Consider the following 57,671-nt stretch of genomic DNA (forward strand, 5'->3'; position numbering starts at 1 on the left):
TTTTTTATCATGAACAAGACACTTCTATCATTTTTAAAACTAGAATAGTTTTTTTTCAACTATAACCATAACCAGATTAAAAATAGAACAAAAAATAAACTGCGTGACTTCAATTCATAAATAGATTAAAAAACAACAAGAAGAGTAACAATTTATTTTTATTGTGAATCTTTCAAAATTTATTTATACTTGAGTCCCATTGTCATAACATTTTTATAAGGACAATTCATGAAGCATAAATTAGGTATTTTATCATCAAAAAAAGTAAAATTTTTTTTGATTACCCCTATCATTTTAGCTGCTGGAATTTATTTATATTCTAATATATTACCTAATTTGAATAAAAGCCAAGCAGAAGAAAATGAAAAGTCTCAATTAGAAAAAGACATGCTCACGATAAATATGGCAGCTTTGCCTTTCGTACCATGGGATACAGAAGAAGCTCCTATCCATGTTACTGAAACCTTTTCTGCTGCTGTTCATGGAAGCCTCACCCCCATTTTTGAATTGAGTGAAAAAGACACTTCAAACCAAAATACTCTTTTTAAAAAATATGAATGTCAAAATACAATTTGCACAGCGGAACTTAAAAAAGGCGTTTTATTTCATAATACAAGAGAAGTGAATGCGTATGACGTTGAATTCTCTTTAACTAGAAGATTAATTGCTCCCAAAAAAACTCCCTATGTGCGCTCACTACTGGACAATATTGTTGGAGTTGATGATGTCAAACAAGAAAATATCGACTATATTTCTGTAAATGATATTATATACCCTTCCAAAGCATTGACTGGAATTGAAGTAAAAGATAAATACAATATTATTTTTCATTTGAAAAAAGAAAATAAATTATTTTTTAGCCGTATTTCTGATGGAAAACTTCCAATCGTTCCAATTGAAGAAATTGAAGATGATTATATAAAGTGGAAACGATTTCCTGTAGGTTTTGGTAAATATAAGGTAACAGGAGCAAATCTTGTAGAACATAAATATTTTTTAGAGAAAAATTTAGAATCAGAAAAAATTCCTAAATTTATTACTCTATTATACGATTTTGGAAATATTGGCGATATTAAGATGCTTTTAGGTTCACCCGATAGAGGTGTTGCCGAGTACGAAAATAAAGTTATTTTTTCTAACGTCTATTCGAATGCAGGATTTTTATATAACTACCAAACAGAACTTGGAAATAATGAAAACTTTAGAAAAGCGATTTCACTTGCCTTAGATAGAGAAAAAATTGCAGGAGCTTCAATATTTGGAGAAATGCTTGCAGAAGATCAAATGTTTTCTAATATTGGTTGGCAAAAAGAATATCGTGCCGACGTTCCCTTAGCAAAGCAAAATATCGAAGAAGCCAAAAGATTGCTCAGCCTTGTTCCAGAGCATTTATGGAAAAATAAGACATTCCAAGTGCCGACTTTTTGGGAAGATGCGAAAGAAATTAATTCATTGCCCTATATTCCAGAAATTCAAAGACAACTCAAAGAAATTGGTATCGAAACTGAATTTTTAAATACAAATACGGATTATGATAAATTTACTGATGATGATGAAAATGTTTTATGGTTTACAGGCTTTGGGTTCCCTAATCAAGATCCTAATAAAAACTTTGCACATTTTCGTAATGGATCTTACTTCACACATGAACATCCAAACGATCCAAAATACGAAGAATTATATCAAAAATCTGTGCAAAACTTTTCCCGCTCAAGTGAAGATACAAAATTTTTAAGTCAATATTTTACTCAAAAAAATATTATGACAATCATGATGGTGCAGCGTATGTCAGTATCATATGATTCGAGAAAAATAGTCAGTTTGGGCAACCAGTATAATGGTGTTCGCTTGGCAATCTGGGAAATTAAGCTTAAAGACTAATATCCCAAATATTATTTATATTTTATTTATAAATAAACATAAATTTTAATTCCGGCAATAAGATTTATAAAATTATAAATAATCAAATAACCAATTAGAAATCATCAAAAAAGAGAAATATAATAAAATATCAAATCAAATCATATTATATTTCTCCAATTTATTACAATAAAACTTGAAATTCAAACTTAAAAAATTTAAGAGAGTGTGTTCACAATTCGATAAATGTATTGTGACTTTATTGAATTAAAAAAGGAGATATATCATTTTAAATATAAAGAAAATACCAATATTTTATTCAATTATAATTTTTTTCTTTTTTTCAAATATAGCAAAGGCATCAAATCATTTAACTTGTTCATATAATGGCGGAAAAGATTTTATCGCTTTTCCTGAGGTAACAGGAGAATATAAAATTTTGACTGCCCGAAGCAAAATCAAAATCGTCTCAATAGTAAGGAACTTTATTTCCAAGGAACATTATAATCCCTCATCATATGGTATTACAGATTTATTTTCTTTTCATCTGGATAAAAATTATTATAATGAAATAAATGCTCACATTGAAAATAAACCTGATTTCAAATGCCAAATATACAATAGTAAATTAAAAAGATATTTTAAAAATATTATGGTTAGTGAAAATTTCCAAATTCCTGAGGAAGATATGCTAGAATACCCTTATACCCGAAAAACTCTTAGTTTAGAAGAAATAGAAATAATTATTAATGCTTATGATAAAATAAAAAATCAAAATAATTGAAACAACTTCACCTTTAATAAAGAAAGCCTCTTCTATGAATATTGTTAAAATATTATCAAAAATCTTAGTTTCTACTGCCTCATTCATTATCCCATTTAATGCATTGGCTTCAAATAAATTAATATGCATAGAAATTAAAAATCCAGAAATTAAATATCTCAAAATAACTAATAATATTCCAATCTATGGAACATTTTCATCGTCTATTTTTGAACCAAGTATATACTATAATCAGTCTGAAATAAAAGAAAAATTAAAAGGCATAGAATTTCAAAAAGCATTTACGTTTTATATTGATCCAAGTGATAATAAAAATGATATTAATAAAATTAAAAGAGCATTAGAAAATAATGCTCATAGTTGCTCAATATACAACGAAAAAATTGGTACAATTAAAAATATAATATTTCCTAATACAAATAATAATCATATTAATACTGGATTTACAGAAGATCAAATCAATCAATTAATGATTACATTGAATGGCGGAGAAGAAGTTGCAGATGAAACAAACCGTCCCATTTTTTGAGTCGAAATTTTTTTTTATTTTGATAGAAAAAAATGATTCAAAAAAATCATTTAACAAAATGAAATTATTAAAATTTAATTGAATATTTAAAAAATACGGCGAAATGAAATTATTAAAATAAATTTTCAATCAAAACATTAAATTTTATCTATATTTGTACAATCTAATATTTTATATTATGATAAAAAAATATCCATAACCAATAAAAACACAGTAATTAATTTTTAATACGTGACATAATTTGCTAAATGAATTAAATTCAAAAATGAAGGCTTGTCTTCTGAAAAGAGGACCTTCCAAATAATATATACAATTCATTATTTTTAAAATAATAAAAAGGATCTATTTATATGTAACTCTATTTTTTATGCCATGTTGCTCTAAAAATTTTGAAAAGAATAGAAAAAATAAAAATGATAGATTCTTCTATATTCAAAAATCAAAAGAAAATTTTAATCCTCTATTTCATTTTGACTATTGCTATTATATTAATCATTTATATTATCTTAAATAAAAAAAATAGCCATCTTTATAACGATTCTGACTTATATCCAGATAGTGAAACGATTACTTTAAACCTTTCGGATCAAAAACAAATACCTTGGAACATCTCAGATGTTTCAACATATGTTGTTGAAACATTTTCTGCCGCTGTTCACGGAAGTCTTATATCTTTTAGTGGCACTTTCAAAGAATCTACTGACAATAGCGTGCTTTTTGAAAATTATTTTTGCGACGGTAATTCTTGCTACGCAAGCCTTAAAAAAGGCGTTTTGTTTCATAATAAAAGAGAAGTGAATGCCTATGATGTTGAATTTTCATTTACAAGACAATTGATTCATTTTCGCAACGATAATTTTGCTAAAAATATTCTAAGTGATATCATTGGAATTGAAAATCTGAAAAAAGAAAATCTTAAATATATTACTGTTGATTCAAATACATATCCTTCTGGTTTTATCGAAGGAATTAAAGTAAAAGACAGATACAATATTATTTTTAATCTCAATAATGAAAATAGCCATTTTTTTCAAAAAATTTCGTCTGGATATATTCCTATTGTACCCATCGAAGAACTTGATTCACACTATAAAAAATGGAAAACATTTCCGATCGGATTTGGAAAATACAGAGTAGTTAAAGCAGATGATAAGGAATTTCAATATGTTATTGAAAAAGTAAATAAAAATGAAGATATTCCAAAATACATCCGATTTATTTTTGATGAAAAAGATATTGGCGATATAAAAAGCTGTATTGGACTAAGTAAAAAAAATGAAAACTATGATGGCCATATTATTTTTCCAGACATATATGAAAATGGCGGATTTTTATTTAATTTTAAAACAGAACTAGGTTCAAATAAAAATTTTAGAAAAGCCATATCTTTAGCTTTAAATCGAAGCGGAATTGCACAAACATCTCCTTTTGGTGAATTTGTTCCTGATGATCAAATGCTTCCTGAATCGGGATGGCAGAAAAATTTTCGGGCAGAAATTCCTGTTAAAAAAAGGAATTTAAAAAAAGCTAAAGAACTATTAGAAACAATTCCAGAGTCTCTTTGGAAAGATAAAACATTCCATGTTCATACATTTTGGACTACAAATAAAGATCTTAATCATGAACCTTACTTTATTGAAATAAAAAAGCAATTAGAAGAAGCTGGTATTCATATTATTTTTCACAATACAAATATGTCATACACTAGATTTACTAAAAATGATCAAAATGTATTTTGGTGGACAGGATTTGATACGGCGACAAGTGACCCCAATTCAAATTTTGCATTTTTTAGAAATGAATCATTTTTTAATAATATCTCACCAGAAGACCCTCATTTTGAAAAATTATATCAAGAAGCCACAAAAAGTCTGAGCAAAAGTCCAATATTTACAAGAAATTTGAGTCAATATTTTACTGAAAATAATTATATGGTTATAGTATTTCATCTAAGAAAATCTTTACTTTATCAGAAAAAAAGAATTTCATCATTTGGCAATCAATACAGCCCTATAAAAATATTAGTTTGGGAATTAAAATTAAATAATTAGAAAAAAGTTATGATATTAAATATATTTTCAATTAAAAAAAAGTTACACATAATATACTGGCTACTATTATCGATATTATTATCATTTGTCATGCTAATAATAGATATTGTTATAATAACACTTCAACTAAAGGATTATTATTTATCCACATATGGATACACTGAATATTTAATGCAAAATAATTACTCTCTAGAGGCTTATAGAAGGCTTATAGAAGTTTCATCATCAATTAATGTGTATGAAAGATTAGAAAAAAATAACTTCTTTGCTGCAGAAATATGGGAGTGCGATCAATGCAAAAATAATAAATTTCCTTTATGGCAAACAAATGCTTCTTCCATTTCCGAAATGAGAAATATCGTATTTTTAAAAGGAATATTAAAAAAATTTAACTCCATTTTAATTTATAACGACAGCTTAATTGTTGGAGTATCTTTCCCAATATATTCTTATAAAATTTCTCACGATAAAGTTTTTCAACAAAAAAAATATACATTAACATTTTACAAAAAAGCATTGGATTATAAAATATTTAGTGATGGTACTTCTTTTTTAGAAGTATTTATAATACTAAATATTCTAATGTTTATAATACTTTTATTTTTTATATTTATTCCTTTATCTATTTTAAAAATTAAAGTTGCAAGAAATACAGCCAAGAGCATTGAAGCCAAAACACTAGAAAATATTAAAAATATGATTGAACATGAACTTATTAATCAAGAGAATGTCCTGAAATATCCTTTGGATTTAAAATCAAGTATCCATGCCGCCATTCATCACAATAACGTGGCACAAATTATTTTAAGAAAAGTTAAAATCAAAAATATTGACCCGATTGATGTTATAGAAGACGTATGGAAAAATACATCATCATCTCATATTAAACTCATTTGCAACATAAACATTAATAATAAGATCAATTTCGATCAAAGCACTTTATATATTGCGTTTAATACGATTATAAAAAATGCTTCGCATAAAAGTGTTGCTGCTACTGAAATTTATATTAATATTACACAAAATTGGTATCAAAAAATTAAAAATGTTATTCTTATTGAAATTTCAAATAATGGTCATCACATTCCTAAAAATATTAGAGGAAAAATATTATATGGCTACACAAATAAAATAGATGGGCATGGCATTGGACTTAAAAATCTTAGAGAAATTCTTAAAAAAACAGGGAGTAGTTTAAAGTTAAGCGCTCAACAGCAAACTTGCTTTTCATTTCTTGTGAAAGGATCTGAGGAAAAGGTTAAAATATGTAAAAATTACATATTAGAACACACAATTCAAAATAATACCCCTAAAAATACAGTTAATCTGGATATTCAAAAACCACTCGTCATTATAATTGAAGATAATGAATATATTTGGCATGGCTGGAAAATCAATATGACTGATGCAAATATTTTGTTTTTTAAAACTCCCGATGAGTTCTTCTGCCATATTGATGAGGAGAAAATGAATGGTAACAAATGCCTCTCGCTTATTGAAGCTATAATAAGCGATTTTGACTTTGGAAATGGTGTTAATTTTATAAATTCCAATTTAATTGGTGGAATTGCTAATGAAGACGAAGAATTTCATGGAAAAATTATTCTTTGTACGGGCTTTAATGAAAGCATTCAAAATGACATTCCTAAATGGATGAGAGAAAAAATAGTACTTTTTTTTCAAAAAAGACCTGTTTCTTATAAAGAAATCATAGAGATGCTAAATAACAAGAATTTAAATTTAAATCATTTTTAATAAACAAAAAAATTAAATATACAGCTTAAATATTAAATATTATAGATTTATATGTGAATATTTTTAGTATTTTTTTATTAAATAATTTACTTTTAATTTTATAGATTAAAGCTTTATTTTTAATTTTTTATAAATATTATTATTTTATTTTTTGCTAATTTTTTTTAATTAATTTAACAATTAATTGTCTTTTTTAAGGAGAAAAAAAATGAAGAGGACTTTAAACTTATTCTTGCTAACTTTTCTATTTAGCAGCCAAGCCTATGGATTGCTTCCCATTTCAAAACCCTATTTATATTGCGTGAATCCAACCGTGAATCCAGAACAAAGAAAGATAGAAGGCACAGGTTGGAATTGGGCCAAAGGAAATGATGACAATAACCGATTAACTGATTATTCTGAATATGTAAAAGTTGTTTCAAATGGAATACAGTTAAAGGGTAATTATTTAAATATTCCAAATGCTAACTATTTTACTCTAAGCAAACCTTTCGAAACAATTTATGAAGAATATTCTTTTTGCGAAGCTATAAGTAGAAAATGCCAAGATGATTTTGATCCAAATTTTGTCGGTATTGGCGTTTATGGAGGATCTTATTCCATAGCTAAATCAATAGCCGGATATTCTTCATGGTATAACATTGTATTTTATCGAAATAGTTATGATAAAATAAAAAATGAAATGCAAAAAATTTATGATACTTGTGCCAATATAAAATTTAAGCTTCTTGAAACCTCTCCTGAGAATATATTTCAAAATGAAGTTATTGATTAATTCATTGAATAAAAAAATTCCACAGAGCTAAAAAAGATATCTTGTTATTATAATTTTTCAAAACTTATCAATTAAATTTTTTATACGATTTAAATTTTCTTCTAAAAAACATTTCTTGTAAATCATTTGTCTTGTAATAAGCGAAAATCCATGAATTGATATTTTCATTTTGCGCAGTAACACGAGAAGCCGCACAAGCTCTCTACGTGATTCCACAGACAACTCCTTATCAATTAAATGAATTTCATTTAAAAATGCCGAGTTTGAATTATCGATATTTAACTGCTGTTGTTGGACACTGAAAAATAAATTTATCATTTCAGGATAGGATTTATCGAAAAAATTTCCTAATTTCATTACAACTTTATAATCATCTAAAATTTTAATAGGGTTTTCATATATCCGATGTAATGTTTTTAAACTAATTCCCAAATAATTTGCCATAACTTCCCTTGCCTCTAAGGGAAATGATAAAAAATAATCAATTTGTGAACTTTCTTCTTTTAATTGCTTAATTTTTATTTGAGATTCACAATTTGAAGATAAAATAAGAAGCATTTTATTCATTTTATGAGCTATATTATTTGCAATAAAAGGTTCCATGTTAACTACTTCACTATTTAATTATGAATTTTTTTGATAAAATTTCAAAAAATGATTTTATTTATTTGTATCTTCTAAAGGAAGATAGTCTTTTGTATTTTGACAACTTCCCTCTTCAATTACATTTGTAATAATGGAATCTTTTTTATAGACAAAGGATCTTCTGCAAAAAATATTTACATTGACATTCTTGTCAATTAAATTTCCAGAGGCATTAAAAATTTGTCTATAAGTGACAATATTTTCTTCTCCTACAGTTTTTTGAGAATCGGGAATTCCATATTTTTGATGTTTTAAAAGATCTGAAACAGGTTTTCCTACCCATGGGGTTAAACTAAAATCCGTCTTTTTATTTTCTTGTTTATTTGACTGTGTATTGGTTACATCTTGAACAGTTTCGCAACTACAAATTAAAACACTCAATAATAAAATAAATAATTTATTTTTCATAAATTTTCTCCAAATTATATTTTAAAAAAGAATTTTACCAATATTCTAACTTTTTATGATTATAAAAATATTCATTAATTCTTCTTTGGGTTGCTTTTGAAATATCAAGTGGCAATTCTTTTAAAGAAAACCATTTTACCGATTGAATTTCTGAGCTTTGAAAACTTTGACAATCAAAATCTCTAATCACATAGAGACAAACAATGTCATCCGCTCCTGCAAATGTATGATAATAATTATCAAACAGGACAGGTGAATTTTTTACAATGATACCAGCTTCTTCACGAACTTCTCTAACAACAGCTTCTCGTGGTGACTCCCCTTTATCGACTCCTCCACCAGGAAAATGCCATCCCGCAATATAGGTATGAAAAACAAGGAGAATTTCATTTTGATCATTTATAATTAAAGCTCTTGCCCCATTTGTCCGCATTCCTACAATAGTATTAAAAATAATTTTAAGATATAAAATAATTTTATAAATTATTTGCATCATTAATTTTTTCATAAAGAATATGTCCCTATTTTATTCAGGATTTTATAGCATTTTTATGTCTTATGAGTTGAATTAAATATATAAATACAGGGATAAGCATTGCCATAAAAAATCCGTTTGCTGGAGAAAAATTCATACTGGCACCAACGAGGGGAGGCCCAATAAGAGAACCAACTCCAAACATGGCAACAACTGCTGAATTTGCGCCAGCAAGACTATTTCCTTTATATTTTTTACCTACAATAATCAATGCTAATGTGTAAAATCCTGAGATACAAGCTCCCCAAAAAAATAAAATAAAATATAAAACATATGGGGTAGTTATAAATAATTTTATCCCAATGGCGCCAAATATGCCAATAAGAGTACAAATTAATAAAGAACGTAGTTCTCCATATTTATCAGCTATAGCTCCTACAAAATACTGTAAACAAGCCTGACCTACACCTACAAAGATAAGTAAAGAAACAGATATTTTTTCACTCAGACCACTGCTAACCCCATAAATTGGTAAAAGATTAAAAGCAGTTGTTTCTAAATATCCATAGACAACCGCCGCAGCCATGGCGATAGGTGACGATATAATAATGGGCATTAAAGGTGTTTTTTCATCACTTGTTACATTTGGAATATTTTTCTTTGCTAAAAACAAAGGAACAAGCACAAAAATTAAGAATAAAGCACCAATTGCAAAAGGTAAAATACCTTCAGAACCTGTTATTGTCAGAATACCTGCTCCAATAAAATACCCCACACTTAAGCAAGAAGAAAAAATGCCCATAATTCTTCCTCTTGTTTCATCACTGGACAATTCAGCTATCCAAGTTTCACTTGCAACAAAAATGCTGTCTAAACAACCTCCAAAAATAAATCGAAGAAAAAACCACAAGACAAGAGTTTGCGTAAAATAAAAACCAAAAAATGATACAATGGCAATAATAACGCTAAATGAAATAAATATTTTTAAACCATATTTTTCCATTAATTTTACAAATAAGGGCGCTAAAATAATAGCTGCTAGCGCTGGCATTGCTGTATTTAATCCAATAACGGAAGAGGAATTCCCCAGTCGTTTCATAATAAAAGACAGAAGAGGTAAGGAAAGTCCAAATCCTATTCCTGTAGCAGCAACACAAACTAAGCCTGCAATAATACCAAATATATTGCTATTTTTATGCTTTAAACCATTTTTTACTACATTTTTATCATTTAAAGAAATCATTATAAAAAAACACCTTTGAATTAATAATTCTACTTATACTTGTAAAGACAATTCTATTTCAATCAATTATCTCTGCTAAAAACCGTATTTTATATTTATAAAATAGTCAATTTACTTTAAAAATCTAGGAAAGTCATAAAATATTTACTTTTTCTCTTGAGAAACAGGGACGGCACTCGGAATTGTGGGGGTCATTTGTGGAGACAGGCCTTCTGCCTGCGGAGTATCCATTGATGTAGCACCCTCATTTGTATCCATCACGGGAGATTTTGCTTTCAAGTTGGTTTGATCTTTTAGTGGAACTTCAGGCGCAAACTCTTTAGGCAAAATAGGTGAATTTGATTTATTTTGGAGCATTTTTCCTGTTTCTTTTGAATACACGCCGTTAGGCACAGGAGATTCTCTAAATTCCATCTTTGGAAACTTGGGCAATTCGCTTGGCATTAAAGGATGATAACTTTGTTCAACCCCAATTTCATAATGCGGAGCATCAATATAAATATTGCCATTGTTATCAATATGAAGGTTTACATTTTCAAGTTCCTGATTTTTAACAGAACTGATATTTACACCATTTAAGTAAATCACTCTGCCCGACATAAAAGTGGTGTCATAAGGCATTTTTTTAGGCACCATTGGGACAGGCTGAACGGCAATTCCCACAGGTCTTTGAAGAGTCACATTGGGTGCCGCCATCAAATCAATATTTTGAATAGGAATGGGTATAGGCGCACTCCCTACTCTTTGCACCCCACTTCCTTGCAGAGGCTGAGTTTGAACGGGAATTTCCTGGGAAAGACTTTGTGCAAATATCTTTGATGAAAAGACGAAAATAAATAGAGTTATTTTTGAGTAATTTAATTTCATTTTATAGTTACCTTAAATAATTTTCTTTTCTATTTTAAGATAATTATAAAGAAAGATTCTAGAGCATTTCTTGCAGCATGGCACCTAATACAGGGGCAAAAAGGTATCCACTTTTATGCGCTCCCGCACAGACATAAACGGACATGTGCACTCCAGGAGCATTTAATTTTTCTAATACAATTTCAGAATGCCCATATCCTACACGAAAGCCATCTCGTTTTGATATTTTTAAATTTTCATCGGCACTTAAGAAAGGGGAATCGGCTAAATTTATTTTTGATAATTCCAATAAATTTTTATTTTTTTTACTTAATAAATTTTCATCAAAATCTGAAACATTTTCAACTTTTAAAGTTGATGAAGAAATATAATAATTATCATTATTTCCACTAAATGTTACTTTTTCTTTTAAATTTTCAGAAACAATTTCATGAATTATAAAATTTTCATTATAATTTTTTAATACATTCTCTCCATAAAATGTTGAACCTAATGTAAGCCTTTGTTTCTTTTTCATAGACTCTGGTAAGGACAAATTTAAATTCGCAATTAAGTCTTTACTCCAAGCTCCCGCACAAATAATGAGCTTTATATTTTTATTACTTTGTAAAATATTTTGATATTCATGATATCCAAAAGTACTTTTGAAAAATTTCACTCCTCTATGGGTTAATACTTCTTGTAATAAAGCGAGCAACGATGAAGCATTAACCCACGATTCCTCTTCATATATAATTTTATGATTTCCTTCTTTAACAATAGATTTTAAACTTAAACTTCTATTTTTCAAATCTAAATCTGATTGTCTAACCCTGGCATAATGTTTATCTCTGTTTTCTTGCGATGTGAAATAATCAACGCCACATCCATTTTTATAAATTCGAGCAATTGATATATTACTATTCACCTCTGTGATAAGTGAACTCAACCAATTAAAATAATTTTTTTTAGCTTGTAACTTTAAATTAAAATGATTATCTCGAGCAAATAATTGTCCTTTTGTCGCTAAATTTGCAGCGGCAGCATATGAACCTGAATGAGGATGCTCATTAGAAATAATTTCAATTTGATAAGGTATTGAGTTTTTTCGCGATAAAAACTCAGCTACTGATAACCCTACAATTCCCGATCCAACAATAATTATTTTCGTCATAGATAATCCTTAATCAATAAGATTATCCATATCTCATATCAAAAAATGAAAAATATGCTAGAATATTGCTAATTTATTTTATATTACCTTGTGAAAAAGAATATTTACCCATACTTTTTAAATACAAATAAGCACTTTTTATTTGATAATCTTCTTTTAATGACAAAGGCCACGTGTTTATCTCGACTTCATTGTCGTTTTGATGAGTTTGCAATGCCAATGTATCTTGATCTTTTGCTTCAATATGTTTATCTAAATCCGCTTCCCGTCTCGGATATCGGGTATTTGATGTTTCGCTTTGAATTTGTTGCACTTTACCAAGTATGGACTGCGAAATAAGAGGAATATCAGGTGTGATTCCTTTGGCTTGAATACTTCTTCCTTTTGGGGTGTAATACCTTGCAATTGTCATTTTTAAGGCTCCTCCATTTGGTAAAGGCACAATATTTTGCACACTTCCTTTTCCAAAAGTCTGCGTGCCCATAACAATGGCACGTTCTCTATCTTGAAGAGCACCCGCTACAATTTCACTGGCACTGGCAGTCCCCTCATTTACAAGAACAATCATAGGGAAATAAGCTAGAGTATTTCTTTTAATTGCATATTCCACATCTTCTGGTTTATTTACATCTCTGCCTATTGTCGAAACAATAATGCCCGAATCAATAAATAAATTTGTTACTTTAACAGCTTGGTCGAGTAAGCCACCTGGATTATTTCTTAAATCTAAAATTAGACCTTTAATTTTACCATTACTTTTACTTTGAAAATCTTTAATATATTTGCCTAATTGCTCGGAAGCATCTTCTTGAAAAATAGTGAGTTTTGTATAAGCATATCCTGGTGAAAGTGGAACCAAATAAGCACTATTACTTCTTATTATTTCTCTTTCTACGGAAACTTTTTTTATTGTTCCTGCTTTTCCCATCTTATCTGGTGTAAAATATTCAATTGTAATGTCGGTACCTACAACGCCGCGCATTTTACCTAATGCTTCTTCTATTGTCTTTGAATTTACAATTAAATTGCCAACAGCGTAAATAATATCTCCGCTTTTTAAGCCCGCTCGTTTTGCTGGTGAATTGTCTATCACTTCTACAATTTCTAAACGCCCCCCTGCAGGATTAATAACAACTCCAATTCCTCCAAATTTACCCGTCGTATCTGTTGAAAAATCAGAATATTGTTTCGGCGATAAATAGGTTGTATGAGGGTCCAAATCGGCGGTCATCCCTTTTAATGCTTTTTCAATTAAAACATCTGATTCTACAGATTTGGCATCGACATAATTTGATTCTAATAAATTTAATACTTTTGAAAATGATTCTAGCATCTGATATTTTTTATTTTCTAGATCATTTTTTTGTTTATTATCTTTGTTATTGTTATCTGGCGCAGTAACATTGACGTAAATTTCTCTTTCATTTGAAGCATTAGAATGAGTATAAATTGCTAATAAGCAAATCGGAATGAAATATTTTAATATTTTTAATTTCAACATAGAAACACCTTTTTTATAAATTTTAAAAAATGATCTCTTAAATTATAGTATGAAATTTTATTTATAAAAATAAACACAAAATTGACAATATAATTTCTGTTTCTTTAAATATTGAAAATAATAAAATATTTTCATAGGACAAGTATAAAAAGCAAATGTGAACCCAAGTCCACAAAACTTAGGTTTATACAAAATATTAAGCTGGTGAACCTTCGTTGGCACCATCGCGTCTCGGGTAACTCTTTCGTCCCGAAATCATAGAACGCATAAATTCTCTGTTAAGACGCGCAATATTTTCTAAACTAATGTCTTTAGGACAAGCACCCGCGCAACTTCCCATGTTAGTGCAAGATCCAAAATCTTCAGAATCCATTTGATACACCATTTTGGAAACGCGCTCCGAACGCTCTGCTTCGCCCTGTGGCAATAATGACAATTGCGAAACCTTAGCCGAAACAAATAGCATAGCAGCTCCGTTACGACACGCCGCAACACAGGCTCCACATCCAATACATGTGGCTGCATCAAATGCTAAATCTGCATTTTCTTTTGGAATCGGAATGGCATTGCCATCGGGAGAGCTACCGGTATTTACTGAAATATAGCCGCCGGATTGAATAATTCTATCAAAGGCACTCCTGTCAACGACAAGATCTTTCACAATAGGAAAGGCCTTGGCAAGAAAGGGTTCAATGACAATGGTTTGCCCATCGCTATAGTGACGCATATGCAATTGGCATGCTGTTGTTGATTTTTGCGGACCATGCGGATTTCCATCAATAACCATAGCGCAGGAGCCACAAATTCCTTCGCGGCAATCGTGGTCAAAAGCCACTGGCTCTTCGCCTTTTAAAATTAATTTCTGATTTAATATATCGAGCATTTCTAAAAAGGACATATCAGGATTGACATTATCAAGCTCATAGTCAACCAACTGCCCTTTTGCATGTTTCGTTTTCTGTCTCCACACTTTAAGATGCAAAGTCATCAACTTGTTACTTGTGTTTTTAGTTTCCATAAGGCCATTATCCTCTATTAATTACTTATAACTACGTTGTGTTGGATGACAGTATTCAAAATTAAGCTGTTCCACATGTCGTTCTGGTTTCTTATCTTCACCTTTAAATTCCCAAGCAGCCACATGAGAAAAGTTCTCATCATCCCGCTTGGCTTCATTATCAGGAGTTTGGTGTTCTTCTCGGAAATGGCCACCGCAAGATTCTTCTCTTGAGAGGGCATCAAGACACATAAGTTCACCCAGCTCAATGAAATCGGCAACGCGACCCGCTTTCTCAAGTTCTTGGTTTAATTCTGCCCCAGTTCCCGGAATCGCAATATTATTCCAAAAATCTTCTTTAATTTTTGGAATCATTTTTAATGCTTTTTCAAGACCTTCTTTATTTCTTGCCATACCACAGTAATCCCAAATCACATGTCCTAATTCTCTGTGAAATTGATCGGCTGTTTTGTTACCTTTGATGCTGATAATTTTTTGAACGCGACTTTTTGCTACGTCCATCGCTTCTTTAAATTCAGGATTATTTATTGTGACTTTTGGTAATGTTGTTCCACCAATATAATTTGTTATTGTTGTTGGAATAACAAAGTAACCATCAGCAAGGCCTTGCATTAACGCCGAAGCTCCCAATCGATTGGCACCATGATCCGAGAAATTTGCTTCCCCTAAGACATGTAATCCTGGAATTGTCGATTGCAAATTATAATCGACCCATAGTCCACCCATAGTATAATGCACCGCGGGATAAATTCTCATAGGATTTTTATATGGATTTTCACCTGTAATTTTTTCATACATTTGAAAGAGATTTCCATATTTTTCACGAATTTTATCTTCACCTAGGCGATGAATTGAGTCTTGGAAATCTAGAAAAACAGCTAACTTCGAAGGGCCCACACCATGACCACTGTCACATTCCATTTTAGCAGCACGAGATGCCACATCACGAGGAACCAGGTTGCCAAAACTTGGATAACGACGTTCTAAATAATAGTCGCGTTCATTTTCAGGAATTTGCGATGGTATACGGGTATCTCCTGAGTTTTTAGGTACCCAGCATCGTCCATCATTACGTAAAGATTCGGACATCAGTGTTAACTTAGATTGATGATCGCCTGAAACAGGAATACAGGTTGGGTGAATTTGCGTGTAGCATGGGTTTGCAAACAAAGCGCCTTTTTTATGCGCACGCCAAATAGCAGATGTATTTGATGCTTTTGCATTTGTTGAAAGATAAAACACATTGCCATAGCCCCCTGTTGCAATAACAACAGCATCGGCATGATGCGCTTCCAATTCTCCTGTCATTAAATTTCTTACGATAATGCCACGTGCATGGCCATCAATAATAACAAGCTCAACCATTTCACGACGGGGATACATTTCAACATTGCCATCGGAGACTTGACGCATCATAGCCTGATAAGCACCAATTAACAATTGTTGTCCTGTTTGACCACGTGCATAAAATGTACGAGAAACCTGCGTCCCACCAAAAGAACGTGTATCGAGAAGGCCTCCGTATTCTCGTGCAAAGGGAACACCTAACGCAACACAGTGATCAATAATACGCACAGATGTTTCTGCTAAACGATAGACATTCGATTCCCGTGCACGGTAATCTCCACCTTTAATGGTTTCATAAAATAAACGATAAATGGAGTCGCCATCATTTTTATAATTTTTCGCGGCATTAATACCACCTTGAGCTGCAATAGAGTGAGCTCTCCGAGGCGAATCATGAATAAAAAAACTCTTTACATGGTAACCCATTTCACCTAACGAGGCTGCTGCAGATGCCCCTGCAAGTCCAGTTCCCACAATAATGATAGAATGTTTTCTTCTGTTGGCTGGATTCACAAGTTTTGAAGAAAAACGATGATTAGTCCATCTATCTTCAATAGGTCCGCTTGGTGATTTTGAATCAAAATTAAATGTCATATTTTGTTACCTTGCAAGAAATATATAAAGTGGTTGAGAAAAGAAACCCGCCGAAACAATAACTGCGTAGGTATAGCCAAAATATTTTAAAAACTTATTATAACGAGGATGACTGATACCGAGCGATTGAAAAATAGATTGTACACCGTGATAAAGGTGCATACCAATTAAAACCATAACGACACAGTAACCACCAACGTATACAGGATCGTGGAATTTTTCGACAACGAGTTTATATATATCGCGCATTTGAATACCATCATAGGTAACAAAATATTCGGGTCCCCATTTAAATGTAATTAAATGGAAAATAACAAATGCAAGAACGATAGATCCCGTATAAATCATTGTACGCGATGTTATGGAAGCTGATTTTTCTTTAACCGGAGTTACAGCATAGAACTTTGGCTTTGTTCGTGCATTTCGAATAACTAAACTAAAACCTGTAAAAGCGTGAAGAAGCAAAATTCCTACTAAAAAAGCTTCTATTAAATAAATAGCAGGATTTGAAGTGAGAGCATGACTATATTTATTATAAGCTTCAGCTCCAATAAAAATAAGTAAGTTTCCAATCATATGAACCATAACAAATAAAGACCATACAATGGCGGTAATTGCCATAAAGTATTTCTTACCAATGGTGCTCGTTAAAAAACCAGAATTTGCCGGCATAGAGCAATTCTCCTAAAAAAAGACCAAGAAAACAAAGACGACCTTATACACATTTTGAGCATAGGGTTCATCCTGTCAAACATTTCAGAATAATACCCAGTCTTAATAAATTGCAAGTCCTGCAAGTAGATCGCACTTGGCTAAAAAGATAACCGTAATCAAACAAATGAGTCGTTTTTATCAATTATTATTCTTATCTTTGTTTTATTAAATCATACAATAATATTAATTTTTTGCTCGGAAAGAGTTGCCGTATTAAGATTTGTTACAGAAAATTGATGTACATTTTTGAGTGGTTTTACCCTATCATATTGAAGGATATTTTTTCTAAAATGAGAACAGTTATCAATATAAATTTTTTTAATTACTATTTAAAAAAAATTTATGGAATTCCAAAATCACCTGTGGTGAAATATTATCGGGTCGCGTTTCTTCTGTCACTCCCAGTGAATTTGCCAATTTCCAAAAACGCCCTATGTTACCTTCTTGTTTTTTTTCTAAATCACTTAATTGAGCTGCGAGTGCACGACGTAACATTTTTCTTCGCGCGCTAAATAAAACCGCTGTAAAACGACCAAATGCGTTATCTTCATCTTGTGAAGAAAAAGAAAAATTTTTAGGAGTTAATTTTACAATGGCAGAGTCTACTTTTGGTTTTGGCACGAAACAGCTTGCTGGAACTTCAAATAATTTTTGCACATCAAAAAAAAGCTGTATGCGCACAGTAAGTCTACCGTAATCTTTAGTTCCCGGTTTCGCATTTAATCTATCGGCTACTTCATTTTGTAGCATAAAAACACCATGAGTGTAATATTCTTGAAATTTACAAAACCAAAATAAAATATCACTGGAAATATAATATGGTAAATTTCCTACACATACACATTTATTTAATTTCGAAATATGAGAATCACTTTGCGGAGACCATTTTAAAATATCAGTTTGAATCACTTGAATTTTATTTTCATTATTTTTTACTAATGTTTCATTCAAACCGTCAACAGCTCGTTGATCTTTTTCAAGTGCAAGAATTTGAATTCCTTTATTCAATAAAGGTTGTGTTAAAGAACCAGATCCAGGACCAATTTCATGTAAATACTTAGGCTTTCCATTATAAAATAAAGAATTGATAGATGTCGCTATTTTTTCAATAATATGTTGATCATTTAAAAAATTTTGACCCAATGACTTTTTCGCCTGAAGATGAAAGACTTGATTGGGATTTTCTTTAAAAACTTTATTCCTCATAAATTTCCTGTAAGATTAGAGTAATTCTATAACGGCACCATGAAATGAAATGCTAGAAGGAGATAGATGTGTCAAGTCATTCCCTCATTCTTTATGAATGCCCCGAAACACGCTCAGACAGAGTAAAGTTTTTACTTGAAGAAATAGCCCTTCCCTACGAGAAAAAAACCCTCCAACTATCAAAGGGTGAACATAAATCGGGTGAATATCTTGCCATAAACCCTATAGGATCTGTACCTTTCCTCATTGATAAAGACGCGGGAATATCCTTATCGGAATCAGGAGCAATCTGCCATTATCTTGCTAAAAACTTTAAACACAACCTCTATTTTCCAGAGGATATAAAAACCTTATCCCATTATGACGAAATGATGTTTTTTGCTACAAGCACTTTAGATCCTATTTGCTATCAAATTTTCTTTCATTCCAAAAAATACCCTCCAGAAAAACGAGTTCCTGCTATCTTAGAATTAAATATTCAAAGATTTGATGATTGTGTTCAGTATTTAAATAAAACTCTAGAAAAATATGCATATGCATTAGGAAACAAATTGAGCGCACCAGACTTTATTATAGCTCCGACACTACTCTGCATTAAAGAAGAAGTAAAAAAATACCCCTTAATACAAAAATATATTGAAAATATTTTAGAACTACCTTCTATGAAAAAGGTAAGAAATCAAACAAAAAGTTGATATTATTAAAAATGTACTATTTAATAAACAAAGAAGCGTTGAATAATCAACGCTTCTTTGAGTCTTTTGGAGTTGCTTGTTGCTCTTGTGGCTTAGGCTGATTTGCAGCAGGCGCAGCTTTTTTTTCTTGTTTTTTCTTTTTCTTGCTATCTTTGCTTGGCATAACAATCTCCTTTTTGCTGTATTGTTAAAGTTACTTTAATAAGTTAAGTGAAAAGAAATTAGATTGCAATACGAGTGACAAATTTTATTACTTTAAAAAAATTTTCTAGAAAATAAACGTCATAAAATCAGAAGGCCAGCCGTTCGGTGCTAGCCTTCTGCGTCGTTCTTCTGAGGAAGAAAAGTGGAATGTACTTTAAGTGAGGACAATGCTATGGCGAGAGGTCAAAGGTAGGGATTTATTAGGTTGGTTAAGAAGCCCTAATCCTCCGAACATGTTTGTTTCATGGCTTCTTTCAAAGTTATAAACTCAACTTATTTTAAATTGCAAGTTTTGAATTGAGGTATCTCAAAAAAAAAGACTCCCAATTCTTATCTTATTTATAAAAGAAAACCTTTGTTTGCCTTTTTTTTCAATACACATGCGAGCAAGTCACTAAAGCAGTTTGATTTTTGTCAATAAATTCACAGATATGAAATATTATCTAACAAAAAATGAAGAAAGAATTTTGCCTGTATTTTAATCATTTTTTTTTATTCTTATTGTTTTTTTACCAATTATTTAAAATTTCTACGAGATTTATACAACAATTCTTTTATTTTTATATGTATTTTAAAAATAACTTTCTAACAAATAATAATATTAAAAAAACATTTTTCAATTTTCTAATCTAATTTTATCTATAAGCCGTACTTATCTTTTACTTTTTTGATTTGCTCAGTCTTACCACGCACAGTATAATGAACTCCATCATTTTCGAATCGCTCTTGAATAATCCGTAAAGACTCACGAATATCGCCTACAGCCCCTTGCACATGATATGGGACAAACAAATTGTCATCTGACATCTCTTGTTCAAAAAAGTCTCGAATAAACTCATATATTTTTTTAATATCAGCAGTATTTTTCGTAGAAATGAACTGAGCACGAGGAAACTCTTTTTTGAGTTCTGCTAATTCATTTATTGATAATAAATCTATTTTGTTAAAAATATACACCGAAGATGTCTCATCATTCACACCAATGTCACCCAATGTCGTTTTTGTCACATCTAAATGAGCTCTCCAACTTTTATCCGCCGCATCAATCACAAATAAAAGCAAAGATGCATTTAACGCCTCATCAAGAGTAGAACGAAAGGACACAACGAGATCATGTGGAAGCTTACGAATAAATCCTACGGTATCAGAAACAAGAATTTTAGGCTGGCTCTCAGGATAAAGAGCGCGCACCGTTGTATCGAGTGTGGCAAAAAGCTTATCCGCAACAAGGACTTCACTGCCCGTTAACTTTCTCATTAATGAAGACTTACCCGCGTTGGTGTAACCAACAAGCGCCACACAAGGCTGCTCTGATCGCTTTTTCCTACGCGTTCCCTGTTCTTTTTGAATAGCAGCAATTTCACGGCGCAATTCTGCAATACGATCGCGGATCCGTCTCTTATCAAGCTCCATATCCGATTCACCGGCTCCACGGCCTCCTGCACCACCACCACGGCGTTCGCTGGAACCGCTTTCCCTAATACGCGGCGCCAAATATTTTAGTCGTGCAATTTCAACCTGCAATCGCGCCTCTCTCGTCTTGGCATGTTTGCTAAATATTTCAACAATAACACCCGTTCTGTCTAGCACCTCAACGGAAAAAGCACTTTTTAAATTTGCAATTTGCGAAGGTGTGAGTTCGCAATCAAAAATAACAGCATCAGGCTTTTGGGCGGGATCAAACTGTTCATCTTCTTTTTCTTCTTCGATTTCTTCAAATTCAGAGGCAGGGTCATAGAGATCTTCCTCCTCTTCGATCTGCTGCTCCTCAAGCCTCAATTTAGCCTTATTTTTTTTAACAGGAGGCCCCATTTTGACAACACCTGTTCCTCCCGTGCGTTTTGCAATTTCATGCAACTTCCCTTGTCCCAGGGGAACGGCGCCCGAAAGAGAAGGCCTTCTTTGAAAAGTCACCCCCACAATTTCAAAACCAAGAGTTGTCACGAGTCTCTTGAGTTCTTCAAGAGACTCTTTATTTTCTTCATCACTCACATCATTTGTAGGAACTCCCACGAGAAGCGCCTTAGGAAGTTTTTCATTATTCATTTCAAGAGGCATAAAGAAACCTTTTATTTAATTTGAAAAAAAGGGGGGCTTTTATTTTATGTTACCTTAAAGTAAGACAAAACGATTGCCTTTATATGGCTATCAACTTTATATAATATTTTCTAGTAATAGGTTTTTACACATGAAAATTAAAAATGGAGCCCATATCCGGGCTTGAACCGGAGACCTCTTCCTTACCAAGGAAGTGCTCTACCACTGAGCTATATGGGCAGATGTGATAAAACAAGGGAATTTTTGAACTTAAAAAGGCAAGGACAATAATCATAAATGGAGCGGGTGAAGGGGCACGATCCCTCAACATTCAGCTTGGAAGGCTGACGCTCTAGCCAATTGAGCTACACCCGCTTGAAACAAATGAAACTCATTTGTTTGATGGTGGGGAGGGGCAGATTCGAACTGCCGAAGTCGTAAGACAGCGGATTTACAGTCCGCCCCATTTAGCCACTCTGGAACCTCCCCGATACCGTGGAGCTGGCTAAGGGAATTGAACCCCCAACCGCCTGATTACAAATCAGGTGCTCTACCAATTGAGCTAAGCCAGCGTACTTCTCGGTGAAGATGTGGTTAATCTATGACGGCCAGCCTTGTCAAGCAATCTTATAAAAAAAAAAATTACACAATCATAAAAGGAACTTATAAAAAAATTCTGATTAAGAAACATGACGGAACTTTTTACCCTACTTTGGTTTGACTATCCTAAACATCAACTATTTATTAAAAAAAATATAAAGATAAAATAAGGAGTAAGGAGAATTTCAAGATATGAAGCTCAATATAAATATCCCTGTTTTATACCTTAAAATGGCTGTCATTTTAACGGCCACAGGATTTTTTGAAATCTCCGCTCAAGCACAACAGCAGGTCTATGCGAACGAAGATGAAATGAGAGATATCTTCGTTGCGGGAGGCTATGGTGCTCTGTTTGGCGCCACCATGGGGACAGCTATTCTCCCTTTCCTCTCAGGATCACCTATTGATAATATCCGTGTTGTAGCAGGAGGTGCTTCCATCGGCTTCATGATGGGAAGTGCGTACGGACTCTATAATATGCCTAAATCCCAAGGCGGCTCTTATTTCAACTACGCCCCTGAAAATGATGAAAACTATTTTTACAGCATGCCTCCTACTCTACCAGGTCACGGATATCAGTCTCCCCAAAAGTCTCAAGATGAAAAAAACGTTGTGAAGCAACAAGAACTTCCTAAAACAGGGGCATTAATTGTTGGAAATGGAAGCCATATTGGCCTTGCTATGCCCCAATTTTGGATAGGGCAAAATCAATTCGGATTTGTATTAGCTTCTCTGCGTTTTTAAATTTAAAGTTGCTTTATACTTTTTTCAAAATTCATAACATAATAAATTTTTTAATTTAGAAAATGATTTACCCTATATCTTTTATTTTAATATCATTTTTGTTAATTAATAATAATTTTGACAGTGTTTTCTTATAAATTTCTACATATCGAATTATTGTATTTTCATAAAATAATTGAACGGAATAATTAAACATTCCAACAAGTTCATCTTGTGAATCATCAATAAAGCAATTTAAATCAAATTTTGCTGGTGAATATAAATCATTTAATAACTTTTCCAAGTTTCTATCAAGACTAAAAATTTGGACTTCTTGATTATTAATTATCTTATGTCCGAATGTTTGCAAAAGAAAGGATACATTAAAAATTTGATGATGACTTTGTACATCATGAGTTTCTACTTCCATAACAAGTTTATCAAAAGGTAGATCCTGGCAAAGTTGAACAGCTATCAATTCATCCCCTACACTTTTTATGAAAGATTTCAAACTTTCTTCAGGATCAATTTTTGCTCGAAAAGCTATGATATTTATGAAAAATCCTATTACATCTGAAATTTGTTTATAGTGCCTATTCGATACAGGAGAACCAATTACAATATCCTTTTGCCCACTTATAAAACTCAAAGTTAAGTAATAGGCTGATAAACAAATTGAAAATAATGACACCTCTAATTTTTGTGCCAATTCTCTTAATCCAAATGAAGTCTTTTTATCAATTGTAAAATAAACATGATTTCCCCTAAAATTATGCTTTTCATTCATAATTTTATCAGGAGATAAATTTATCATTTTATAGTCTTTTAATTTTTCTTTCCAAAAGATTATTTGTGCTTCAATTATATCACTAACCAAATAATTTCTTTGCCATGTTGCATAGTCTTTATAATGGATATTTAATTGAGGAAGACGTTCTCTTAATTCGGTTTCAGTAATTTTATTTTCAAAATAACTAGAAAATAAAATGAGTTCCTTTAAAAGGACTTCAATTGACCAACCATCAAAGGCAATATGATGAACATTTATAATTAAAAACCTCTTTAAAATAGAACTATCAGAGTCTTTTAGCTTAAATATTTTAGCACGAATAGGAATTTCATAATTTATTTTAAAATTATTACAAAATTCTTTCTGTAAATCATCGAGCATCATATCCCAAGAAATATATTCATATTCCTCAACATTGAAGTCAAATTCGCTTTCAGACAAAATCTTTTGAATAACATTACCATTTGAATCTTCTTTAATAATAGTTCGTAATATTTCTTGTCTTGATAAAATATTTTTTAAGGCATTTTTTATACTACTTGTATTAACCCACTCTGATATTTCAAAAATATTAGGTATATTCCAACCAGCAAAACCTTCCGATGATTTTTCAATATGCCACAAATGTTCTTGCATAAAAGATGCTGGATACTCATTTGATTCAGTAAAGTCACATTTTTTAATTTCAATATTACTTATTTCATAAATATTTTTATTACTTAAAATATTTTTTATACTCTTCAATTTTAGCATATCTGATAAACTTACATTTATACTTAATTCTTTATTTATTGTATTGACTACCTTTATTGCATTAATACTATTGCCACCTAAACTGTAATAATCGCTTTGAATTCCAACTGAATTTTTAGGAAGTCCTAAAGTAGATTCCCAAATTGAACACATGCTTTTTTCTATTCTAGTATTTGGTGCAACATGTGAAAGTAAATCATTAAAATTTGGTTCTGGCAATTTCTTAGTATCCAGTTTACCATTATTTGTTAAGGGTATATTATCCAATTTTATATATTTATTTGGAAGCATATATTCTGGTAATTTATTCAAAATAAAATTATTTAAAATTATTTCATCAATATATTCAATCGAAGTATAATAAGCTAAAATTATCTTTTTATTACTATCATTACTACAATTTTTAAGTAATACTGCTACTTGATTTATAAGGGGATATTCTCGTATAACATTCTCAATTTCAGATAATTCAATACGCATTCCACGAATTTTAACTTGAGAATCAGCTCTTCCAATATATTCTATTTCGCTATTATCAAGTTCAAATACCATATCTCCAGTTTTGTACAGGTATTTATATTTTTCATTTTTACTAGAAAAAGGGTTTAATATAAATTTTTCTTTTGTTAATGATAAATTATTTAAATACCCTTCTGCTAAATAAATTCCACTTAAGTATAACTCACCAATTGCTCCCTTTGGAAGAATATTCAAATTTTTATCTAAAATATAAATTTTTAAATTAGGAAAAGCTTTTCCAATCGAAGAATTACTTGCATAATTAAAATTTTTTATATCTTCATAATCATATTTTTTTAGAGTAACTTCACCTGTTTCAGTAGGACCATAATAATTAAAAAATACCCTACTTATATTTATATATTTTTTTACAATATTAGGATGAAAAGCCTCGCCACTAAACATAATTTTGTTTAGTGTCTCAAATTTATTAAAGTCTTTTTCTTCTGAAAATATTTTGAATTGTGAAGGTACAAAATGACAAATTGAAATTTTATTTTCAATAATAATTTTTTCAATCTCATCTATATCAAATATACTTTCAGTAATATACATTTTTGCTCCACTCAATAGTGAAGTAAAAATATCTGAAAATGAAACATCAAATACAATGTTTGTTTTAAACAAAAAGGAATCATCTTCACTCATCTTATTACTCTGTATCATATACATAATTCTTGAATAGCAACTTTGCTGTGTCATCATGACTCCTTTTGGAGTCCCAGTAGTACCTGAAGTATATAATATATATGCTAGATCATCTGAATATACTTTTTTATTTAAATTATTCTTTGTACATGATTGAATTGATTTTAATTCATTCTTATCTGCTATATTAATTATTTTAGCATCTGATATTTTTCTCACTTTTTCATAAGTATTATTATCCACCAATATAAGCCTTGAATTAGAGTCCTTATAAATAAAGTTTATTCTTTCTAGTGGATAATTAGGATCAATTGGTACATAAGCAGCGCCTAACTTAAATATAGCGAGAAAAGATATAATCATATCAAAACCACGAGTAAGACACAAAGAAATCAAGCAAGTTGTAGAAATGGAGAGATTTTTATTTAAATAATTGGCAAGTTGATTAGATTTTTCATTTAATAAAGCATATGATAATGATTCATTTTTAAATACCAATGCAACATTATTCTTAAATTTTAAAATATTATTTTCAAAATCATTTATTAATGAATTCTCAAAATATTCTTCTTTTTTTGGATTTTCCATATTAAATACATTATTATAATCATCATCATTTAAAAATTTTAATGATAAAACTTTTAAATTTGAATCATTTACAATTTGACTAATAATATTTTCCATAAAAGAAAGTAATTTATTTATGCTACTTTCTGAAAATAATTCACCCATATATTTTATTTTAAAAGTAATAACATTATTTTCGTCATACGCTATTATTGTTAAAGGATAATCTAATGATACAAATATGTCATCCATTTCTATTTCAATATTTATTCGATTTTTAATCTCATTAGATGAAAATAAAGGATAACTTTCAAAAACAAAAATACTATCGAATAAACGCTCTCCTTTATTCTGAATTTCAGAAAGATGCGCTTCACTCCGATCATTCATTTCATTAATATGAGTTTGTATTTCTTTAATTTTATCAATTACTTTTGTATCGAAGTTATCGTCATGATTACAAATTAATGGCAATGTATTTATGAAAAGACCTACTGTTGTCTCGATTCCATCTCTAGGAATATTTCTTCCTGAAACAGTTGTTCCAACACAAGTCATGTTGGAATTACCAAATACACTTAGTGCTTTATGCCAAACAAATTGTAAAAATGCATTTATTGTAAATTGGTTTTCATTACATAATTTTTTAATTTTATCATATCTTTTACTTTGAATGGTAATTTTACTTTGCAAAGGATTTTTATTATTTGAAACATTTTTCAATAAAATTGAATTTCTATTTTCATCTTTCTTAAAAAGACCGCTTAAATCTAAATTATTTTCATATTTTGAAATATAGTTCAACCAATAATTTAAATTTTTATTTTTATTTTCAGATAAATATTTTTGCGCAACCGAATAGCAATTATTATAATTTATATCAATTTTCTCATTGTCTATTAAATTTAAATATATTGCATGAATATCAGTAAGCAATGCAGGCATACTCCAACCATCAAGGATAATGTGATGATTACTCAACATACAAAAATATTTATCATCTGAAAATTTAAATAATGAAACTCTGAACAATTTTCCTTTTGCAAGATCAAACTTATTCATTCTATCATCTTCTTGAAACTTTTTAAATAAGTTCATCTGCAAAGCATTATCTGAATAATGACTTAAATCTTTAAAATGCCAATCTAAATCAGATTCTTTGTCAATAATCTGAATAATCTCTTCATCCCAAGCAAATCTTAGCCTTAACGCTTCATGCTTGTTAGTTGCTATCTCCCAAGATTTTTTTAAATAAGAAACATCAATTTTGCTAAAATATTTCCAAATTATTTGTATAAAATAAGAATCATCTAAATTATTATTTTTTAAATAATGAGAAATAAATCCTTGTTGAAGACTATTAACTTTGAAAATACTTGTAATCTCTTTGTCTCTTTGAATTTTCTCCAAATAATTACTATTAACTAAATAATTTACATCACTAGCTGTTAAAAAACTACGGCAATGAGTTGAAGCATTTAAAATAATTCTAATTAATGAATTTTCAATTTCTTGAGAAATTTTTTCTGTCAAATCCTTTACCAAAATTGAATTAACTTCGACTAATAGAGAATTATCAATTATAGCAACATTAATTGATAATATATTATTCTTGAACTCATTTGAATACATTAAAATTCTATTTTTATCATTCAGGATCTCCCATGATTTATTATCATCTTTAATAAAGTTTAAATAATTATAACTAATTAATGGTAAATCCTCAGCATCATAAGCGCGCACAGATTCAATACAAAATCCTTTATTAGGGGTTATTCTTAAGTTTTCTTTTACATTAATGAGGTTTTTATTTAAATCCTCACAAATTTCAAAATATACTGGATATAATTTTGAAAACTGCCCAACTGTTTTCTTAATATTAATAACAGAGTCGATGCTCTCTCTTTCATGCTTCTCAAGCAAAATTGAAAGCATTGAAATTCCAAATAATTTATGGATAGATTCACAAATTCCTGTTAGTAAAATTTCATTTATTTCTGTATAATATAATTTATTACATTCCTTCAATAACTTCTGAGTTGATTCCTCATTTAACCTTATAACTGAAATATTTCTATTTTTATTTTTTTCAATAAAATGACTCGTTTTTTTTAGAAGAATATCATTGCAATTTTTTCGAGAGAGAGTTAAATTATTCCAAAATTGTTTTTCAGTATCTTTTAGTTTCGAATATTTTTCTAAATATTTTCCCCATTGCCTATAACTTGCGCATTTTTCACCGAGACTAATACCATTATATAAAGAATACAAATCTTCCGTTATAATTTTCCAACTCTGCGGATCAATAATGAGATGATGCGCTGCCACAAATATTCTTGCTGATTGATCTTTAAATCCATAGATATACCCAAAAGAAAATAATGGACCATTTTCAAAATTAAAATTATTTTGCCATTTCCTAAGAATATCATCTATATTTTCTTCAAATTGATTATTTTTTTTCTTAGTCATTAATGAATTGATATTTAATTGATGAATTTGATCAATTTTTATATTTCTATTGTAATATTGAATCAAATCATTATTTTCATTTTTAAATAAAACTCTAAAACAATCGTGATATTCAACTAAGTTGTTTATTGCATTTGTTAATTTTTTTATATCAAGTTGAGGTGTTTTTACCAAAAATGAATGACTCCAAATTTTGGAATTAAAAAATTCATTTGCAAAAAATAACTTTTGAATTGGCAATAATGGAAATGAACCCGTAAGTGTTCCTTGCTCACTTTCAAAGTGAATATTACAATTTTTATTAATTCTATCAAAATAATAGCCTAAATTTTCTATACTTTTATATTTAAAAATGTCTTTTACATTAATCTCAATCCCTAATTTTTGCCGAATTTGACCTACAATCTGTATACTTATTATACTATCACCACCTAATCTAAAAAAATCATCTTGAATACCGACTGAGTTTTTAGGTAACCCCAATACAGATTCCCATATGGTACACAGCTTATTTTCGGTATCTGATCTCGGAGCTACATAAGAATTGCTTTTACTAATTTCAGGACTTGGCAATGCTTTTTTATCCAATTTCCCGTTTACATTTAATGGCAATTTATCTAATCGCACAAAAAAACTTGGCATCATGTAATCTGGAAGTTTTTGCAATATATGTTCAATAAATTCTTCAATTGGTATTTCATTTTTCGCAACATAATAACATATGAGAACTTTATTACCCGAATTTCTTATATCCGTTACACATAAATCCTTAGCAACCACAACCGCTTGCTTAATTTCCTTAAATCCCATAATTCTTGATTCTATTTCACCTAATTCTATTCGAAAACCCCTCAATTTTACTTGATTATCATTGCGACATACATACTCTAATTTTCCATTAGGCAGCATTTTTACAAGATCCCCAGTCTTATAAAGACGAGAATTAAAATTTAATGATTTTTCTTCACTTGTTTGAAAAGGATTTCCAATAAATTTCTCTGCTGTTAATTCAGGTCGATTTAAATACCCGCGAGCAATACCTATACCACCTACATATAGTTCTCCAAGTGCTCCTATTGGTAATGGTTTTAATTGTTGATTTAAAACTAAACCTCTGTCAAATTTAACAAGTTTACCTATTGAATTTACTTCATCTGCATTCTCAAATTTGTTTGTATAGCAAATGACAGTTGTTTCTGTTGGACCATAAGCATTTACGACTTTTACATTTCTGTCTAAATAAAATTGCAGTATTTGCTTATTTGTTTTGTCACCTGCAAACATTGCTAGTTTAAGATCTAAAACTACTTCGGTGTTTAAATACGAAGGAGGCAGCATCGCTGCATGTATTTTATTTTCAATAATATATTGAGATAATAAATATATATCTTTCCTAATTTCGTCTGAAATTAAATGGAGGCAATGTCCATGAAATATACTTGAGCTTAACTCCCATACATGTGCATCAAATACGTAATTAGCAAACCATAATACATTGATTGATTGTTTATTAAATTCTTTTTCAATAAATTTTCCCTGACTTTCAATTAAATTAACGACTCCAACATGTTCTATTAGCACACCTTTAGGTTGCCCCGTTGTTCCTGATGTATAAATAACATATGATAAATCATGACTGCATGATGAACTATCTAAGTTTTTGTTTTTTTCATTAAGTAAACATTTTTCAATTTTGTATGAATCTACATATACAATGTTCAGTGCTGTATAATCTAAAAAATTTTCTCGGAATTTTTCATTAGTTAGTAATAATTTTGTATCCGTATCTTTTAAAATAAAATCTAATCTGTCTTTTGGATATTCGGGATCAATAGGAATATATGCTCCACCTGCTTTTAAAATTGCAAGCATACTAATTAGCATGTGTTCATTTCTATTTAAACAAAGTGCTATTAATATATCAGGTTTTATTTCGAAATTTTTTTGTAAGAAATTTCCTAATTGATTTGCCCTTTGATTTAATTCATTATACGTTAACTTCATTCGATCACAGATTAAAGCAATATCATTTGGCGTTTTCAGCACCTGGGCTTCAAACATCTCATGAATAGTTTTCTTATTTACATTTATTTTTTTATTGTTATTAAATTTATCCATTATTACATTAAAATCATCAATTGAAACTAAAGAATATTCCGATATTTTTTTTAAATTTTTTCCGTTAATATAGCCAATAATATCATCCGTTATTTGGGAATAAACATATTGATAAACTTTGCAAAAATTTTCTAGAAGACTCTTTGATATTATATTATTTTTATACATTGTTCTAAAATTAATACCTATATCTGTTGACTCAAATTCAAATATAAAATCATTAATCATAGAGATATTTGAATTGAAAGCTTTTTTACATATTAGACCATTCAGATTCAATAAAATATTTTGAAGACTAGTGCTTGAGAATGTTAAATTAATTAAATCGATATTATTTTTTGAAATATAATCATACAATGGAAAATAGCCATACTTAATATCACCATCTTTTAAAGATTGAATAAAACTTTTAGCCGAACTAAAAATATCCATGACATTTAAATCATCATTCAATTTAAATGGAAATATATTGGTATTAACATTTGCTCCATACTCAAGAGTTATACCTTCTTTTATTGCTATTGGATATGAAATACAAAAGTTCTTTTGTTCAGTATATTTAAATATAGTTATTGCATAAATAATTTTAGAAAATAAATACGGTGAAATTGGAAATGCATTTTTAATTTTACAAAATTTTTCATATGTATCTTTTTCCAAGGAAAATTCAATTCCTTCTATGCCAAAGCAAGATTGAATTTTGTCTATGCTTTCTAACTCATTTTTGAATTTATCCGATGTGCTATATAAAAATTCGATATTTACACCTTCAAGATCCGCAATTTGCCTCTTCCAAAATTGAATACATTTATCTTTGTTTTTTTCATATTCTGTTTTTAAATAATTTGATAAATTTATTATATTATTTTTTTGATCATCTAGGCTTACTTTACAATAATAATTTTCATCATTATAAAAATTTGATATTTCAGAGTACCCTTGAATAGCCGATAATCCATCTACAAGAATATGCTGATTTATATAAATAAATCTATACTTATCAACATCTAATTTAAATATTGCATAGCGATAAAGAGGTTCTTTTTCTAAATCAAAAGGCTTTGCAATAAAATTTTTAATTGACTCTAAAATATTATCAGAATCAAAGTATTCTAGCTCTTGTATATATTCATTCTCTTTCCAATAATAAGCTCCATCAATTTCTTCAACACATGAATTTAATATAAAGTATTGAGATATTAATTTATTTAAGGACTTATTTAGTCTTGGAATGTCCAAATTTCCTTCAATTTCCTGATCAAGTACCATATGATAGTCTATTCGTGAAGGATTTAATTTCCATTCATAATAAAACGTTAATTGATATAAATTTAATGGAACTCTATTAAGCATAAGAATTATCCTTATATTAAATTTTATATTTAAATTTTATATTTAAATTTTTAGAACTTAGCTAAAACGTCTATGAAAAAGTTGAATCAACCATAACTGTTTATTATAACTAAATTAATTACGCAATATATTTTGAGCACTGATTCCTTGAGCTTCAAGATTCATCAGAAATCTGATAATGATTTGAAAAGTCTCAACATCAAACTGGGGTTATAATCAGAATCTATCTTAACTCGCTTTTTAAGTCCATTTCTGATAAATAAACTTATGGCATTTGCCCTTTTCATGAGAGGTTATTATGAGCGTACATTACTTCAGTCCTGGCCCTGCAAGTTTGCCTGAGAGCGTTCGCAATCAAATTAAAGAAGAATTGCTAGATACTTTTGGTATTGGCGTGAGTGTTATGGAAATATCGCATCGCTCAAAACAATACGAACAATTAAATGAAGAAACCCAAGCTATTGCAAGAAAGGTTTTTCAAGTTCCTGCAACACACTCTATTTTATTTTCACCAGGTGGTGCGCAGCAACATTTTTCGGTTGTCCCAAAGCATCTTTCCGCACCAGGCGAAGAAATTGCATACACAGACACGGGAGTATGGGCTCATTTGGCTTGCGAAGAAGTATTCGCACTACCTCGTAAAGTTCACCTTGTTTTTGATGGTCGAACCAATGACTATGTTTCACTTGGCAATCCTCAAGACTGGGATATACCTCAAAATTCTAAATTTATTCACTTAACAGTTAATAACACCGTTTATGGCACGGAATACCCAACAATTCCTACATTTGGCAATATTCCTCTTGTTCTTGACATGACAAGTTCTTTAGCAGCACGCACCGACATCCCGTGGGAATCCACCGCGCTTGTCTATGCGAGCGCACAAAAAAACTTTGGTATTGCAGGTGTTTCTGTTATTATTATGAATAACGATCTCTTAGAAAAAAGCAGAGAAATTACAAAACACAATCATCTTGGCAAAGCTCATTCTTATCATGCTATTTATGATGCTAAAAGCGCTCTCAATACTCCTCCTGTTTTTTCGATTTTCGCCATGAATCGCATGTTAAATTGGATCGATCATAGCGGTGGCACCCCCGCTATGGAGCAATGGTCTCTTGAAAAAGCAAAAATGATTTACTCTGAAATTGATGCCGGACTTTACATTGGCAGAACGCACAAAAATTGTCGTTCTAGACATAATTTTGTATTTAAACTTCCTACAGAGGAACAAGACAATCATTTTATTGCCGAAGCAGCAAAACATAATTTGCTTGAAATCAAAGGATACCGCTGCGTAGGCGGAATTCGTGTTTCCATGTACAATGGGGTCTGCATGGAATCAGCTTCTGTATTTGCCGAGTTTATGCGAGATTACAGAAAAAAATACGGATAATCACACCACATCCCTACCTGCAATAAAATTTTCTGCTACCTGAGTAGTAGGATTTGTAAAAAATTGCGCCGTTTGAGTGTATTCTACAAGCGTTCCATGCCTCATAAATAAGGTCCAATCTGTAACACGACTTGCCTGATATAAATCATTCGTAGCCCAGACCAGAGTTGTTTTTTCACTCATATTTAATATTAAATTCTCTGTTTGTTTTAACATCACAGGATCCATTCTTAAAAACGCATCATCTAATAAAAATATTTTTGGCTTTCTAATTAAAGCACGAATAATAGCAAGTTGTTGCAAAAACGGAAGCTCCACCTGACTAGGTAACAATTCTGCTAAGGAATCAATTAAAGCTTTATTATGCTGCGAAATAGGAAGTGTATCAATTAATTCATGAAATGTTAAAATATCTTTAATACCAGCTAAATTTTGTGATAAAGCAAAGTTCTCTGCAATAGACACAGGCAACCATGCACTTTTTTCAGAAACTAAAGCCACCTGTGAGTATATTTTTTTTAATATTTCTGTTGAGGGTTTTTTACCTGACAATGAAATACCTAAAATATTTAAATCCCCATTTTGTTTAAAAGAATTTAATAAAAAATTATCATCAATCTCCCAAATAAATTGTGCAATTACGGAGAGAACCATACTTTTACCAGAACCTGCGGGACCAATAATAGCAACAGATTCTCCTTCATTTATTTTAAATGAGAGATCGCGAATGGGAGATATAAAACCAACAGACAAGGAGTATTTATCAAAAGAGATGACAGGATTTGTTACATTATTAAATGAATCTTTCATCCTATCACCCCAAAAATATAAAAAAAGAACTCATAGTTAACGTAAAACTATGAGTTCTATTTTATAATACAAAAGCTAGAAAAGGATAATTATTTTCTATTTTTCATATCAACATATTTCACATCCGCAGGACCCACATATTTTGCAGCAGGGCGATAAATGCGGTTATCACGCCACATTTCAATAATATGTGAGGACCAACCCGCAACGCGAGAAACAGCAAAGATAGGAGTGAAGTCAATAGATTCAATATCCATAAGACGATATAAAGCACCTGACCAGAAATCCACATTTGGCCAAATATAGTCCTTAGATGTTTTGCTAAGTTCTTCAATCATAGAGTCATGAACAATACGAAGCGTTTCGTATGTGTCTTTCTCTTTTTTAGTTGCTACAAGTTTTTCAAGCATACCGCGTAATACTTTGGCGCGAGGATCCATTGTTCTATACACACGGTGACCGAATCCCATCACTTTTGCTTTAGTGGCAAGAGCATTGGCAACCCATGCTTTTGCATTTTCTGGTGCGCCAATAGCATCTGCCATTTCAAGAACTTTTTCATTGGCACCACCATGAAGTGGTCCTGAAAGAGCGCCAATAGCTGCTGATATCGATAAAGAGAGTTTTGCTTCTGTTGAAGCCACAACGCGAGCGGCGAATGTAGAAGCATTAAAGTCATGATCCAAATGCAAAATAAGAGCCACATCAAATATATGCGCTTCTTCTTTATTTGGTTTGGAACCATTTAACATATATAAAAAGTTTTCCGCATGGGAGAGCTCAGGATTCGGAGCTACTGCCGCAAGTCCACGACGCTCTCTTGAAATACGAGCTACCGCTGTCGCAAGTTGGCTAATAATTTTAATCGCATTGTGAATATTATGTTCTTCATTTTTTAAGTTAACAGGATTTTCGTCAAACCCCATTGCAGCAACGGCTGCTTGAAGAATAGACATAGGGTGTGCAGAACGTGGCGCTGCCGCAATAACAGCTTCCACAGTTTTTGGAAGCACACGATTTGCCTTCATTTCCGCGTTAAATTTATTTAATTCATTTTGATTAGGTAACTTCCCATATAAAGAGAAATAAACACACTCTTCATATGTTGATTTTTCAGCAAGTTCTTCAATGGAAATACCACGATAAATTAATCTACCGACTTCACCTTGAACTTGGCTCACAGAAGTAGCATCGGCAACGACACCAGCTAAACCCTTTGAAAATCCACTTTCATCTGCCATAAAATGACCTCCTAAAAACGATTAAAGTAACTTTATATAAATTTAATCAAAAGACGAATACGAAACACTCAGATAAATGTAGGTAACGTATTTAGCCTTCTATACTCCTGTAACTTCCCCCAGACAACTATCGGCGAAAAGGAGAAGCTCTTAAGTTTTTTTAGCATAATTAAAAAAGTTTGCACTTTCCCTAGCTAATTCATGGTAATTCAATGGTTTTCCTTCTTTTAATAACCACTGCTCAAACCAGATTAGACATTCCTTAAATTGATCTTCAGACAATATCCCTCTAAATTTTTGTACCGCAAGCAATACACCATAGGAAATAAGCACATCAACAGCACAATATTCTTCAATTTTTACGGACGCATGATTTTGAAAATATTCTTCCGCCACACGAGATCCGTCCATGCCAGACATTTTTCCCCCTAGTCCCATGGACTTAGCAAGAATATCTAAACCAATGCGCGCATTTTTATTATCATAATTAGAGACAAAGTTCATAAGATCAAAGACTTTATCCGATGCATATTTATATCTATAGGAGTCATTTCCTAAATTTTTTACATAGTCCTCAATAGGGCACGTAATAAAATTTATTAAGCTTCTTTGTTCAATAACCATTAAATCGAAATTAGTAATATTATATCCACAAAATGTGACAGGAAGTTTTTTTAATTTTGATTTTTGATAATCAGATAAATAACGATTTCCCATGGTATGATCATACCAAAATTTATTATAATCCTGATGCTTTATTGAAAACTGCCAAAACTCTTCAAGTATTTTTTTTTCATAACTGCGAAACTCATTGTATGAGCTCACTTTAGGAATAGTTCTTTTAAAACCATCCATAATAATATATGTTTCTGGATCAACATAAATAGCACATATTGATAAAACACAATGGTATAGAGTTTTTGGGAATTCAATTTCAGTTTGCTTTTTAAAAGCTTCATAAAACGAATAATCATTCCAATGTATTTTTTCATCAAAATTTTCAATTAAATTAAGATTATCTTGATAATTTAAATACAATAATGGAATATCGGGTACGGTTTCAATATCAAATATTAAAATTGGTGCCTGCGGACGCTCCGCTTTTAGCACTGTACTGGAAGGATTTACCACCATTTTAGTATCCGAGCATAAAGTTTTTTAAATATGAGAAAAATCTTTCAGAAAGATTTTTCTCACCATAGCAACATCTGATTATTTTGTAAAACATGAAAAATTTTCATCTAAAAAACTAAAAATATTAAAAAAAAACACTTTTTTTAACTTCCTAGACCAATTGTCATGCTGAATAAAAACTCTTAGAGAGATGATAAGGTTGTTTGTTCACGAAGTTGAAATCGCGAAAAAATCGATATTTGCCTAAATTTTAATCAAAAATTCTATGATTTTAAAATTTATCAGATCTTATTTGAACTGATAAAATTTTAAAGTCAAAATGCAAATTAATGGATAGAAAATTTTCTACATTATTATTCCAATATTAAATATATGATAAAATGAAATAATTTAAAGTAATCTAAATAAAAAGCAAAAAATTAGAGTACTTTTAACAGCTAATTATAAAACTTCAGAGATTCTTAAATAAATTGGTATTCTCATAATTTCAACCTAAAAAAAATTTAATAAAAGTTAAAATTTAAAAAATTTTATTCGATAAAATTAAAATTAAATATCAATTTACAAGCTGTTAAAAAATCTTATAGATTACCAAAAAAACATAGAATTAAAATAATATTATAATGATCAAATAACTAAAAATATCATAGAAAAATCAATATATTTATAATTTAAAATAAAAAATAAAAAAAAACTTGCCAGATAGCTTAAAGCAATTTAAATATATTTCAGGGAGTGACTCCGTAATTTTTCTAATTCAGGCATGAACATAAAATTTCGATTTAAATTCATATATGCAATACCTATGCAAAATACTTTTTAGGAGAAAACTACAAATGATAAATAATAAAAACCAAAGTATGACATTTCGTTATTGCACAGGCGCTTCATCTATAGATTTTAATCCATTTTCTGATGCAAAAAATTTAAAAAATCACGGTTACTTGCTGTTGTTATTAAAACCTTATATTGATAAAGATAATATTAATGATGGTATTTTAGAAAATTATATCTTTAATGAAGATGAAAATTCGCTTGAAGCAACGGTATCTCTTCAAGCGACTTGGCAGGACGGCACTCCCGTAAGCAGTTTTGAAGCTGCTATGGGAATTGCAAAAGGATTAACCCACAGAGAATTTAACCCTTACTTAAGAGTCATTGGCACTGAAAAAATTAATGAAATAGGATGGGAAAAAAATCAATATCAGGGCATTGAAATTATTTCACCCATAAAATTCAAAATTTATTTTGAAGGAAACATTAAAAATTTTAAAGGCGTTCTTGAAGATATACTTTCGTTTTCCACTGTTAACAATATTATCTGGCCTGTAAGACTAAACTCTTCCATGTATCCAGAGTACAATCCGAATCAATTTGATATTATTAGTAAATACCCAATACGCTCTGAAAAAGAAAAATATTTTATAAAAGTTTTAGGGCACCAAGTTGAATTATGCACAAATAATGAAAAAACAAATTATGATTTTTATTTTAATCAAAATGATTTTGAAAAATATAAATCACCTCAAGAGCTAAATCATAATTACATTGAAAAAACAAGTGATAATGAGCACACTTTCTTTGCTGTTTTTAATTCCAATAGTAGATTATTTGCCACAAAAGAAAATCGTGCAAATATTGCAACTATTCTCAGAAACCTTGCGTTTCAAATTTCTGAGGTTGACAATATTAATATTTCACCTGGACATTTTAATAAGACAGAACCCGGCTCTCATATTGAAATTAATTGGCCATATAAAACAGATAAAATCCCAAAAAACATGAGTGAAATTAAAATTTCAATATCATATCCATCCATCAAAAATAAATTATTGAATTTATTTGAAGAAAAAATGAAAAAAAATGGTGTAAAAATAAAGTGGATTTCTATCTTTGAAAACGAAAAAGAAGCCTTACATGCTGACATGCATTTCATGATGGATCGCGTTCAAAATAATAGACAGATATGGATTCAAAATATTTTAAAGTCAAACTTTATATTTCATTATTTAAAAAATTTCCCTAAAACACTTGCAGCCCTTCATGATTTGACATTTAAATCGGCCTGCACCTTACCACTAAATGTAAAATCATTATTGCTATTTGAAACATTTGTATTTGATGAATCATCAATTGTACCGATTTATCGTTATTTTTTAAAGACATTTACAAGAAAAAACTCTCCTATTGTTTTAAATATTTCGGAAAATAAGGAACTGTATTTTTCTTTAAATAAAAATTAATTCATATTATCTTTACAAATTCAAGAAAATATCATAAAATTTATTGGTTTCCTGTTTTTATCCAAAAGGAAAAGCTAACCCATGAATTTTACCCATAATTATTTTACTTATCGCAGTGTTCAAACCCCTCATTCTTATGTTTTTTTGCTTATTGCTCAAAGAACCAAGAAAAAAAGACGCTCTCCCTTCTCTAATTACTTATTAAACTAAAATACAAATAAAATAAGAACTCCAATACCTTTTTTAAACTTTTCGGATTGAATCGATATGTCACCTTTTTTTAACTCTGTATATAAAAACTCACTTACATTATTGACCGACTTTTATCAATTAACGATGGCCTATGGCTATTGGAAATCAGGGCTAGCCGAAAAAGAAAGTGTCTTTCAACTTTATTTCAGAAAAAATCCATTTAAAAGCGGTTATACCGTTGCTTCTGGATTAGAACTTGCCATTGAATATATAAATAATTTTAAATTCAACGACGATGACATAGGTTATTTAAAAACTCTCAAAGGCAATGATGACAAATGTTTATTTGATAATAATTTTTTAAATTATTTAAAAAATTTAAAGTTCACTTGTTCACTTCATGCCGTACCCGAAGGAACCGTAGTTTTTCCAAATGAACCTATTTTAAGAATTTCAGGCTCCCTTCTTCAATGCCAACTCCTTGAAACTCCATTGCTAAATATTATTAATTTTCATAGTCTCATTTCCACAAAAGCAGCACGTATTGTTTCTGTCGCAAATGGGCATCCCGTACTAGAACTTGGCCTAAGACGCGCACAAGGGATCGATGGCGCATTAAGCGCTTCACGCGCTGCTTTCATTGGAGGCTGTTTGGGCACTTCAAATACTCTAGCAGGCAAAATATTTGGAATTCCTGTTAAAGGAACACATTCTCATAGTTGGGTCATGGCATTTGAAAATGAGCTAGAATCTTTTTATGCACTTGCCCATGCCATGCCTAATAATGTCATACTTTTAGTTGATACGTATAATACTATTGAAGGAATTAAAAAGGCTATAGAAATTGGAAATTGGTTAAAATCTAAAAATAAAAAACTAACTGGAATTCGTTTGGATTCTGGTGATCTCGCTTATCTCAGCATTGAAGCACGAAAGCTTTTAGATGAGGCTGGATTCCGCGACACGATTATTGTTGCCAGCAACGATCTCAATGAGCATGTCATCTCAAGCCTAAATGAACAAAAATCGGCTATAACCACTTGGGGAGTTGGCACGCAACTCGTAACTGCTTTTGATGAACCTGCATTAGGTGCCGTATATAAGTTAACAGCTATTAAAAATAATGATAATACTTGGAAGTATTGTATTAAATTATCAGAACAGTCTATTAAAATTTCAACTCCCGGCATATTACAAGTCCGCCGCTTTCAAAACAAATCGCAATTTTTCGCCGATATGATTTTTGATGAACTCAATCCTCCGCAAAATAATAGCGTTCCTATTATTGATCCAGAAGATCCCAATCGTTTTTACAATGCACCCGCAAATAGTTCTTATGAAGATATTTTAAAACCCATTTTTATCAACGGAAAATTAATTTACCAATCTCCCTCTCTTCAAGACATTCAATCGTACGCCTTTAAAATGCGAGAAATGTTTCACCCCAGCATCAAACGCCTCCTCAACCCGCATAATTACCCCGCTGGCTTAGAAAAAAACTTGCATGATCTGAAGATGAAGCTGATTAGGGAATCGAAGGTGAATGTTGAAATGAATAAGGATAGTCATCATTCTCATTTGTGAAAGAATGTTATGATTTTTAATTTTACTTTATATTATAAGGTCCAAAAAATTCTTGAAAAAAATTAAAAAACTGAAAATATTATTTTCTAAAATGAAATTTTTTGATACTCATCATTTTTATATTTCTCAGAATTTCAATTATGAATAGCAAGAGATCACAAATCCTCTAATTTTCAAGAGTTTTCACAGCACAATATGATCATTAATTGATTTTATTTAAATATGTATTCCTTTTATTAAACAATCAATATCTTATAAAAATATTTAAATTAGTTTTAAAAATTATTTGATATAAACAAATTTAAAACATATATTATCGAGAATTTATGAAACACTATTTTTTAATAAAATTTTGTTATTATAAATAATTAAAAATAAATTTGCATATTTAGGGTCATAATAAAATGAAAAAATTATATGGAAAAGAATTGGATGATGATTTTAGTGTTGGATTTGGAGTTTATGAATATATTAGTAGAATTGATTTTGGACTATGGGAGTCTTTAAAAATTTGGTTACATGAATTACCAGACAATGAAAAAGAAATCATATCAATATATTATTTAAAATTTAAAAAAATATCTAGAGGCGATGATTATTTAGAAAAATCTTTACAAGTTCATTTTTTATTTAAGTTAAGACTTGAAAGAATCATATTTTCTTTAGAACATCTAAAAATTATTATTAAAAAAATATTTCAAGAAACTGAAAAATTAGCTCATTACAGATCAGTTGATTTATTAACAAAAAATATTAACAGATATAGCAGTTATATTTCTGTAAGTGAAATACATAAATTGCATAAATGGGATCAAAAATACTTTACAAATTTAAGCATGTTTCAATCATCTAATGTGGTTGGAGTGAAAGATTTTAAATTTATTGTTCATATGATAGGAGAGGAATATTTTAATCGTACAGATTTTAGTAATCTAGAAGATAATATGAATACTTGGGATGCTATTTCTACAAGCGTTGTTTCAGAAAACAATAAATATTTTTATTATAGATTTGGAGTGATACTTTCTATACCAAAGCAAAATATTTTACTGACATTTACTCAAGATGCCATGTTTGAAAATCATATTGGAAATAGTAAAATGGATAAATATCAGCTAACATCAAAGAAATACAGTGAAAACAAAATTAAAAACAATGGCCTATTAACAAAACATATTAAAAGCAAGTATAATACATTTTATACCCCTGACGAAATCATAAAAAAAACTTATGCATTTCATAATGAAATAATAGTATGTGGAAGAAATGGTGTAAATATCCATCCCAATTTTCCATGCACAGGAAAAATTAAAATTGCTGGGATAGTCATAGTAAATGATAAAAACAATCCAACTTCTATAAAAAACAGTCAAATGATACTTGAAGCAACTAAAAATCTTCAAAAAAAATATAGTGTTCCAATTATCAGGATAGACGGCCAAGTTGATGTGACTTCAAATCAGTGACTTCCCAACAAAGCTGGAATTTACCTGCATTAGGTGTTTTATTTATGCTATACTTTTTTGCAATTCCTTTATTTTTTCCAAAGATTGTCTTGTTCCAAAAATAAATAACTCATCGTCGGTTTGGAAAGTAAAGCTTGATATCGGATTTTTAATACGATCGTTATTGCGTGTCACAGCTAAAACAATACAATTATAATTGACACGAATACCGAGTTCTAAAATCGTTTTTCCTATGAAAGGATGATCGGGATGTAAACGAATACCGGCTAAAATACATTGATCGATAGATAATTGGGAATCTTCATCAGGTAATTTTTCTGTACAAAAGTGTTCGAGTTCCGAAATCGATTTTTCATTTCCATAAACCAAAAGGGTGTCATTTGACATAATAACTTCCGTGGCTTTCGGAGAAATAATAGTTCTATTTTCTCTACCAATTGCAACAATATTGACTTTAAATTTTTCTCTTAATTTTAAATCAATTAAATTTTTACCTGTTATATGGGATTCTGCCGTCACATTTACAGGGACAAGATATTCATCCCAAGGAGCTAACCTATCTAAGGTTGAGGTTATATTCCTTGAGGTCATGAGCATATAATTCTTTTTTAAACGCGATTTTGTATTTTCAACTAAGTAGCGCATACCTTTAAATATTGAAAATTTTTCGTAAAAGGGAGCCATTTTATTTTCTAAAGAAAATTCGATGACAGATTGAGAATAAGATTCGATAAATTTATAAATAGGTTTTGGTATTATTCCTTCCGCTTTATCCGCAAATGAAAGTGAAGCTTTCACAACAAAAGGCGTAATGAGCATTGTAATAATAGCAGTCGCCACAATGGCTGAAAAATTTTCGCTATCAATACTGCCTAAACTGACGCCCACTTGCGCAATGACAAAGGAAAGTTCCCCAATTTGTCCCATACAGCCACTAATGCGAATGGAATCTTTAACACCTTGCCCCACACATAAGTTGAATATGAAATTGAGAAAAAACTTTCCTAAAATAATGGTGAGAACAAGAGCAATAATCAATTGCCATTTGTCAATTATAATATGCGGAGTAAATAAAAATCCAATGGAAACAAAAAAGACAAGGGCAAAAAGATTTTTAACAGGTTCAATAAGTGTTTCTATTTTCTTAATTTCACGGCATTCCGATAAAATAGATCCCATTATAAAAGCGCCTAATGCCGAAGAAAAATTCCAGGAAGCGGATAAATAGGCTAATCCTAGTGCAAAACCTATGCTTAAAATAACTAAAAGTTCTTCTTTACCAGAAAGAAAAGCGGAGTGAATAATACGCGGTAAAAGTAAGGTACCAAGCAGCCACCACAATAAAATACTGCAAAGAAATATAGGTAACAGCTCGAATAATTTGATATCACCACCCGTCACCGATGTGGATAACCAAATGATCATAAAAATAGCGACAGAATCTTCAACCAACAAAACAGCCATGAGTTTTTCAGCAAAACGAGCGCTTTTTAATTGCTTATCCTCTAATATTTTGACAATAACTGCTGTCGATGCAGTAGAAATGACAGCGCCAATAAAAAGAGCTTCAAAACCAGTAAGACCTAAATAACGACAGACTTGAGTTCCTAAAAACCACATAATCAGTGCCTGCAAGACACCGACAATGATAGGCGAGGAACCGAGTGATTTAATTTTACGCACACCAAAATGTAGCCCCATAGAAAACATAAGGAGCAAAACCCCAATTTCCGCAAGGGTATTGGCCGATTCTTTACTAACTACGTAAGGTGTATAAGATATTGGCAAAGAGAGGAGGACACCACCAAAAATGTAGCCCAGTAGAAGTGGCAGTTTGAGGAATTTTTTAAAAATCCAACCAAAAGCACCTCCTGTGAGAAGGATGGCGGATAAATCTTGGATAAATATATTATGCATTTAAAATCAACTCCACTTGAATTCAACTATCACCTTAAGATAACGCACAATCTTCGATACAAACAAGCACTGGCCTCACGCACATTTAACACTAGGAGTTTTTATGCAGAGTTTAAATATTTTTATGCAAGGGCTTTTAGATTACGCAGGTTTGTTTCCACCAGCAACGTTGTCTTTACAAGATGCTCTAAAAAATTTTGCAGAATATCATCATCATGATCAAAAAAAATGGCTAGGAAAATTTATTTTACCTGCCAATAAGATTGACGAGACAATATCACTATTAAACAATCTGAACACATTTTCAACCCTTAATCAAAAAGCTCCGTTCTCAATCATTTTAAACAGCTGCGATAAGCTTACTGACTATCCAAATTATTTAGAAAAAGACCTTATAATTATAAACAACTTTCGAAAAAAATTTGAAACCACGATAGACATTCTTTCTTTTGAGTTTTTACCACCAAAAGAAATCTTTGAGCCTAAAAATCATACATTATTAAATGATTTTATAAGTATTTTCAATAATAAAATTGATTATTATAAACATAAATTAGAATTTTATTGTGAATTGCCGTTAAATCCTTTTTTAAATGAATACATAAAATCCATAATACAATGTAATAACAAACAAAATTCCTATAAATTATCAATAAAACTAAGAACCGGTGGAGTGACGCCACAACAGATACCTAAATCAATAGAAATAGCACAAGCCATTCTCCTTTGCGCACAAGAAAAAATCTCATTAAAAGCAACGGCGGGACTCCATGTCCCTGTTCCGAATGACAATTCCGATGTGGGTGCAAGGTTACATGGATTTTTGAATATTTTTTCGAGTTTGTTACTTTGCTACGATCATTTGCTCAGTATTGAAGAGATAGACGAGATTATTTCTCATTGCTCTTATGAAGATTTCAAGTTTACAGACGAAGGACTTTTTGTTAGAAATAAATTTATTTCTAATGAAAAAATGCAGCAATTTCGTAATTTATATATTAAAAGCTTTGGAACCTGTAGTTTTCTAGAGCCCATTGAACACTTACAACATCATCAATTTATTTTGTAAAGGAATTAAAAATGCAAGAATTTCAATCTTGGTTAGTTATACCAAACAATCACGACTTTTCTATTTATAATATTCCATTTGGTGTATTTTATATCAATAATAATTTAAAATCAGCACGGTGTGGTGCCGCTTTAGGTGATTATATTATAGACTTAAGCTGTCTTTATCAATTTGGATATTTAAATGATATTAAAAATCTTTCTAAAGAAATTTTTGAAAAAAACAAACTAAATTATTTTTTATCACTTGGAAATGAAACTTGTAATTCTGTCAGAAAGAGAATTCAGTCCTTATTTTCCGAAAAAAATATAGAATTAAAAAATCACCCCGAACATTTAGAAAAAATTTTAGTGCCTGCAGCATCTGCTCAAATGCTGTTACCTATTGAAGTTAAAGATTACGTAGATTTTTACTCAAGCCTAGATCATGCCTCAAATGTAGGGAAAATGTTTCGCGACGAAAAGAATCCTCTCCTCCCTAATTGGAAACATATCCCTATTGGCTACCATGGGCGCAGTAGTTCTATTGTTGTGAGTGGAACAAGCTTTAAAAGACCCCAGGGGCAATTGTGCCTCCCCGATTCTTCCACTCCCACCTTTGATTTTTCAAAACAAATGGATTTTGAACTAGAAATGGCTTTTATCACAAATAAAAAAACAGAAATGGGGCAAACGATCTCTCCAGACAATGCCTCTGATGCTATTTTTGGACTCACACTATTTAATGATTGGTCTGCACGCGACATCCAAAGGTGGGAATATGTTCCCCTAGGTCCTTTTCTTGGCAAAAGCTTTGCAAGCTCAATGTCCCCCTGGGTTGTTTCTTTAGATGCGCTCTCTCCTTTTGCATTAGCAGCACCAAGTAAGGATGTGCCTGAGCTTGATTATTTGAGGTGCTCTCGCTTGGGGCATTATGACATTCATTTAGAAATTTATTTGCAATCTGAAAAAATGAGAGAGCCCTTTCTAATTGCTAAGACAAATTACAAGCATATGTATTGGAATTTATTTCAACAATTGGCTCACATGACATCCAATGGTTCTCCTGTAAGCGTTGGAGATGTCTATGCAAGTGGCACAATTAGTGGTCCCACACCGGACTCCTATGGTTCCCTGCTTGAGATTTGCTGGAAGGGTACGAAGCCACTTAGCTTACCCGACGGAAGTACAAGAAATTTTTTACAAAACGGGGATACGGTTATTTTTAAGGGGTTTGCACAAAAGGGCAATATTCGGGTAGGTTTTGGTAATCTTTCGGGAACGATTCTTTCCTGATAATTATCGCAAACCCTCCATTATGACTTCCGACTTTTGAGTGTCTTTTTGTAAGACAGTTATTTCATCGAGGCTGCTTGTGATATTTTTAATTCCTTATAAATATAACATAAAATCCTATATTGAATACTTTTCTCCACAAAATTCAATCGTTATACCCCCTGAAAAAATGTCTTAATTTTTGACGAAACACTTAAAGACTGGTAGTTTTCCCTCTTGAAGAGTAATCAGGATGTAGGGAATTCATAAGTATGCTATTTTTAGCAACAAGATTTTCCTGTAGTACAAAAATTTTTAGTTTATTTTAACTATTATGGACTTCTTTAATATTTCTTTAGAAAGGAAAGTTTTATGCGTAAGTTACAAGAAGCAGTTAGGTTTCCACAGTCTGTTCAACTCTTTCGTTTTTGCTTTCGCGTTCTAGAGCTAAGACAGCCAAATGAAAAAGTCCATGATCAAGACCTTGGTTCCATTTTAAATTATAACCCAAGCGACACAAGTCACTGGAAGCGCGGTAAAAAAGCAATCCGCAATGTACAATCTTTAGAAAACCTTGCTAAAGCGCTCGACGTCGATCTTGAAATTGTCCAAGATCTTGCTGACGGCTTGGTTGATTTAGACGAAGCATGGTGCGACTTCTGCGATGCCGAAGAAGAACGCCGCCTCTCTCTAGAAGAACCTGGCGTGCGCATTGAAAGACGCGATAGAAGTCTTGAAATTGAAAAAGTGGCTCAAGAAATTCTTGCAAAAGCAAATGTAACCTCTGTACCGGTGCATATACCAGAACTTATATCTGCATTTCCTTTTATCCAACTTATGCCTGGCGATGTCTCCGACAAGCTTGCACGCAGCTCACGCGTAAGACCTGGTCATTATGCCATTCGTTTCCGCAAAGGTGACATCAGAGCTCACACGCGCACCGCTATTGCACGTGAAATCGCACGCATTGTTTTGCTCTCTGAAAGAGAAAAATTCAAATTTACAAGCCGTTGCGAAACTCTTTCACAAGCTGAAATTGTCGATTTTGCCAATGCACTCTTAGTGCCAAGAGAAGCTCTTGCTGTTGAAATTCAAAAAATTTCAACCCGTGTCAACATGGTTAAAGCTTTAGCAGACCTATTTTGGGCACCAAAATCCGTAATCCGCTCACGGCTTTCCTCTATTCTCTTTGAAACTGCTTCCAACAGTGTGTTTGAAGCTGCTGCTCTTGAAGCGCGTATTTCCGTTCAAGACAGAACAGAAATGGTGGAAGAAGAATTTCTTGATGAAGAGTTTAGTGATGACTCAAACTCACTTTCCTTCTCTAAGAAACAACCACGCCCAGCGGCATCTACAGTGCCAAACTCTGTTCATTAATAACTTGTTTTAAAAGACAATTCTGAATCAATGAATATTTAAAAAATGAGTGATTCTTTGGAGTCACTCATTTTTTTATTCTTGATTTTTTTACATTTTGAGGCATTGTTTATTGTCAAACCTAATTAAGGAGGTTTTCTCGAAATGGTTGTGATTCTTAATAAAAAATCGGCTCCAACAAAAACAAGTCTCATGGCTCGTAAAGCTATAGATGAGGATGAAGACGAAGAAGATGAAGATTTTAGCGATGAAGAAGAGGAAGAAGAAGGCATTTCGGAAATGCGCAGCAGTGAAATTGACTCTGACGAAGCAAAACCGAAAACTTTAACACGCAAAGAAGCTATAGACATTCTTCAAACCACGCGTGATTTTTCTAAAATGGATTTTCGTAAAGCCAATTTAGCAAAGCTCGATTTTTCAAACTGCAATTTTGAAACTTCAAATCTTTCTTATGTGAATTTTAAAGATTCCAATTTGGAAGGCTGCAATTTTACAAACGCAAGTCTCTGGAATGCCAATTTGGAAGGAGCAAATTTAACCCGCGCAAACCTCGAGGATGCAGACCTTGATTATACAAAATTAAGAGGTGCTATTTTATATCGCGCCAATGTCCGCAGAGCGACTCTACCAACAGATCTCATTCCGCGAGAAGAAATTTTGCGTTCCATTAACGAAGGAACCAAAGTAAATAGATAAGCTGAGAAATTTTCTCAGCTTTTTTTATTTAAATTCTTTACAAAAAACTCTTCAAAAATTTCTTTTTTCTTTGCAAACTTCATAATTGAAAATGCCTCTGGAGAATTTACACCACATATTATGGAATAAAATTGTAAAGCTTGATCCATTTCTTCATTCATATCAGTTACAATATTATCCATATAAAACTGCAGCGCTTCTAATTCTTTTGCTAATGTAAAAATATTCATTAATGTTTTTGTATATTTTTTAACAACATCTTCTGAGGTCACAGCCCGTGTAAATTTTCTTTTGGGAGCTTTTTCGCCTTGTATTTCTTTAATTCCATCAATAATAGCAAGGGAATCGGCATTAATTTTTACGGACAAATTAGCAACAGTTTTTAATCTTTCTCTAAACATATTACCTAGCTTGTGTATGGAATCACCAGGCATAAAAGCAACCGCTTTTGTAAAAAATCTAAAGGCTGTATCATTTAGATTTTTACTCGATTTTTTACTTTTTGCATCTACATATTTATTTTCAATATCTTTCCAAATTTGCACTTCATTTGAAGAAACTTGTCCAAATAAATTTATAATTCCTACATCAATTAAAATTCCAAATGGAGAAAATGCTAAATTTGATATGATACTATTTGAAAATAAACCTGTTATTTTAGAAAAGAGATCAACTACTCCTAATACATGAAAAAAAGAATACGCACCATTTGCAATATTACCAGACCACGATCGAAGAGTTGCGTATTTATCTTTTGCAAAATTAGAGTTTGATTTATAAAGAATGGCATCAAAAACAGAGAAGGCAACCCAAGCTCCAAAATTGATAGCATAAGTTTGGGATTGTAAATTAGTAAAATATTCTTTAGAAAATGGTAAATTAGCGAATAAATAAACTAATCGTCTAGCAGAATCTGCGGGATGTTGAAATTCATCAAAATAACTTTTAAACTCTTGATACGGAGTTTTCTTTTCTTCTGCCGATTTTTTTTCATCATTAAATTTTAATTTAATATCATCATATTTAATAGAATCTGTATTCATTGTTGCAATGACAAATGCTGAAAGCTGCTCTGCCAAAGAATTATCAACTTTTCTATATTTATTTTTCAAATATTTTTCAATCGTATTTTCAGTTTTTGATTTTTTATTTCCCGTTTTTTTAATATCTAATGTCTTAAAAAATTTCTGAACAGTAGAATCATTTACAAGCAAAAACATAGATTGCAATGTTGTTGCTTTTAAGGACTCTATTTGAATTCTGAGAGTACTTGCAATAATTTTATTACTTCTTAAGTAATAAAATGTTTTATTATAATAATCTTTTATTTTTGGCATTTCTTTTTGAAAGGTTTTTAAATCAACTCGATCTTTTGTATAATAGCTACTACAAATATTATTAAATTTTTCACAATTTTCTTTTAAAAGACAGTAATATTTAAAAGAATTTGCAAAAAAATAGGTGAACTGACCCGTTCTTGAAGTTGATTCCTGGACATGCGCAAGGGCTGATTTAAGAGCCTCCAAACCAGTGAGCTTCTGTTTTACAATTTTTTCAATAATACAATTACTCTCATATGACTTCCCTTCATATAAATAATATTTGTTACCTTTAAGAACATTATAAAGACTTTTAACTCCTTCAGATAGTGCTGTTTTTGCAGAGCCTACTCCTGTCAAAATAGCAAAAGTCTGAGTTGTTGCTAGAACACTTCCAATAGGAGGTATAGCAATACTAAATACAACAGTATGAAAACCAATAATAGGAACAATAAACATATTAAAAAGAGCGACATCTGAAGGAGAGAACACATAAAAATCCATTCTATCAAAGTAATGCTTTTTATTACTTTCTTCCTTAAGGCACTCATTAATTTTTATACTATAAAGAAAAGAATCAAGGGTATACATTTTTTTAATTTTATCAATATTATAAATTCTTTCTATTTTTTTTATTTCATGATTTTTATTTTTATCCTCATAAATTTTTATCAATTCATCTATAATTTTAGATTCAGATGTTTTCATAATATTCTGGTTATTTAATTTTGATTTTGATTCAATTAATTCCGAAAGACACGAAAAATAATAAACACATAAATTTCTTGCATTCCCAAAATAATATTTTTTTTCTTCTAAAGAAAGCTGAATATGCTCTGCCAAATTTTTCTGTGCATATTTATTAAATTTTATACTTGGTTCTTCTATTTGCTCTTTTTCTGGATCAATTGCCTTGGAATTACCCTGAGCAAGGACGGGAGAAATGTTCCTATTCGCATTTTCCAGATCAGAGGATCCGCTCTTATTAAAAATACCCATATTATTCTTCCTCCCGTTGTGTGAGTCCATTCACAATCTTGCAATATAGATACTTTTGTCTATGCAAATCTTGTGCCAAAATTAAATTGTGTAGGATGATTAAAAAAAAATTAATATGGGTATAATTACATAAAGTAATTATATAATTTTTTTTGCATTTTATTTTTATAGAATTAAAAAATCAAGCTTCTTCTTTTTAAAGAAGAAGCTTGCGGGTAAATTTTATTGCAATTTATACTAAAAAAACTATACAATACACAAAAAAAACAGTCTAAAATATAGACTGCTTTTTTTATTTCAATTAAAGATGGCGGGATGGACGGGACTTGAACCCGCGACCTCCGGCGTGACAGGCCAGCGTTGTAACCAACTCTACTACCACCCCACTCATGTGCAGTTGTGTATGCCAGAGAAGGAAGATCAAAGCAAGCATTTATCCCATAATTTTTAAAAAAAAATTCTCCTGCAATAATAGCTATTTGAAAAATAGCGACAAGCCACCAAAAAGAATGAATAGGCCAAATAAAATTCCAAATATGGCGAAAGTATAAAAGAGCAGGGAAGCCAATGAAAATTTTGACTTAGGACTTTTCTTTACTTTGTTAAAACTCTTGTAGGAACTTGGATTATGAGACTTTACAGTATGCTGGTTTTTCACATTCCGAGCTAAAGAGTCATTATGCCCCCCTCGAACTGAAGGTTGCTTTAACTTTTTGTGTTCAGACTTATGTTTGTGATCGCTAAATTGAATTATTTTAGCGCCTGAATTATTCTCATTTGTACTTGCAACAAACGAATATAATTGAAATAAGTTCTTCACCATTCTCGAACTCCTCGCTAAGAGAAGATTTATTGTTAGAACCTTATACATTAATATAGTACTTTATAAATGCATAGTTACCAATATACGCTAAAAAAATTATTCCTCAAATATATTTATTGACATTTGCATCATGTTGCCATGGAGGCTTGAATTACTCCTGAACAACTTAATATTATTACACTTTTCTTGAAAATAAGAAAGAGTAAAGTCATTTTTGAATAAAAATAGAGAACAGCCCTGCATATCTCGTACACTGACCACATCGGTAGCCGCTTTAGCTTCCGCAATTTCTTCTGAAGAAGCATTGGTCCAACGCGCATGCTTAAACGCTAAAGAATCCAAAACACAATCCACATTATATTCATTTTTCAAACGGAATAAGAGCACATCAAATTGCAAACTTCCTACAGCCGCTAATATAGGATCGCTTGCCGCACGTGTTTCATCCACAAACATCTGCACAGTGCCTTCTTGACAAAGCTGGACTAATCCTTTGAAAAGCTGTTTTCTTTTCAGAGCACTTGATGTTCTGACAACAGCAAAGTTTTCAGGAGCAAAGGATGGTATTCCTTCGAATGAAAAAGAACCTCCCTCCACTAAGGAGTCTCCAATTGTAAAAATACCGGGATCGTAGATACCCACCACATCTCCTGCGTAGGCTTTATCCAAAGTACTTCTATCCTGAGCAAAGAATTGCTGCGGTTGGGTTAAACGAATTTCACGGTTAAGCCTTGGAATTGTGACATTAATTCCAGCCTCATACACACCACTTACGATACGAAGAAAGGCAATACGATCGCGGTGCTTCGGATCCATATTTGCCTGAATTTTAAATATAAATCCGCTAAAATTAGGGGAAAGTGGCTCAATTTTTCCTTGATTACTTCCTTTGGCGGAGGGTGAGGGCGACATCTCCAGGAATTTTTCTAAGAATAAACGTACCCCAAAATTTGTCATAGCTGCGCCAAAGAAGACAGGAGAAAGCTCGCCACGTAAGAACCTTTCAGATGAAAATTCATCACCTGCCATTTCAACCATATCTAAACCATCAAGAGCTTCTGTGAGAAGATCTTCCGGAACAAGAGCTGAAATTTCTTCTTTATTTTCTAATGGAATAATTTTAGCAACCGTTTCTGTTGTTGTATTTCTACCTTCAAAAAAGTGGAGGCTTCTTGTTTCGCGTTCAATAATTCCACGAAATCTTTCACCAGAGGAAACAGGCCAACTCATAGGGTAAGTTGCAATACCTAATACACTTTCAATTTCATGCATAAGATCAAGAGGGTCGCGGGATTCTCGGTCTAATTTATTCACAAAAGTAAAAATGGGAATTCCTCTAAGTTTACATACTTCAAATAATTTAATTGTTTGAGGCTCAACACCCTTGGCTGCATCAATAAGCATTATGGCCGCATCAGCAGCAGCTAGCGTCCTATAAGTATCTTCAGAGAAGTCCTGGTGACCCGGTGTATCAAGAAGGTTACAAATAAAATTACGATATTCAAAATTCATCACACTGGTAGAAACAGAAATACCGCGTTGTTTTTCAAGCTCCATCCAGTCAGAAGTTGCAAATTTTTTTGATTTTTTTGCTTTTACAGACCCGGCTAAGCGAATTGCCCCCCCAAGAAGCAATAACTTTTCCGTCATTGTTGTTTTTCCTGCGTCAGGATGTGAGATGATAGCAAACGTTCTTCTTCTGTTTACTTCACTGCTTAGTAAATTTTTATCAATGGAAGACATACGTTTCTCCTTTGGGGATACTAAAAAATGACTGCTTTTTGCTAGCACAATTTTGACACTATGGGAATTTCAGAGGTACAAGATTGCGAGGATACTTGAGAACAGGTGAGTCACTACATGCACCAAGAGGCGTTTTTCATGAATCAAGTGAGCTTATTGCAACTAAGAGAAACCGCAGATCAATTGATCTTGCTTGCGGGAACATTTCAAATCAAACCCCACTACCTAAGGGCAAAACAAATTAGGCAAGCGGATAAATCCCTTATTGCGGTTGATGCTTTTTTTTCAAAAGAACTTGCTACCGAAGCAAAACAATGGGTTGAATCCGTTGAAGGCCTTCGTGTTCTAAGAAAAAAACTCTCTTCCGTTGAGGAAAAACAGAATGAAATTGAAGAGCTTGATGTCAGGATTAATGCTCTCAAACTCACAATTCAGCCCTGGACTTCCTTGGAGGACAACGAAAGACAGAAAATAATTCAAAATGCCAAACGAGCTCAAGACTTTGTTCACAACCATCTCGAAAAAACTGAAGCACATATTATCCATAGATACAATAGGTTTTCTGCATTAAAAGAACTTTCTCCTTACGCAGACAACGCAAACTACCTATGCGAAGCTGTTTTTCATTATGAAAATAGAGAAAAATATGAAGCAAATATTGAAAAAATCGAAAAGAAAAATATCGGTGCAAAAGAAAGGCTAAAAACAGTCAATCGTGGTTTTTGGCTTGCTATCATTTTTTGTATATTTATCCTTACAATTCCAATCTGTTTTTTATTTGCTTTAAGCTTATGGAAGCGTAAAAAAGAAATAGAAAATCAAATTGCAAATTCTGATGAAACTCTAAGAAGAGAAAATAAAAGACTTATTGCAGCTGAAGAAGGTGCTGTTGTAGCTCAAGATATTCGCTCTCATTTAGGAGAAATTTCTTTAGAACAAATTCGTGACACACTTGCTGAAGTTCGCGATTTAAGAGCAGAATTCCAAGGACCAGAACGAACTACCAGCTCCACAGCAATTTTGCTTAGCTTTATTGATTTACATAAAATTAAACTTGCCGAATTATTTGGAGATATACCCGAAAATCCTGTTAAAACATTTAAGTGGCTTTCAGACTATGTCAATAAATATCAAAATACAGAAGCAACTATTCATAAATTAATGGATAGAAAAGCAGAAGTCATTCAACAACAAAAGCAATTAACTAAAGGTTATTCACCAGAAATTCTTTTAACGAGTATTCGCAAATTAGAACTTGTACTACAAAACACAATGCAATTTCCATTTGATCAAGAAAATAAAAGTTATTTTTCAGATATTTGTATCAATATTCCCGCCATTCTCGCTCAAGTGAGAGAAGTTCTCTTTTTTGTCAGCAGGAGTCATCCTATTGACACTCAATACTGGAATATGTTGCGCCTTAAAATTCAGGGATTTTCGAATATAATGTCACTATGCGTACTTGATGCAGAAATCTCAAATTTAAATTATGATTCTTTAACCGAAGCAGCATCAGAAAATGTTGGGGAGGTTAAAAAGAAAGGAAGCGCGTGACTCAATCAACATGGTTAGCAATGTTATTATTAGGTCAAACATTTAGTTTCGTTGCCTATGGACAAGTTAACGAAGAAAATAAAATTTCATTTGATTTTGCTAAAATGTCCATATCCACTTATGGAGCTTCCAGTCCCAATCAAAACGATAAAAACAGTGGATTATTAGCAGAAGTGAATGCCAGAAAACTGGCTCTGACAAATATAGAAAATTACTTCAAAGCCTCCTGCCAAAAAATAGAAAAAAAACAAATTGGAACAAAGCCCGGATGGAACAATTATTTTCATTCACAAGGAAGTGAAATTTATTCAAATGGCGTTGTTAAAGTTACCTTAGCAGCCGCCATGCGCGACATTATCAAACCGCCTGCGACATCACCAAATAAATTTGTTTATTATGTAGATAAGGCACAAAATGAGAAGGTAACTGAAGATAAATCGGATAAAAATTCACCTCCTAAGAAAAAAATTGCTTTTTCAATGATGTTTTCGCTGCCCGGAAACTCGGTACAATGTGGCGCAGCCATACTTGATGTGGGAGTCAGCAATAAAAAAGTTATGATATTTCCTACAAAAGTGGTCTCATCTGCCATTGGACTTACTGTGGTAAAATTAGTTTATGATGGAAAATCAGAGCTTAAAGGAGCCACTCCAGATGATATTAATATTATTAAAAACTCATCTTTGGCGGAAGAACCTTATATTCCAGCAAGTATTATTCCTGTTACTGTTGTCATTCCACAGTAACAGCTATTCTATTGCAAATGATTTAAATTATAGAAAGAACCAAAAACCAAAAGAAGAATTACCCTTTGTCGTATTTATCTGCGAAAATTATAATAAAAAAGAAGAAAAAATAAGAATTAATTATAACAAAAATATTGTTCAGCACATATCACATTTTCAATTTGTACCTCATAGTTCTTGGGCAACAGATAGTCAAAATATTTTAAAAAAACAGCAAGAAACTGAATTTCAACTTTTAGGAAGCAAATCTTGGCCCCCACAAGTCCCCTTTGGAATTTCCCCTCTCATAAACAAAAAGGGTCTCATTGTATTTATAAATTATTCTGGAGAAATGGCCTCAAAATTTAATCCTATTAGTGCAAAATTTGTTTTATTTTATAATAATAAGGTGTTTTTAGGGACGAGTGAAAAAGATATCGAAGACGCCCTTACAGAAGAATTGCCTAAACTAAATAAAAGGGACGGAATTCGTCTGTATATCGGAAAAGAAGTCTCTGGAAATGACTTGGCAGAACTTGAAAATGTAATAAAAAACTTTACAGCAAATAAAAATTCGATAATGATTCCCTATGCGGTGACCGCTGAGGAAGTCCGATACCATAGCGACATTGAAACCTCGCAAATCATGCGCGCTATCAAACAAATCAACCAATTTGTTCCACATTTATCGGCTCGCATAGCAAGTGGAACAAATGATATTATAGAAGTATCCAAATCTCAATGACTCAACATGTTTTAATCGTGAAATACACGTTACTCGCTTTCAAAGAATACTTTAAATGTGTGAAAGGCAGTTCTCATATTCTAAATGAAGATGAATTTTACATTTATTTGCGCGAATCATTCTCTGAAAAAAACTCCTTTATGAATTTAGATAGCTTAGAGGAAGCTTTGTGTGATCTGTTTATTTCTAATGCACGTACTTTATGTGAAATGGAAGCTCTGACATTTATGTCAGATGAAAATATACCATTGTATGATAAAGCAAAATCAAATATAGAATTTGCTAGCAGAAAATTAAATGATTTTATTATTACTAATAATTTATTTCAAAATGTAACTTTAACCGATCAAGATTGGCGAAAAATTCTCGCAATAGCGGATTGCTTTAAGGAATGGACTCATGACAGTCAATTTTTTGAGTTTTCGTTTGAAGAAAAATTAAATCTTTTAAAAGAATCTCCACTAATTTCATTATGCCATTTATAATCACAGGTTTTAAATATGAGTATTCAAAAACAGCAATGGACATTAATTTCTTATGACCTTAACGAAAATAATTCTTCTTTAACTCTTAAAGGTGATGAACATCATTATGCCTATCATGTTTTGAGATTAAAAGAAGAAGATAAAGTTGAAATTACAAACTGCCACGGCTTAAAAGCAGAAGGAATTGTCACTTTAGCAAATAAAAAAGAATTAAATCTTAATATAAACAAAGCAACTCATTTTAAAAAAATAACGCCTGAAATCAGTTTATGGCTTGCCATGCCCAAACCCACAACACTGGATGAAGTGATTAGCAATGCATCGGAAATGGGTGCGGATAATATTCATATATTTAAGAGCGATAAGGCCGCTTCAAAAGCTCCTTTAAAACTTGAAAAAGCAAAACAATTGAGTTTTGAAGCAACCCGAATAAGTAAAAGCGCTTATGCTTCTGAAATTTTTTACTATGAAGGTCTAGATTTATTTTTTAATCAAC

The 57,671-nt window shown here is 31.2% G+C and carries 41 protein-coding genes and 5 tRNA genes (1 of these 46 only partly in view); 21 read left to right on the forward strand and 25 right to left on the reverse strand.

What is annotated here, in order from left to right:
- The first annotated feature begins 228 nt into the window (after positions 1 to 228).
- From AXG55_RS12625 to AXG55_RS12650, 6 genes are all read left to right on the forward strand, one after another.
- On the forward strand, positions 229 to 1,881 hold the full coding sequence (locus tag AXG55_RS12625) for an ABC transporter substrate-binding protein (RefSeq protein WP_148698466.1): 1,653 nt from the start codon (positions 229 to 231) through the stop codon (positions 1,879 to 1,881).
- 418 nt (positions 1,882 to 2,299) lie between these two features.
- Positions 2,300 to 2,644, forward strand: coding sequence for a hypothetical protein (locus AXG55_RS12630; protein ID WP_148698467.1), 345 nt, complete (start codon positions 2,300 to 2,302; stop codon positions 2,642 to 2,644).
- Between the two features lie 34 nt (positions 2,645 to 2,678).
- Positions 2,679 to 3,173: a hypothetical protein gene (locus tag AXG55_RS12635; protein WP_148698468.1), complete on the forward strand. Its 495-nt coding sequence runs from the start codon at positions 2,679 to 2,681 to the stop codon at positions 3,171 to 3,173.
- A 413-nt stretch (positions 3,174 to 3,586) separates the two neighbouring features.
- Entirely contained in the window at positions 3,587 to 5,224 is a 1,638-nt protein-coding gene (locus AXG55_RS12640; protein WP_148698469.1) for an ABC transporter substrate-binding protein, read from the forward strand.
- A gap of 171 nt (positions 5,225 to 5,395) precedes the next feature.
- Positions 5,396 to 6,979 (forward strand): ATP-binding protein, encoded by a 1,584-nt coding sequence (locus AXG55_RS12645; protein ID WP_233231215.1) that lies wholly within the window; start codon positions 5,396 to 5,398, stop codon positions 6,977 to 6,979.
- A gap of 208 nt (positions 6,980 to 7,187) precedes the next feature.
- The gene (locus AXG55_RS12650) at positions 7,188 to 7,754 is read left to right on the forward strand and encodes a hypothetical protein (protein WP_148698471.1); all 567 of its coding nucleotides are present in this window, start codon (positions 7,188 to 7,190) and stop codon (positions 7,752 to 7,754) included.
- Between the two features lie 57 nt (positions 7,755 to 7,811).
- On the opposite strand, the gene AXG55_RS12655 is transcribed toward AXG55_RS12650, so the two are convergent.
- The 11 genes from AXG55_RS12655 to rsmA form a co-directional block, all read right to left on the reverse strand.
- Complete coding sequence (locus AXG55_RS12655) at positions 7,812 to 8,357, reverse strand: hypothetical protein (protein ID WP_148698472.1); 546 nt, start codon at positions 8,355 to 8,357, stop codon at positions 7,812 to 7,814.
- Positions 8,358 to 8,414: 57 nt separating this feature from the next.
- Positions 8,415 to 8,807, reverse strand: a complete 393-nt coding sequence (locus AXG55_RS12660) for a hypothetical protein (RefSeq protein WP_148698473.1) — start codon at positions 8,805 to 8,807, stop codon at positions 8,415 to 8,417.
- Positions 8,808 to 8,841: 34 nt separating this feature from the next.
- Positions 8,842 to 9,315 (reverse strand): NUDIX domain-containing protein, encoded by a 474-nt coding sequence (locus AXG55_RS12665; protein ID WP_148698474.1) that lies wholly within the window; start codon positions 9,313 to 9,315, stop codon positions 8,842 to 8,844.
- A gap of 22 nt (positions 9,316 to 9,337) precedes the next feature.
- Positions 9,338 to 10,525: an MFS transporter gene (locus AXG55_RS12670; protein ID WP_148698475.1), complete on the reverse strand. Its 1,188-nt coding sequence runs from the start codon at positions 10,523 to 10,525 to the stop codon at positions 9,338 to 9,340.
- A gap of 144 nt (positions 10,526 to 10,669) precedes the next feature.
- Positions 10,670 to 11,392: a hypothetical protein gene (locus tag AXG55_RS12675; RefSeq protein WP_148698476.1), complete on the reverse strand. Its 723-nt coding sequence runs from the start codon at positions 11,390 to 11,392 to the stop codon at positions 10,670 to 10,672.
- A gap of 58 nt (positions 11,393 to 11,450) precedes the next feature.
- Positions 11,451 to 12,545 carry an FAD-dependent oxidoreductase gene (locus AXG55_RS12680; protein ID WP_148698477.1) on the reverse strand — a complete coding sequence of 365 codons (1,095 nt, stop codon included), beginning with the start codon at positions 12,543 to 12,545 and terminating at the stop codon, positions 11,451 to 11,453.
- Positions 12,546 to 12,618: 73 nt separating this feature from the next.
- Positions 12,619 to 14,046 carry a S41 family peptidase gene (locus AXG55_RS12685; protein ID WP_148698478.1) on the reverse strand — a complete coding sequence of 476 codons (1,428 nt, stop codon included), beginning with the start codon at positions 14,044 to 14,046 and terminating at the stop codon, positions 12,619 to 12,621.
- 196 nt (positions 14,047 to 14,242) lie between these two features.
- Positions 14,243 to 15,064: a succinate dehydrogenase/fumarate reductase iron-sulfur subunit gene (locus AXG55_RS12690; protein ID WP_233231216.1), complete on the reverse strand. Its 822-nt coding sequence runs from the start codon at positions 15,062 to 15,064 to the stop codon at positions 14,243 to 14,245.
- A 21-nt stretch (positions 15,065 to 15,085) separates the two neighbouring features.
- Positions 15,086 to 17,005 (reverse strand): fumarate reductase/succinate dehydrogenase flavoprotein subunit, encoded by a 1,920-nt coding sequence (locus AXG55_RS12695; protein ID WP_148698479.1) that lies wholly within the window; start codon positions 17,003 to 17,005, stop codon positions 15,086 to 15,088.
- 6 nt (positions 17,006 to 17,011) lie between these two features.
- Positions 17,012 to 17,677, reverse strand: a complete 666-nt coding sequence (locus tag AXG55_RS12700) for a succinate dehydrogenase cytochrome b subunit (protein WP_148698480.1) — start codon at positions 17,675 to 17,677, stop codon at positions 17,012 to 17,014.
- 360 nt (positions 17,678 to 18,037) lie between these two features.
- Positions 18,038 to 18,925 (reverse strand): 16S rRNA (adenine(1518)-N(6)/adenine(1519)-N(6))-dimethyltransferase RsmA, encoded by an 888-nt coding sequence (gene rsmA, locus AXG55_RS12705; protein ID WP_148698481.1) that lies wholly within the window; start codon positions 18,923 to 18,925, stop codon positions 18,038 to 18,040.
- 68 nt (positions 18,926 to 18,993) lie between these two features.
- Between rsmA and AXG55_RS12710 the strand changes: the two genes are divergently transcribed.
- Positions 18,994 to 19,620, forward strand: coding sequence for a glutathione S-transferase family protein (locus AXG55_RS12710; RefSeq protein WP_148698482.1), 627 nt, complete (start codon positions 18,994 to 18,996; stop codon positions 19,618 to 19,620).
- An 843-nt stretch (positions 19,621 to 20,463) separates the two neighbouring features.
- Here AXG55_RS12710 and hflX read toward each other — a convergent pair.
- The 5 genes from hflX to AXG55_RS12735 form a co-directional block, all read right to left on the reverse strand.
- A complete protein-coding gene (gene hflX, locus AXG55_RS12715) occupies positions 20,464 to 21,882 on the reverse strand; it encodes a GTPase HflX (RefSeq protein WP_148698483.1) in 1,419 nt (472 codons plus the stop codon).
- Positions 21,883 to 22,026: 144 nt separating this feature from the next.
- Positions 22,027 to 22,101, reverse strand: a tRNA-Thr gene (locus AXG55_RS12720).
- Positions 22,102 to 22,159: 58 nt separating this feature from the next.
- Positions 22,160 to 22,236, reverse strand: a tRNA-Gly gene (locus AXG55_RS12725).
- A 28-nt stretch (positions 22,237 to 22,264) separates the two neighbouring features.
- Positions 22,265 to 22,350: transfer RNA gene (locus AXG55_RS12730), tRNA-Tyr, on the reverse strand.
- Positions 22,351 to 22,357: 7 nt separating this feature from the next.
- Positions 22,358 to 22,433 (reverse strand) — tRNA-Thr (locus AXG55_RS12735).
- 220 nt (positions 22,434 to 22,653) lie between these two features.
- Here AXG55_RS12735 and AXG55_RS12740 point away from each other — a divergent pair.
- Positions 22,654 to 23,205 carry a hypothetical protein gene (locus AXG55_RS12740; RefSeq protein WP_148698484.1) on the forward strand — a complete coding sequence of 184 codons (552 nt, stop codon included), beginning with the start codon at positions 22,654 to 22,656 and terminating at the stop codon, positions 23,203 to 23,205.
- A gap of 67 nt (positions 23,206 to 23,272) precedes the next feature.
- On the opposite strand, the gene AXG55_RS12745 is transcribed toward AXG55_RS12740, so the two are convergent.
- On the reverse strand, positions 23,273 to 32,404 hold the full coding sequence (locus AXG55_RS12745; protein ID WP_148698485.1) for a non-ribosomal peptide synthetase: 9,132 nt from the start codon (positions 32,402 to 32,404) through the stop codon (positions 23,273 to 23,275).
- A gap of 298 nt (positions 32,405 to 32,702) precedes the next feature.
- Between AXG55_RS12745 and serC the strand changes: the two genes are divergently transcribed.
- Positions 32,703 to 33,800 carry a 3-phosphoserine/phosphohydroxythreonine transaminase gene (serC, locus tag AXG55_RS12750; protein WP_148698486.1) on the forward strand — a complete coding sequence of 366 codons (1,098 nt, stop codon included), beginning with the start codon at positions 32,703 to 32,705 and terminating at the stop codon, positions 33,798 to 33,800.
- Here the strand turns inward: serC and AXG55_RS12755 are convergent, their stop codons facing one another.
- The 3 genes from AXG55_RS12755 to AXG55_RS12765 all read right to left on the reverse strand — a co-directional run bounded on the left by AXG55_RS12755 (position 33,801) and on the right by AXG55_RS12765 (position 36,985).
- Positions 33,801 to 34,610 carry an ATP-binding cassette domain-containing protein gene (locus AXG55_RS12755; protein WP_148698487.1) on the reverse strand — a complete coding sequence of 270 codons (810 nt, stop codon included), beginning with the start codon at positions 34,608 to 34,610 and terminating at the stop codon, positions 33,801 to 33,803.
- A gap of 89 nt (positions 34,611 to 34,699) precedes the next feature.
- A complete protein-coding gene (locus tag AXG55_RS12760) occupies positions 34,700 to 35,851 on the reverse strand; it encodes a citrate/2-methylcitrate synthase (protein WP_148698488.1) in 1,152 nt (383 codons plus the stop codon).
- Between the two features lie 150 nt (positions 35,852 to 36,001).
- Positions 36,002 to 36,985 carry a 3'-5' exonuclease family protein gene (locus AXG55_RS12765; protein ID WP_148698489.1) on the reverse strand — a complete coding sequence of 328 codons (984 nt, stop codon included), beginning with the start codon at positions 36,983 to 36,985 and terminating at the stop codon, positions 36,002 to 36,004.
- Positions 36,986 to 37,821: 836 nt separating this feature from the next.
- Here AXG55_RS12765 and AXG55_RS12770 point away from each other — a divergent pair.
- The 3 genes from AXG55_RS12770 to AXG55_RS12780 all read left to right on the forward strand — a co-directional run bounded on the left by AXG55_RS12770 (position 37,822) and on the right by AXG55_RS12780 (position 42,470).
- Positions 37,822 to 39,228: a hypothetical protein gene (locus AXG55_RS12770; RefSeq protein ID WP_148698490.1), complete on the forward strand. Its 1,407-nt coding sequence runs from the start codon at positions 37,822 to 37,824 to the stop codon at positions 39,226 to 39,228.
- 267 nt (positions 39,229 to 39,495) lie between these two features.
- Positions 39,496 to 41,004, forward strand: coding sequence for a nicotinate phosphoribosyltransferase (locus AXG55_RS12775; RefSeq protein WP_148698491.1), 1,509 nt, complete (start codon positions 39,496 to 39,498; stop codon positions 41,002 to 41,004).
- Positions 41,005 to 41,408: 404 nt separating this feature from the next.
- The gene (locus AXG55_RS12780; protein ID WP_148698492.1) at positions 41,409 to 42,470 is read left to right on the forward strand and encodes a hypothetical protein; all 1,062 of its coding nucleotides are present in this window, start codon (positions 41,409 to 41,411) and stop codon (positions 42,468 to 42,470) included.
- Between the two features lie 42 nt (positions 42,471 to 42,512).
- Here AXG55_RS12780 and AXG55_RS12785 read toward each other — a convergent pair whose 3' ends face one another.
- Entirely contained in the window at positions 42,513 to 44,387 is a 1,875-nt protein-coding gene (locus AXG55_RS12785) for a cation:proton antiporter domain-containing protein (RefSeq protein WP_148698493.1), read from the reverse strand.
- Between the two features lie 103 nt (positions 44,388 to 44,490).
- Between AXG55_RS12785 and AXG55_RS12790 the strand changes: the two genes are divergently transcribed.
- The 4 genes from AXG55_RS12790 to AXG55_RS12805 all read left to right on the forward strand — a co-directional run bounded on the left by AXG55_RS12790 (position 44,491) and on the right by AXG55_RS12805 (position 48,782).
- Entirely contained in the window at positions 44,491 to 45,456 is a 966-nt protein-coding gene (locus AXG55_RS12790) for a hypothetical protein (RefSeq protein ID WP_148698494.1), read from the forward strand.
- A gap of 11 nt (positions 45,457 to 45,467) precedes the next feature.
- Positions 45,468 to 46,730, forward strand: coding sequence for a fumarylacetoacetase (gene fahA, locus AXG55_RS12795; RefSeq protein WP_148698495.1), 1,263 nt, complete (start codon positions 45,468 to 45,470; stop codon positions 46,728 to 46,730).
- A gap of 351 nt (positions 46,731 to 47,081) precedes the next feature.
- Positions 47,082 to 48,086 (forward strand): hypothetical protein, encoded by a 1,005-nt coding sequence (locus AXG55_RS12800; RefSeq protein WP_148698496.1) that lies wholly within the window; start codon positions 47,082 to 47,084, stop codon positions 48,084 to 48,086.
- Positions 48,087 to 48,230: 144 nt separating this feature from the next.
- Positions 48,231 to 48,782: a pentapeptide repeat-containing protein gene (locus AXG55_RS12805; RefSeq protein WP_148698497.1), complete on the forward strand. Its 552-nt coding sequence runs from the start codon at positions 48,231 to 48,233 to the stop codon at positions 48,780 to 48,782.
- A 14-nt stretch (positions 48,783 to 48,796) separates the two neighbouring features.
- Here AXG55_RS12805 and AXG55_RS12810 read toward each other — a convergent pair whose 3' ends face one another.
- The 4 genes from AXG55_RS12810 to AXG55_RS12825 all read right to left on the reverse strand — a co-directional run bounded on the left by AXG55_RS12810 (position 48,797) and on the right by AXG55_RS12825 (position 53,666).
- Positions 48,797 to 51,100 (reverse strand): hypothetical protein, encoded by a 2,304-nt coding sequence (locus AXG55_RS12810; protein ID WP_148698498.1) that lies wholly within the window; start codon positions 51,098 to 51,100, stop codon positions 48,797 to 48,799.
- A 308-nt stretch (positions 51,101 to 51,408) separates the two neighbouring features.
- Positions 51,409 to 51,485 (reverse strand) — tRNA-Asp (locus AXG55_RS12815).
- 90 nt (positions 51,486 to 51,575) lie between these two features.
- Positions 51,576 to 51,923: a hypothetical protein gene (locus tag AXG55_RS12820; RefSeq protein ID WP_148698499.1), complete on the reverse strand. Its 348-nt coding sequence runs from the start codon at positions 51,921 to 51,923 to the stop codon at positions 51,576 to 51,578.
- Between the two features lie 96 nt (positions 51,924 to 52,019).
- Complete coding sequence (locus AXG55_RS12825; protein ID WP_148698500.1) at positions 52,020 to 53,666, reverse strand: peptide chain release factor 3; 1,647 nt, start codon at positions 53,664 to 53,666, stop codon at positions 52,020 to 52,022.
- A 138-nt stretch (positions 53,667 to 53,804) separates the two neighbouring features.
- Here AXG55_RS12825 and AXG55_RS12830 point away from each other — a divergent pair, with 138 nt between their 5' ends.
- The 5 genes in view from AXG55_RS12830 to AXG55_RS12850 are tightly spaced (at most 15 nt apart) and all read left to right on the forward strand, a layout consistent with a single transcriptional unit that may run on beyond the window.
- Positions 53,805 to 55,220 (forward strand): DUF2207 domain-containing protein, encoded by a 1,416-nt coding sequence (locus tag AXG55_RS12830; protein WP_148698501.1) that lies wholly within the window; start codon positions 53,805 to 53,807, stop codon positions 55,218 to 55,220.
- Positions 55,217 to 55,966, forward strand: a complete 750-nt coding sequence (locus tag AXG55_RS12835; RefSeq protein ID WP_148698502.1) for a hypothetical protein — start codon at positions 55,217 to 55,219, stop codon at positions 55,964 to 55,966. Before AXG55_RS12830 ends, AXG55_RS12835 begins: the two co-directional genes overlap by 4 nt.
- Complete coding sequence (locus AXG55_RS12840) at positions 55,875 to 56,690, forward strand: hypothetical protein (RefSeq protein ID WP_148698503.1); 816 nt, start codon at positions 55,875 to 55,877, stop codon at positions 56,688 to 56,690. The genes AXG55_RS12835 and AXG55_RS12840 overlap by 92 nt, the downstream gene beginning before the upstream one ends.
- Entirely contained in the window at positions 56,687 to 57,175 is a 489-nt protein-coding gene (locus AXG55_RS12845; protein WP_148698504.1) for a hypothetical protein, read from the forward strand. The genes AXG55_RS12840 and AXG55_RS12845 overlap by 4 nt, the downstream gene beginning before the upstream one ends.
- Before the next feature lie 15 nt (positions 57,176 to 57,190).
- Positions 57,191 to 57,671, forward strand: partial view of an RsmE family RNA methyltransferase gene (locus AXG55_RS12850; protein WP_148698505.1) — the 5' portion only. Its footprint extends 293 nt past the window's final position; only the first 481 of its 774 coding nucleotides appear in the window; the start codon lies at positions 57,191 to 57,193; the stop codon falls past the right edge of the window.

The sequence above is a fragment of the Silvanigrella aquatica genome, from assembly GCF_001907975.1.
Taxonomy (GTDB): Bacteria; Bdellovibrionota_B; Oligoflexia; order Silvanigrellales; family Silvanigrellaceae; genus Silvanigrella; species Silvanigrella aquatica.

What these genes read in the sequence shown, in the direction of transcription:
- AXG55_RS12660 (WP_148698473.1), bottom strand. Translation starts at nt 8,807, where the DNA reads ATGAAAAATAAATTATTTATTTTATTATTGAGTGTTTTAATTTGTAGT.
- AXG55_RS12695 (WP_148698479.1), bottom strand. Translation starts at nt 17,005, where the DNA reads ATGACATTTAATTTTGATTCAAAATCACCAAGCGGACCTATTGAAGAT.
- AXG55_RS12675 (WP_148698476.1), bottom strand. Translation starts at nt 11,392, where the DNA reads ATGAAATTAAATTACTCAAAAATAACTCTATTTATTTTCGTCTTTTCA.
- AXG55_RS12745 (WP_148698485.1), bottom strand. Translation starts at nt 32,404, where the DNA reads ATGCTTAATAGAGTTCCATTAAATTTATATCAATTAACGTTTTATTAT.
- serC (WP_148698486.1), top strand. Translation starts at nt 32,703, where the DNA reads ATGAGCGTACATTACTTCAGTCCTGGCCCTGCAAGTTTGCCTGAGAGC.
- hflX (WP_148698483.1), bottom strand. Translation starts at nt 21,882, where the DNA reads ATGCCTCTTGAAATGAATAATGAAAAACTTCCTAAGGCGCTTCTCGTG.
- AXG55_RS12650 (WP_148698471.1), top strand. Translation starts at nt 7,188, where the DNA reads ATGAAGAGGACTTTAAACTTATTCTTGCTAACTTTTCTATTTAGCAGC.
- AXG55_RS12635 (WP_148698468.1), top strand. Translation starts at nt 2,679, where the DNA reads ATGAATATTGTTAAAATATTATCAAAAATCTTAGTTTCTACTGCCTCA.
- AXG55_RS12760 (WP_148698488.1), bottom strand. Translation starts at nt 35,851, where the DNA reads ATGGCAGATGAAAGTGGATTTTCAAAGGGTTTAGCTGGTGTCGTTGCC.
- AXG55_RS12670 (WP_148698475.1), bottom strand. Translation starts at nt 10,525, where the DNA reads ATGATTTCTTTAAATGATAAAAATGTAGTAAAAAATGGTTTAAAGCAT.
- AXG55_RS12780 (WP_148698492.1), top strand. Translation starts at nt 41,409, where the DNA reads ATGAAAAAATTATATGGAAAAGAATTGGATGATGATTTTAGTGTTGGA.
- AXG55_RS12700 (WP_148698480.1), bottom strand. Translation starts at nt 17,677, where the DNA reads ATGCCGGCAAATTCTGGTTTTTTAACGAGCACCATTGGTAAGAAATAC.
- AXG55_RS12685 (WP_148698478.1), bottom strand. Translation starts at nt 14,046, where the DNA reads ATGTTGAAATTAAAAATATTAAAATATTTCATTCCGATTTGCTTATTA.
- AXG55_RS12845 (WP_148698504.1), top strand. Translation starts at nt 56,687, where the DNA reads ATGACTCAACATGTTTTAATCGTGAAATACACGTTACTCGCTTTCAAA.
- AXG55_RS12805 (WP_148698497.1), top strand. Translation starts at nt 48,231, where the DNA reads ATGGTTGTGATTCTTAATAAAAAATCGGCTCCAACAAAAACAAGTCTC.
- AXG55_RS12820 (WP_148698499.1), bottom strand. Translation starts at nt 51,923, where the DNA reads ATGGTGAAGAACTTATTTCAATTATATTCGTTTGTTGCAAGTACAAAT.
- rsmA (WP_148698481.1), bottom strand. Translation starts at nt 18,925, where the DNA reads ATGAGGAATAAAGTTTTTAAAGAAAATCCCAATCAAGTCTTTCATCTT.
- AXG55_RS12840 (WP_148698503.1), top strand. Translation starts at nt 55,875, where the DNA reads ATGATATTAATATTATTAAAAACTCATCTTTGGCGGAAGAACCTTATA.
- AXG55_RS12740 (WP_148698484.1), top strand. Translation starts at nt 22,654, where the DNA reads ATGAAGCTCAATATAAATATCCCTGTTTTATACCTTAAAATGGCTGTC.
- AXG55_RS12775 (WP_148698491.1), top strand. Translation starts at nt 39,496, where the DNA reads ATGTCACCTTTTTTTAACTCTGTATATAAAAACTCACTTACATTATTG.
- AXG55_RS12645 (WP_233231215.1), top strand. Translation starts at nt 5,396, where the DNA reads ATGCAAAATAATTACTCTCTAGAGGCTTATAGAAGGCTTATAGAAGTT.
- AXG55_RS12625 (WP_148698466.1), top strand. Translation starts at nt 229, where the DNA reads ATGAAGCATAAATTAGGTATTTTATCATCAAAAAAAGTAAAATTTTTT.
- AXG55_RS12665 (WP_148698474.1), bottom strand. Translation starts at nt 9,315, where the DNA reads ATGAAAAAATTAATGATGCAAATAATTTATAAAATTATTTTATATCTT.
- AXG55_RS12785 (WP_148698493.1), bottom strand. Translation starts at nt 44,387, where the DNA reads ATGCATAATATATTTATCCAAGATTTATCCGCCATCCTTCTCACAGGA.
- AXG55_RS12640 (WP_148698469.1), top strand. Translation starts at nt 3,587, where the DNA reads ATGATAGATTCTTCTATATTCAAAAATCAAAAGAAAATTTTAATCCTC.
- AXG55_RS12790 (WP_148698494.1), top strand. Translation starts at nt 44,491, where the DNA reads ATGCAGAGTTTAAATATTTTTATGCAAGGGCTTTTAGATTACGCAGGT.
- AXG55_RS12655 (WP_148698472.1), bottom strand. Translation starts at nt 8,357, where the DNA reads ATGGAACCTTTTATTGCAAATAATATAGCTCATAAAATGAATAAAATG.
- AXG55_RS12770 (WP_148698490.1), top strand. Translation starts at nt 37,822, where the DNA reads ATGATAAATAATAAAAACCAAAGTATGACATTTCGTTATTGCACAGGC.
- AXG55_RS12690 (WP_233231216.1), bottom strand. Translation starts at nt 15,064, where the DNA reads ATGGAAACTAAAAACACAAGTAACAAGTTGATGACTTTGCATCTTAAA.
- AXG55_RS12680 (WP_148698477.1), bottom strand. Translation starts at nt 12,545, where the DNA reads ATGACGAAAATAATTATTGTTGGATCGGGAATTGTAGGGTTATCAGTA.
- AXG55_RS12825 (WP_148698500.1), bottom strand. Translation starts at nt 53,666, where the DNA reads ATGTCTTCCATTGATAAAAATTTACTAAGCAGTGAAGTAAACAGAAGA.
- AXG55_RS12800 (WP_148698496.1), top strand. Translation starts at nt 47,082, where the DNA reads ATGCGTAAGTTACAAGAAGCAGTTAGGTTTCCACAGTCTGTTCAACTC.
- AXG55_RS12830 (WP_148698501.1), top strand. Translation starts at nt 53,805, where the DNA reads ATGAATCAAGTGAGCTTATTGCAACTAAGAGAAACCGCAGATCAATTG.
- AXG55_RS12765 (WP_148698489.1), bottom strand. Translation starts at nt 36,985, where the DNA reads ATGGTGGTAAATCCTTCCAGTACAGTGCTAAAAGCGGAGCGTCCGCAG.
- fahA (WP_148698495.1), top strand. Translation starts at nt 45,468, where the DNA reads ATGCAAGAATTTCAATCTTGGTTAGTTATACCAAACAATCACGACTTT.
- AXG55_RS12755 (WP_148698487.1), bottom strand. Translation starts at nt 34,610, where the DNA reads ATGAAAGATTCATTTAATAATGTAACAAATCCTGTCATCTCTTTTGAT.
- AXG55_RS12810 (WP_148698498.1), bottom strand. Translation starts at nt 51,100, where the DNA reads ATGGGTATTTTTAATAAGAGCGGATCCTCTGATCTGGAAAATGCGAAT.